Here is a 56790-nt window from a genome sequence, read left to right on the forward strand (position 1 = left end):
GGCGTGGCGGTGCTGCCGCTGGACGCGCCGGTCGAGGTGGAGATCCAGGTGGAGCTGGTTCAGGCGTAAGCCCTCTTCAGGACCGGTGACCGCTCGCTCCAGGAGAAGTGATCAACGCCTGCCGCGCCGGTGATCGCTCTCTTGCGGGCAAGTGATCGTCGCCTCTCGAACATCCGCTCACTACGGGATAGCCTCGCGCCCATGGCGAATGGGCAGTGGTACCCCGCGGACTGGCCGGACCTCATCCGGGCGCTCGCGGACGGCACGCTCACTCCGGTCACCCCGAAGCGAGCGGCCACCGTGATGCTCCTGAAGGACACCGACACCGGCCCGGCCGTCCACATGCTGCGCAGACGCGCCTCCATGGCCTTCGCCGGAGGCGCGTACGCCTATCCGGGCGGTGGCGTCGACCCCCGCGACGACGACCGCCACGTCCGCTGGGCGGGCCCCACGCGCGCGTGGTGGGCGAACCGGCTCGGCGTCGACGACACGGCGGCCCAGGCGATCGTCTGCGCGGCCGTACGGGAGACGTACGAGGAGGCCGGTGTCCTGCTCGCCGGGCCGACCCCGGACTCCGTCGTCGGCGACACCACGGGCGAGGACTGGGAGACCGACCGCGCGGCCCTCGTCGCGCGCGAGACGTCCTTCGCCGAGTTCCTCGACCGCCGCGGCCTGGTCCTGCGCTCCGACCTGCTGGGCGCTTGGACCCGCTGGATCACCCCGGAGTTCGAACCCCGCCGCTACGACACCTGGTTCTTCGTGGCCGCGCTCCCTGAGGGCCAGCGCACCCGCAACGCCTCCACGGAGGCGGACCGCACGGTGTGGATCCGGCCCGAGGACGCGGCCGCCGGGTACGACAAGGGCGAGCTGCTGATGATGCCGCCCACCATCGCCACGCTGCGCCGGCTGACCGCGTACGCCACGGCCGCCGACGCCCTGGCCGCCGCCCCCGGGTGCGACCTCACGCCCGTCCTGGCCGAGGCCCGCCTGGACGCCGGCGAGATCGTGCTCACCTGGCCCGGCCACGACGAGTTCACCAAGCACATCCCGACGGGTGGAGCCCCCGCATGACGGACGCAGCAGCCCTTCCCGGCCAGCCCCGCGGCGGCGTTCTCTCCGGCCCCGCCACCGCGCGGTCCTTCAACGTCCTCGCGCCCAACGCCTCCGCGATGACCCTGGACGGCACCAACACCTGGATCCTCTCCGAGCCCGACTCCGCGCTCGCGGTCGTCGTCGACCCGGGCCCGCTGGACGACGGACACCTCCGCACGGTCGTCGACACGGCCGAGAAGGCCGGCAAACGCGTCGCCCTGACCCTGCTGACCCACGGCCACCCCGACCACGCCGAGGGCGCCGCCCGCTTCGCCGAGCTGACCGGCACGAAGGTGCGGGCCCTGGACCCGGCGCTGCGGCTCGGCGACGAGGGCCTGGCGGCTGGGAACGTGATCACGGTGGACGGCCTGGAACTGAGGGTCGTACCGACGCCCGGCCACACCTCGGACTCCCTCTCCTTCCACCTCCCGGCCGACCAGGCGATCCTCACGGGCGACACGGTCCTCGGCCGCGGTACGACGGTCGTGGCGCACCCCGACGGCCGCCTGGGCGACTATCTGGACACCCTGCGGCGGCTCAGGTCCCTCACCGTCGACGACGGCGTGCACACGGTCCTCCCGGGCCACGGGCCCGTCCTGGAGGACGCCCAAGGCGTCGTGGAGTACTACCTCGCCCACCGCGCCCACCGCCTCGCCCAGGTCGAGACGGCCGTCGAGGACGGCTACCGCACCCCGTCCGAGGTCGTCGCCCACGTCTATGCCGACGTGGACCGCTCCCTGTGGCCGGCGGCGGAGCTGTCGGTACGGGCACAGATGGAATACCTCGAGGAGCACGGGCTCATCTAGCCAGTCGTCTGACCGGGCCGAGCGGCTTTCACGCCGTGCACGCGCGCGTACTCCTCCGCGAGCCACGGCCCGAGGTCGTCGACGTAGGACGTGAGGACGTCCGCGTCCCCGGTCGGCTCGTAGCCGCGCACCGCCGCCGTCCGCAGCTGCTCCGCCCGCGCGGGGTAGTACCCGGCGAAGGCCTCGGCCATCTCGTGGAGGTCGCTGGTCCAGCCGTTCCAGCGGGGCATGACGAGCGTGAACCCTGTGCGGACCAGACGCCGGGACATGAACCGTACGAGCGGCCTCCGGGCCTCCTCGCTGTCCTCGGCGGCGGCGATCCGCTCACGCCACCGCGGGAGGTGCAGCGCGAGGTCGCCGTTGGTCTCGCGGGCGAGCAGGGAGTCGGGCCGGTAGCGGGGCAGGGACGCGGCGAGATCCTCACCGAGCAGCGGGGTGCACAGGCAGGCGACGAACCACCCCAGGTCGTGCGTCTCCAGGTCGCTCAGCGCTTGCGCGCGGCTGACCAGCAGGGCTCCGCCACCGTCGACCTGCGGGAACTGCTCGTCGACGGCCTCTTCCAGGGCGCGGGCGCCGGCCCGGTCGGCGTCGGTCGGCTCCTCGTGCAGGGCGATCAGCAGGTCCAGGTCACTGCGTCCCACGCGCGCGGTGCCGCGCGGAATCGACCCGTAGAGGTACGCGCTGTGCATGCGCGTGCCGAACACGTCCGCCAGCCGGTCCCGCACGGCGGCGACGACGGGGCGGAAGGGGGCGGGGACGCGCGCGAGGGAGCCTTCGCGCGCGATGTACCCCTCCGAGTCCAGTCCGGGACGGCTCATTCCTGCGGAGCCCCCGGCTCCGGTCCCCGGATACGGGCGCCGTGTCAGCGCGACCGCTTCGCCAGGCGCTCCACGTCCAGCAGGATCACCGCACGGGCCTCCAGGCGGAGCCACCCGCGCCCGGCGAAGTCCGCCAGCGCCTTGTTGACCGTCTCGCGCGAGGCACCGACCAGCTGGGCCAGCTCCTCCTGCGTCAGGTCGTGCACGACGTGGATGCCCTCCTCGGACTGCACGCCGAAGCGGCGGGAGAGGTCCAGCAGGGCGCGGGCCACACGGCCGGGGACGTCCGAGAAGACGAGGTCGGACATCGCGTCGTTGGTCTTGCGCAGTCGGCGGGCCACGGCGCGCAGCAGCGCGGAGGCCACCTCGGGGCGGGCGTTCAGCCAGGGCTGGAGGTCGCCGTGGCCCAGACCGAGCAGCTTGACCTCGGTGAGCGCGGTCGCCGTCGCCGTACGCGGGCCCGGGTCGAAGAGCGACAGCTCGCCGATGAGCTCGCTGGGTCCGACCACCGCCAGCATGTTCTCCCGGCCGTCCGGGGATGTGCGGTGGAGCTTTACCTTGCCCTCGGTGACGACGTAGAGCCGGTCACCGGGGTCGCCTTCGTGGAACAGCGAGTCGCCGCGTGCGAGGGTCACCTCACTCATGGAGGCGCGAAGCTCCGCGGCCTGCTCGTCGTCGAGAGCCGCGAAGAGCGGGTTGCGCCGCAGAACGTCGTCCACGAGTTCTCTCCTTGTCGACCTGCTCAGGGGATCTTGCTTCCCCTTGGTACCAGGGGACCCTGGTGCCCATTTTGCCGGACGGTCCAAACAGTGTGATCTGTCACAAGGATGCCGTACACGTGTCCCGGGGTAAGCGGCAGGGGTCCAATTGGACGCCGATCTTCAGGGTCCGGGGCGGATGTCGGTGCCTGGCTTTAGGCTGGCCGGGTGTCCAAAACGCCGGTGAGAGCACAGGCCAAGGGGGCTGCGCGGGTGGTTGTACGTCGCGATTCCGCTGTGGGCGAACAAGCGTCCGGCGGCGACAGGAAAACGGCAAAGGCGGCAAAGGGAGTGGCGGCTGCGAAGAAAGCGGCAGCGGCCGCGAAGAAGAACACGGTCGCCCCTGCGAGAAAGCCTCCCAAGGAGGAGTCCCGCACGGCTCTCGTCCGCCGCGCCCGCCGTATCAACCGCGAGCTCGCCGAGGTCTACCCGTACGCGCACCCCGAGCTGGACTTCGAGAACTCCTTCCAGCTGCTTGTCGCCACCGTGCTCTCCGCGCAGACCACGGACCTCAGGGTCAACCAGACGACCCCCGCCCTCTTCGCCAAGTACCCCACCCCCGAGGACCTGGCCGCCGCCAACCCTGAGGAGGTCGAGGAGATCCTCCGCCCGTGCGGCTTCTTCCGGGCCAAGACCAAGTCGGTGATGGGCCTGTCGAAGGCCCTGGCCGAGGAGTTCGACGGTGAGGTGCCCGGCCGTCTGGAGGACCTCGTCAAGCTGCCCGGCGTCGGCCGCAAGACCGCCTTCGTGGTCCTCGGCAACGCGTTCGGCCGGCCCGGCATCACCGTGGACACGCACTTCCAGCGGCTGGTGCGGCGCTGGCAGTGGACCGAGGCGACCGACCCGGACAAGATCGAGGCGGCGATCGGCGCGCTCTTCCCCAAGAGTGAGTGGACGATGCTCTCGCACCACGTGATCTTCCACGGCCGCCGGATCTGCCACGCCCGCAAGCCGGCCTGCGGTGCCTGCCCCATCGCCCCGCTCTGCCCGGCGTTCGGTGAGGGCGAGACGGACCCCGAGAAGGCGAAGAAGCTGCTCAAGTACGAAAAGGGCGGCTTCCCCGGTCAGCGCCTGAAGCCCCCGCAGGCGTACCTGGACGCGGGCGGCAAACCGGCGCCGCCGCTGAGGGCCGGATGACGGGACGCGCGGGCCCGGCGGAACGATCTCGGGCAGGTCGGGCGTTGAGTACGGCAGAACGACGGGGGTGGCGATGACACGCGCGAGCAACACACAGGGCGGTCCGGTGACGCTCAGCAAGGACGGACTGCCCGCCTGGCTGGACCCGGTGGTGCACGCCGTCGAGACGGTCGAGCCGCTCCAGCTGAGCCGCTTCCTGCCCCCGGCGGACGGCGCCGGACGCCAGTCGGCCGTCCTCATCCTCTTCGGCGAGGGCGAGCGCGGCCCCGAGCTGCTGCTCATGGAGCGGGCCGGATCGCTGCGCTCCCACGCCGGCCAGCCCTCGTTCCCCGGCGGTGCCCTCGACCCGGAGGACGGGGACCCCAAGGGTGACGGCCCGCTGCGGGCCGCCCTGCGCGAGGCCGAGGAGGAGACCGGCCTCGACCCGGCCGGCGTCCAGCTCTTCGGTGTGCTGCCCAAGCTGTACATCCCGGTCAGCAGCTTCGTCGTCACCCCGGTGCTGGGCTGGTGGCACGAGCCCAGCCCCGTCGGAGTGGTCGACCCCAACGAGACCGCCCGTGTCTTCACCGTCCCCGTGGCGGATCTCACGGACCCCGCCAACCGCGCCACCACCGTCCACCCCAGCGGCCACCGAGGACCGGCATTTCTGGTCGAATCGGCCCTCGTGTGGGGTTTCACGGCAGGCGTGATCGACAGACTCCTGCACTACGCGGGCTGGGAACGCCCCTGGGACCGCGAGAAGCAGGTCCCGCTCGACTGGCGGTCATGACAGGGTGAACCCCGTGCTGTGTCTTCCTGGGGGCGTTGTGTCCGATTTGCCGCTTCGCGGCGGGCCGGACCCCCGGCCGACCTGGGTGACCGCGAACTGATGAGGCGAGGCTTGAAGCGGTGAACGTGCTGGACATCCTGTTGCTGGTCGCCGCCGTGTGGTTCGCGATCGTCGGTTACCGCCAGGGCTTCGTCGTCGGGATCCTGTCGGTGACCGGTTTCCTGGGCGGCGGCCTCGTCGCCGTCTACGTACTCCCCGTGATCTGGGACGCGCTGACCGAAAACGCCGAGGTGAGCACCACCGCCGCCGTCGTCGCGGTCGTCGTCGTGATCGTCTGCGCCTCGGTCGGCCAGGCCCTGACCACCCACCTCGGCAACAAGCTGCGCCGGTACATCACCTGGTCCCCGGCCCGCGCCCTGGACGCGACGGGCGGCGCCCTCGTCAACGTCGTGGCGATGCTGCTCGTCGCCTGGCTGATCGGTTCCGCCCTCGCCGGCACCACCCTGCCGACGCTGGGCAAGGAGGTCCGCAGCTCCAAGGTGCTGCTCGGCGTCTCCCGGGCACTGCCGAACCAGGCCGACACCTGGTTCGCGGACTTCTCCTCCGTCCTCGCTCAGAACGGCTTCCCGCAGGTCTTCAGCCCGTTTTCCAACGAGCCGATCAAGGACGTCGAGCCGCCCGACCCGGCCCTCGCGGGCAGCCCCGTGGCCAGCCGCGCCCAGCGTTCCATCGTCAAGGTCATGGGCACCGCCCAGAGCTGCGGCAAGGTCCTGGAGGGCACCGGCTTCGTCTTCGGCGAGCGCCGCGTCATGACCAACGCGCACGTCGTGGGTGGCGTCGACGAGCCCACCGTCCAGATAGGCGGTGAGGGCAGGAAGTACGACGCGACCGTCGTCCTCTACGACTGGAAGCGCGACATCGCGGTACTCGACGTACCGAACCTGAACGCGCCCACCCTGCAGTTCACGTCGAAGGACGCGGCGAGCGGCGACGGTGCCATCGTGGCCGGCTTCCCGGAGAACGGGTCGTACGACGTGCGCTCCGCGCGCGTGCGCGGGCGCATCACGGCCAACGGCCCGGACATCTACCACCGCGGCACCGTCCGCCGTGACGTCTACTCGCTGTACGCGATCGTCCGCCAGGGCAACTCCGGCGGCCCGCTGCTCACGCCCGACGGCAAGGTGTACGGAGTGGTCTTCGCGAAGTCCCTCGACGACGCCGACACCGGCTACGCGCTCACCGCGGACGAGATCCAGCAGGCCATCACCCAGGGACGCGCCGCGAACCAGCAGGTGGACAGCGACAGCTGTGCCCTCTGAACGCGTTGCCGTGCCCTCTGAAAACCTGTGACGGAGGGGCGTCAGCCTCGAGGGTGACGCAGTCGTACCGAGACCCAGCGGGCCCGGCGGCGCAGGATGCGCGGGATGCCCACCCTGAGGTCCGTGCCCTCTTGCGGGGCACCGCCCCGCTGGTGGGAGCTCAGGCCTGAGGCCGAGCGGCGATTGCGTGCTGCGTCACTGTAGTCGTGCGTCCAGCCCATACCCCGACGTCTGCCCCTGCCCCAAGGTCGATAACCGCCTGCGCGCCCCCCAATTGGCCTATGCGCCAGGCAATTGGCTGTTCGTCGGACAGGTGTTCAGGTGGTGGATACCGGCCGCAGCGATTCGGTCACCGATCGGGTTCGGGATCCTTCAGCCAATTGATCAGTTCGGTGGAGAAAGCGACCGGATCCTCCTCGTGCGGGAAGTGTCCGAGCCCGTCGAACAGCCGCCAGCGGTACGGCGCTTCGACGTACTCCCCGGAACCGGCCGCGCTGCGCGTGCGCATCACGGGGTCGAGCGAGCCGTGCAGATGCAGCGTCGGCACCCGCACCGGCCGCTTCATGCGCCGGTTGAACTGGATGCCGTCGGGCCTCGCGATCGAGCGGACCAGCCAGCGGTACGGCTCGACCGAGCAGTGCGCCGTGGAGGGAATGCAGATGGCCCGCTGGTACGTCTCCACCGCCTCGTCGTCCGGCAGGCGTGGCCCGGACCACTCCCGGATCAGCCGGCCCACCAGCGCGCCGTCGTCGGCGGTGAGCTGCCGCTCGGGGATCCAGGGCCGCTGGAATCCCCAGACATAGGAACCGGCGCGCGTCTGCTTGACGTCCGCGAGCATCGCCGAGCGCCAGCGCCGGGGGTGCGGCATCGAGGCGACCGCGAGCCGCCGTACGAGCTTGGGGCGCATCGCGGCCGCCGTCCACGCCAGGTAGCCGCCCAGGTCGTGGCCGACCAGCGCGGCGTCCGGCTCGCCGAGGGAGCGGATCACGCCGGTGACGTCGAGGGCGAGGTTGGCGGGATCGTAGCCGCGCGGGGTGCGGTCGCTGCCGCCGACGCCCCGCAGGTCCATGGCGACGGCGCGGAAGCCCGCGTCGGCGAGTGCCACGAGCTGGTGCCGCCAGGCCCACCAGAACTGCGGGAAGCCGTGCAGGAGCAGCACCAGCGGCCCGTCGCCCACCTCGGCGATGTGGAAGCGGGCGCCGTTCGCGGCGACCTCCCGGTGCGTCCAGGGCCCGTCCGGGCGTACGACCGAAGCGGGTTGCGCCCAAGGAGTGGCGGGGTCCGTCATGACGACGAGCGTGCCACAGCCTCGATGGCCTCCGGCACGCGGTCCTTCGGAAGCTCCGGGCGCGGGTGCGGCTTGGCGTTCTGCAGGACGCCCGCCGACTCCTTCATCGACGCGGCGACCTTCTGCGGGCCCTTGCTCTTCTTGGCCTTCTTCGCGAAGACCACGCCGATCAGCGCGAGCAGGCCCGCGAGGAGCACGTTGGCCGCGAAGGACAGCAGGAAGCAGACGCCGAGGTTCCAGTCGCTCCAGGTCCGGATGCCGTACGCCAGGGCGAAGTTCAGCATCGGCAGCGAGAACACCAGGACCGCGCCGGCCAGCGAGAAGGCGCCGCCGCTCGTCGCGCCGCGCTTGACGTCCTGCTTGAGCTGCGCCTTCGCCAGCGCGATCTCGTCGTGGACCAACGCCGACAATTCGGTCGTCGCCGACGCGAACAGCTGGCCGATGCTGCGTTCGGCGCCGACCGGGCTGCCGTCGGGTGCGCTCATCGCGGTCTCTCCCTTTTCTGTCTGACTTCTGCCTGTCTGACGTCGGCCTGCCTGGCTTCCCTCTGCCTGGCTTCTGCCCGACCGGCCCGTTTGAACGGTCCTGTCTTTTGTACCGTCCCGTCAGATCATGCCGGACCGTCGTTGTCCTCGCCTGCCCCGCCCGGTACTTCGGCAAGCCCGTGGCGTGTCGCGGCCTCCCGTTCGGCGGCCTCGGCGGCCTTCTGCTCGGCGATGCGGCGGTGTTCGGCGGCCTTGCGGTCGTGGATGTCGGCCATCCGCAGGTGGTACGCCGGGTCGTCCTGCTCGTAGATGTCCGGAATGCCGTCGAGGTCCTCGTCGCGTTCCTCGTCCTCGAACAGCGCGCGGTACCTGGCGTTGCGCAGCTTCAGCAGGACCGTCGCCACGGTCGCTGCGACGAGGGAGCCCACGAGCACGGACGCCTTCACCTCCTCGGTCAGCGCCGCGTCGCCCTCGAAGGCGAGTTCGCCGATGAGCAGCGAGACGGTGAAGCCGATGCCGGCCAGACAGGCCACGGCGAACACGTCGGCCCAGGCGAGGTCCTCGCTGAGCGACGCACTTGTGAAGCGGGCGGTCAGGAACGTCCCGCCGAAGATGCCGACCGTCTTGCCGACGACCAGCCCCAGCACGACCCCGAGGGTCTCCGGCTGGGTGAACACGTCGCCGAGCGTGCTGACGGAGACGGTGACACCGGCGCTGAACAGCGCGAACAGCGGCACGGCGAGGCCCGCCGAGAGGGGACGCACCAGGTGCTCGATGCGCCCGCCCAGGGAGTGTTCCTCGCCCTCGCGGGTCGTGCAACGCAGCATCAGGCCCATGGCGACGCCCGCGATGGTCGCGTGGATACCGCTGTTGTACATCAGCCCCCAGATGACCAGGGCGAGCGGGACGTACACGTACCAGCCGCGTACGCCCTTGCGCAGCAGCAGCCAGAAGACGGCGAGGCCGACGACCGCGCCGCCCAGCGCGGCGAAGTTCAGGTCGTCCGTGAAGAAGACCGCGATGATCAGGATCGCGAACAGGTCGTCGACGACGGCCAGCGTCAGCAGGAAGGCGCGCAGCGCGCTCGGCAGGGACGTCCCGATGACGGCGAGCACGGCGAGCGCGAAGGCGATGTCGGTGGCGGTGGGTACGGCCCAGCCGTCGGTCGAGCCGCCACCGGTGAGGTTGGTGAGGGTGTAGACGAGCGCCGGTACGGCCATGCCGCACAGGGCGGCCACCACCGGCAGCACGGCGGCCTTGGGGTCCCGGAGGTCACCGGCGACCAGTTCGCGCTTGAGCTCGATGCCGGCGACGAAGAAGAAGACGGCGAGGAGGCCGTCGGCGGCCCAGTGCTCGATCGACAGGTCCAGGCCCAGGGCCGCGGGGCCGAGGTGGTAGTGGCTGACGGTCTCGTAGCTGTCGTGCAGCGCCGGTACGTTCGCCCAGACCAGCGCGGCGATCGCGGCGACGAGCAGCAGCACGCCACCGACCGTCTCGGTGCGCAGCGCGTCCGCGACATAGGTCCGCTCCGGCAGGGACAGACGTCCGAGAACCTTGCGGGGAGCGGGGGTGCGGGGCGCGGCCACGGGGGAGACCTCCGGTCGGTGGGCAGGACGCTACACATGCCGACCAGACTTCCCGGCGCACCTGTTTTGTTCAGTCTATCCAACGTGCGTGGGGAGGAATCCGGCGATTCCTACGTTAGGTGCGAAAAGAGCACCCGGCGCACTGGTTGCCGGGTGCCCCTTCCGTCGTATCTCAGTCCTCGCTCGGCTGTCCTGGCTCGGCTAGTCCTCGCTGGGCGCTGCCGGCAGCTTCGCCTGGATGAGGTCCATGACCGTGGAGTCGGTCAGGGTGGTGACATCACCGAGCTGGCGGTTCTCGGCGACGTCCCGCAGCAGGCGCCGCATGATCTTGCCGGAGCGCGTCTTCGGCAGTTCGGCCACCGGCAGGATCCGCTTCGGCTTGGCGATCGGGCCGAGCGTGGCACCGACGTGGCCCCGCAGATTGGCGACGAGCTGCTCGTCCTCGGCGTTCGCCGTGCCGCGCAGGATCACGAAGGCGACGATCGCCTGCCCCGTCGTCTCGTCCACCGCGCCGACCACGGCCGCCTCGGCGACCGACGGGTGGGACACGAGGGCCGACTCGACCTCGGTGGTGGAGATGTTGTGGCCCGACACGAGCATCACGTCGTCGACGCGCCCGAGCAGCCAGATGTCCCCGTCGTCGTCCTTCTTCGCCCCGTCACCGGCGAAGTACTTGCCCTCGAACCGCGACCAGTAGGTGTCGAGGAAGCGCTGGTCGTCGCCCCAGATGGTGCGCAGCATCGACGGCCACGGCTCGGTCAGCACCAGGTAGCCACCGCCGCCGTTCGCAACCTCGTTCGCCTCGTCGTCCACGACGGTCGCGGAGATACCGGGCAGCGGCGTCTGGGCGGAACCGGGCTTGGTCGCGGTGACGCCCGGCAGCGGCGAGATCATCATCGCGCCGGTCTCGGTCTGCCACCACGTGTCGACGATCGGCGTCCTGTCCCCGCCGATGTTCTTGCGGTACCAGATCCACGCCTCGGGGTTGATCGGCTCGCCCACGGAGCCCAGCACGCGCAGGCTGCTGAGGTCGAACTTCGCGGGGATGTCGTCGCCCCACTTCATGAACGTACGGATGGCCGTGGGCGCCGTGTAGAGGATCGTCACCCCGTACTTCTGCACGATCTCCCAGAACCTGCCCTGGTGCGGGCTGTCCGGCGTGCCCTCGTACATGACCTGGGTCGCGCCGTTGGCCAGCGGCCCGTACACGATGTACGAGTGCCCGGTGACCCAGCCGACGTCGGCGGTGCACCAGTACACGTCCGACTCCGGCTTGAGGTCGAAGACGGCGTGGTGGGTGTACGCCGTCTGCGTGAGGTAGCCGCCGGAGGTGTGCAGGATGCCCTTCGGCTTACCCGTCGTACCGGACGTGTAGAGGATGAACAGCGGGTGCTCGGCCTCGAACGCCTCCGGGGTGTGCTCGGCGGACTGCCGCTCGACGATCTCGTGCCACCACACGTCCCGCTCGTCGTTCCAGGCGACCTCCTGGCCCGTACGACGGACCACGAGCACGTGCTCGACGTTGTCGACCTTGGTGATCGCCTCGTCGACGGCCGGCTTCAGCGCGCCCGGCTTGCCGCGCCGCCAGCCGCCGTCGGACGTGATGACGACCTTGGCGTCGGCGTCCTCGATGCGCTTCGCCAGCGCGTCCGCCGAGAAGCCGCCGAAGACGACCGAGTGCGCGGCGCCGATACGGGCGCAGGCCAGCATCGCGATCGCAGTCTCGGGGATCATCGGCATGTAGACGGCGACCCGGTCGCCCGCCTGAACTCCCAGCTCCAGCAGGGCGTTCGCGGCCTTGGAGACCTCGTCCTTGAGCTCGGCGTAGGTGATGGCGCGGCCGTCGCCGGGCTCGCCCTCGAAGTGGATGGCGACCCGGTCGCCGTTCCCGGCCTCGACATGCCGGTCGACGCAGTTGTACGCCACGTTCAGCGTGCCGTCCTTGAACCACTTGGCGAACGGCGGGTTCGACCAGTCCAGCGTCTCGGTCGGCTCCTTGGCCCAGGTCAGCCGCCGGGCCTGCTCGGCCCAGAAGCCGAGCCTGTCAGCCTTGGCCTGTTCATACGCCTCCGCCGTGACGTTGGCGTTCGCGGCCAGCTCGGCGGGTGGCGCGAACCTGCGCTCTTCCTTGAGCAGGTTGGCCAGGCTTTCGTTGCTCACGACATCTCCCTTTCGAAGGGTGTCCGTTGTGTCCCAGGCCACAGCTCATCAGACCCGGGGGCCCGGTGACAAGGGCCGATGGAAAATTGGTTTAGACCTGTGGGTGGGGTTGGCCGGTGTCCGTTCCCACGGCGTTTCCTGGTCGTCGGGGAACATTCGGGTCATCCCTTCCCACGGGTGGTGCCGCCCCACAGTTCATCGCTTGTAACGCCTCTCACATCCCGGCCCAAGTACAGGTGAAGCGCCACTCAAGCGACCGCCAAGGAGAGGGGACCAGGGAGTGCAACGGAGACGGGGCGGGCCGCCCGCGGCGGCACGCGGCCCCCAGCTCTTCGAAGAGTTCTACCGGCGCCATGTGGACGCGGTGACGTCCTTCGTGGCCCGGCGTGTCACCGACCCCCACACCGTGGCCGACCTGACCGCCGAGATCTTCCTCGCCGTCCTTGACTCGGCCCACACCTACCGCCCCGGCCGGGGCAGCGAGACGGCCTGGCTGTACGGCTTCGCGCGCAACGTCGTCTCCTCCGAGCGTCGTCGCGTGGCCCGTGAGACCCACCGCGATCTGCGTATCTCGGGACGGCGGTTGCTGGAGACTCGTCGGCCTACGCGGTCGACCGGCACTCCGACGGCAGCGTCACCCTCACCATCCGGGACCTGGACTTTACGGATGACGCCGAGCACGAACTCGCCGCCCGACTTCGGTCCGCCGGCATTGAGGTGGACATCCAGAACCACGATTTCGGCTACCAGTGCCGCCAGCCCCGGGGCGACCTCCTGAGTCGGTTCGACTTCCTCCGACTCGTCCCCGACAAGCCCTCCCCGACCTCACGGAGCTCACGGACCGAGCAGAGCAAGCCCCACCCGAGCCGCACTTCCCCCGCACCCTGGCAGATGACCCTCCGACCCGGTGACACGCCGGCCTTCGAGAACTGGGACTACGGCCCCACCAGGGGTACCGACGTCGGCCCCCAGGTCTTCAGCCTCTACGCGGTCAAGGGCGAACTGAAGCCCTGCGTAACGGAGAAGGCCCCCGGGCACGCCCCACCAGCCTCCCCGTCCTCCTGATTCTGGCCCGGTGACCGCGGCCCCTGGCCTGGGGCCGCGCCGCGCCGCGCGGGGCAGGCTCAGGCGGACAGGCCTGCCTCCGTCCCCCGCACGTGGTCGAACACCTCCTCTGCGTCCACCTCGCTGAGCAGGTAGGCCTGAGCCTCGCCCACGTGGAAGTACATCCCGTGCAGCTCCAGCACCCCCGCGCCCAGGGCGCGCGCCACCGACTCGTGTGCCCGCAGGTGCTCCAACTGCTGGACCACGTTGGTCAGGCACAGCTGCTCGACCGCGTCGGCGGCCGCCCGCCCGGCCAGGCGGGCCCACGTCCGGCTGTCGTCGGCCATGCGCTCCAGGCTGGGCAACCCGTGGCGCAGCCACCGCTTGAGCGGGGTCCGGGCACCGCCCGGCTCGGCGTTCAGCAGGGCCTGCATGGCTCCGCAGCCGGAGTGCCCGCACACCGTGATGGACCGCACGTGCAGCACGTCCACCGCGTACTCGATCGCGGCCGCCACCGAGTCGTCCCCGCTCTCCTCACCGGGCAGCGGCACGAGGTTGCCCACGTTGCGCACCACGAACAGGTCTCCGGGACCACTGGAGGTGATCATCGAGGTGACCAGGCGCGAGTCGGCGCAGGTGAGGAAGAGCTGGGCCGGCCGCTGCCCCTCCCGTGCCAGCCGGGCCAATTCGCCCCGCACGAGCGGTGCGGTGTTGCGCTGGAAGGCGCTGATGCCGCGGAGGAGTTGGTGGCTGCTGGTGCTGGTGCTGGTGCTGGTGCTGGTTCTGCCGTTGCTGGGGTTGGTGCCTGGGGTGGGGGCGCTGTCGGTGGTGGCGGTGGTGCCGGTGGTGGCGCCTGGACCTGTGTCGTTCGGCGCCGTGTCGGTCACGGCGGTCGGGTGGGTGTCGGGCGCCGGCGTCGGCAGCGGACGCTCGCACTGGTGGTTGCGCCAGGCTGTCCAGGGTCGGCAGCGGCACTCGGCGGAGGACGTCGGCCCGGTGGTCCCGTCCTCGGTGTCGAGGTCGGCGAGAACTCCCGGCTCGGCGATCCTGATCCCGGCGCGGCGACCGGTCAGCTCCACGGAGCCGCCCTGCGCGGTGTGCGTCTTCTGCCAGTCCTGCAGTGACTCGTACGCCGCGTGGTCCATGAACGATCCGTCCAACTCCACGACGGCGTCGGCGCCTTGGGGTACGAGATGCAGAGCCCGGCTGAGCCGGGGCACCGCGAGGAACGTCAGCTGTCCTCGTACGTGTACGTAATGGACTCCTTCCTTCTCGTCGTGCGTGATCCGGGTGCGGGTGAGGCGGTGCAGGGCGACGGCGACCGCGGCGGCGATCCCCAGCGCCACGCCCTCCAGGACGCCGAGGAGGACCACCCCCAGTGTGGTGACGGCGTACACCAGCACTTCGCGGTGGCGGGTCACCGTGCGGATGTGGTGCAAGGACACCATCTGGATGCCGACGGCCATCACCAGGGCGGCGAGCGAGGCGAGCGGGATGAACTCCAGGAGCGGGACCATCAGCAGCGCGGCGACTACTACGAGAACGCCGTGCAGCATCGTGGAGTTCCGGCTCACGGCACCGGCTTGCACATTCGCCGAACTGCGCACGGCCACACCGGCGACCGGCAGTCCGCCGAGCGCGCCGGAGACGACGTTGGCGGCGCCCTGACCAAGCAGTTCGCGGTTGAGGTCGGAGCGTCCGACGCGGGCCGACAGGCCGGGACGTCCGGCGACCATCTTGTCCACGGCGACCGCGCCGAGCAGCGACTGCACGCTGCACACCAGGGTGGTGGTGAGGACGGCGGCGACGAGGCCGGCGGTCGGTCCCTCGGGGAGTCCGGCCAGCGCATGGCTGCTCCACGACGGCAAATCGACCTTGGGCAGGGTCAGCCCGGCCAGCGCGGCGGTCGCGGTCGCGGCGGCCACGGCGACGAGCGGGGTCGGCACCGTGCGCAGGACGCGCCCGGCCCGTCCCGGAATCCGGGGCCAGAGCAGCAGCAGGGTCAGGGTGAGCGCGCTCGTGGTCACCGCCGCCGGCTGCAGGCCGGCCAACTGGGCGGGCAGCGCCCTGAGGTTGGCGAGGACCGAGCTCTGCGGATTGCCGCCGAGGACGATGTGCAGTTGCGCGACGGCGATGGTGATGCCGATGCCGGCGAGCATGCCGTGCACGATGGCGGGGCTGACGGCGAGCGCGGTACGGGCCACGCGCAGGCAGCCCAGGCCGAGTTGGGCGAGTCCGGCGAGGACGGTGATGGCGCAGGTCGTGCGCCATCCGTAGCGGTGGATGAGGTCGGCGGTGACCACCGTGAGTCCGGCGGCCGGACCGCTGACCTGGAGGGGGCAGCCACCGAGCCGTCCGGCGACGATTCCGCCGACGGCCGCGGCCACGAGGCCCGCCTGGAGGGGCGCGCCGGTGGCGAGGGCGATGCCCAGGGACAGGGGCAGTGCGATCAGGAAGACCGCGATGGACGCCGAGACGTCGGCGCCCGCGACGCGGAAACGGCGGCGCCGGGTCGGTGGGGGGCCGTGGGGCCGGCGGGCACGTCCGGTGCGAGTCGAGTCGGTCGGGCGGGTGGGGGCACAGGCTGACATGTTTCCCGTCTCCTCCGGGGCAGCGCGGTCGCGGAAGGGGTGGTCCCCGCTCGACGGCGGGGCGGGTCGCGGCCGTGGGTCACGGCGTGCAGTGGCGGGATGATTCAACTCTCGGTAAATGAATCGTAATGCAGAGTAAAGGCCAAGCATGAACTTTGCGGGCAAATGGGGCAAGTAATCACCCCGACGAGTGAACTGTGCATTTGATCGGCTTGTCGTACTAATTCCTTCTCGGGCCCGTGCGACCTTGGCGGCGCTGTCGGCTCATCCCGGCGCATCACCAGAAAACGCCCTCGTTGGCGTCTGCCTGAGAGAAGGAAGTAGGTGGGCGGAACATGGCCGCCAACCAGAGAATCGCCGCGGGTGCCGTGGTCGCGGCCGTGGCCGTGTCGCTCGCCGGTTGCGCGACGGGTGCCGGCGGTTCCCACGACGCCGAGGAGGGGGCGCTCGGCCCGGGAAAGGCGAAGCAGGCCCCGGCGCCCAAGAGCGCGGTCCGGCTCATCGGCGACGGCTCCACCGCGTACACCGGAACCCAGCCTCACCTGCCCAGACCGGAGCGTCTCAGGGCCGGCCAGAAGCCCCCGCAGTTCGTGGTGTTCTCCTGGGACGGCGCCGGCGAGGACAGCCAGAAGCTGTTCTCCCACTTCCGCAAGGTGGCCAGAGCCAACCACGCCGCCATGACCTACTTCCTCAGCGGCGTGTACATGCTGCCGGAGGAGAAGCGCGACCTGTACAGGCCGCCGCAGCACTCACCGGGCCGCTCAGACATCGGCTTCAACGACGAGCAGGGCATCGCCGACACCGTGAAGCAGCTGCGCCTGGCATGGCTGGAGGGCAACGAGATCGGCACCCACTTCAACGGCCACTTCTGTGGCAAGGGCGGTGGCGTCGGTGAGTGGTCCGTCGAGGAGTGGAAGGAGGAGATCGCTCAGGCGAAGCAGTTCGTGAAGTCCTGGAAGACCAACACCGGGATGAAGAAGGCGCCCCCGCTGCCCTTCGACTACGACAAGGAGCTCGTCGGCGCCCGCACACCGTGCCTGGAGGGCCAGAAGAACTTCATGAAGGCCGCCCGCGACCTGGGCTTCCGCTACGACACCAGCGGAGTCAACGACCAGGTCTGGCCGGAGAAGAAGGAGGGCCTGTGGGACCTGTCCATGCAGCTCGTGCCCTTCCCCGGTCACTCCTACGAGCAGCTCACCATGGACTACAACTTCATGATCAACCAGTCCGGCACCACGACTCAGGGCGACCCCGGCAAGCGCGAGTTGTGGGGCGACCAGATGCGTGACGGCCTGTTGCGGGGCTTCCGGCGGGCGTACGACGGAAACCGCGCGCCGCTGATCATCGGCAACCACTTCGAGTCCTGGAACGGCGGCACCTACATGCGCGCCGTCGAGGAGGTCGTCGAGGCCGTCTGCACCAAGCCCGAGGTGCGGTGTGTCTCCTTCCGGCAGCTCGCCGACTGGTTGGACGCCCAGGACCCGAGGACGCTGGCGAAGCTGCGCACGCTGGACGTCGGCGAGGCCCCGAAGCAGGACTGGGCAGCCTTCCTGTCGGGCCGCCCGGCCCCCGCCCCCAAAGGCGCGCCGGGGGCACCGGCGTTCGGGCAGTAGCCGTCAGACGGAGGCGGCGACGCTCTCGCCGAGCACGAACCCGGGGTCGACCTGCGCCGCCAGGTCGGCTCCGGTGCGCTCGTTGCCCCAGGACTGGGCGTTCTTCAGATGGAAGTGCACCATCTGGCGCGTGTAGCGCTCCCGGTCGCGCAGTTCGTACGTGGCGTCGACGGTCGTGTGCAGCAGGCTCAGGGCGCGGCGGTTGGCGTCCTCCAGGAGCTCGAACCGGGGCGGGCGGCCCTTCTCCATGGCGCGCACCCAGTTCGAGTGCCCGACCGTCACGAGCAGGTCGTCCCCGACTTCGGAGCGGAGGAAGTCGAGGTCGTCCTGGCCCTGCACCTTGTTGCCGACGACCTTCAGTACGACGCCGAAGTCTCGGGCGTACTCCTTGTACTGGCGATAGACCGAGACCCCCTTACGGGTCGGCTCGGCGACGAGGAACGTGATGTCGAAGCGGGTGAACATGCCGGAGGCGAAGCAATCCGAACCCGCCGTCATGTCGACCACGACGTACTCGTCGCGGCCGTCCACCAGGTGGTTCAGGCACAGCTCCACCGCTCCCGTCTTGGAGTGGTAGCAGGCCACCCCCAGATCGGCGTCCGTGAAGGGACCCGTGACCATCAAACGGACGGCGCCGCCGTCGAGTTCCACCGGCCGGGCGCAGGCGTCGTACACCGGGTTGTCCTCGCACACCCGCAGCAGTCGCGAACCTTCGCCGGGGGGCGTCGTCTTGATCATCGTCTCGGCGGAGGCGATACGGGGGTTGGAGCCGCGCAGGTAGTCCTTGATCAGTTGCAGCCGGCCGCCCATGGCCGGCAGGGCGGCGGTTTCGGCCTCGTCGAGGCCCAGCGCGGGCCCCAGGTGCTGGTTGATGTCGGCGTCGACGGCGACGACCGGCGCGCCCGAGGCGGCGAGGTGGCGGATGAACAGGGAGGACAGTGTGGTCTTGCCGCTGCCGCCCTTCCCGACGAAAGCAATTTTCATGTTCACCAAAGGTAGCCGAGTTATAGCTGTACGTGACAGTCGTGGTGAAGAAGACCACTCCATCGTGGGGTTCGGCGCCGGGGTGCGTAGTGTCGTACTCATGAGTACGACAGGCGCGACCGCCGATCCGCTCGAGGCCCTGGGCTCGCTGCCCGGCGTGGCTGAGTCCGTGGAGTCCATGCGCAAGGCCGTGGACCGGGTCTACGGGCACCGGATCATGCGGCGCCGCAGCACTGCGGTCACTTCCGAGGCGGCCCTGCGCGGCGCACGCGGCTCCGCGGCACTGTCCGGTGCGGACTGGGCTCTGGAAGAGGTGCGCCGACGCACCGACTTCGGTGCTGACGACGAGGCGCGCGCGGTGGGCGCCGCCCTGCGGCTGACCGCCGAGGCCGGCCAGCTGCTGTCGATCTGGCGCCAGTCGCCCCTTCGGGTCCTGGCCCGGCTGCATCTCGTGGCCGCCGCGACCGGGGGCGACGAAGTGGGGCGGCCGCGTCAGGCCGGCGAGAACGTCGACGAGCCGCTGATCGAGCTGCCGCTGCCGAGCGCCGCCGAGGTCTCCGGGCGCCTGGAGGGGCTGTCCGAGCTGATCATCGCGGGCAGTTCCGCGCCCGCCCTGGTGACGGCCGCCGTCGTTCACGGCGAACTCCTTGCGCTGCGCCCCTTCACCTCCCACAACGGGCTGGTCGCGCGTACCGCCGAGCGCATCGTGCTGATCGGCAGCGGCCTCGACCCGAAGTCCATCTGTCCGGCGGAGGTCGGTCACGCCGAGCTGGGCCGCGCGGCCTACCTGGCGGCTCTGGACGGTTATGTCTCCGGCACCCCGGAGGGAATGGCGGCCTGGATCACCCACTGTGGCAGGGCCGTCGAGCTGGGGGCGCGCGAGTCGACAGCGGTGTGCGAGGCGCTCCAGCGCGGAGCCGCGTAACGCGAAAAAGCCCCCGAAGGGGCTTCACAGGGTTGCGGCGGTACGAGTATTCGTACCGCCGCTGGCATGTTCACCTGGTTACCAAGCGTCCTCGATATATTGCCCATCAGGTCGGGAACTTTGCCCGTCACCTGGTGCGGCTGGCCCGTAATCGACGGGTCGACGTCGCGTGGGTGCCCGATGTTCATGCGCGGTCCGTGGGGCCAAATGCGTTATTGAAGGTGATCCTCGCGGATGTCCTTGGTCTCGCGGGCCGTTGAGTCCTTTGTACTCCAGGAATCGGGCAACCGGAAGCCCTCGCTGCACTTCTTTACTTTTACTCTCAAACAGGCGATAAACGGGCGTTAATGCGGTGGGTCGGTGAAAACGCAGGTCAGGCAACCGTCGCCCGGCGGCGGCTGGCGTACCAGACGAGGCCCGCGGTGGCGGCCGCGGCTCCTATGGCGGCGGCCGCGACGAGCGTGGGCCGGGGCGGTACGGAGAACGTGGGAATCCGCTTCTTGAGTCGCACCGGCCGGTGGAAGTCGAGGATCGGCCACCCGCGCGCGAGGGCCTCGCGCCGCAGCGTGCGGTCCGGATTGACCGCGTGCGGGTTCCCGACGGCCCGCAGCATCGGCAGGTCCGTCGCCGAGTCGCTGTAGGCGTAGCAACGAGTGAGGTCGTACCCCTCGGACGCGGCCAGTTCCTCTATCGCCTCGGCCTTCGTCGGGCCGTACGCGTAGTACTCCACCTCTCCGGTGAAGCAGCCGTCGTCGCCCACGACCATTCGGGTGGCCACCACGCGGTCCGCGCCGAGCAGTTCGCCGATCGGCTCCACCACCTCGGCGCCCGACGTGGACACGATCACGACGTCGTGACCGGCGGCGTGGTGCTCCTCGATCAGGGAGGCCGCCTCGTCGTAGATGATCGGGTCGATCAGGTCGTGAAGGGTCTCGGCGACGAGTTCCTTCACCTGCTGGACGTTCCACCCGCGGCACAGCGTGGACAGGTACTCGCGCATCCGCTCCATCTGGTCGTGGTCCAGGCCGCCCACGAGGAAGACGAACTGGGCGTACGCGGTGCGCAGGGCCGCCCTGCGGTTGATCAGGCCGCCTTGGTAGAAGGACTTACTGAAGGTGAGCGTGCTCGACTTCGCAATGACCGTCTTGTCCAGGTCAAAGAAGGCTGCTGTGCGGGGCAAGGAGTGGTTTTCCACGCCCTTGAGCATAGGTGCAGCCCATTCGGCGTAAGGTTGGCGCGTGGGTTTGCCTGAGAAGCCTCTCGGGTACACCATGGAAGTCACGGATCGTTCGCGACCGTGCTAACCCGGCCCGACTCCTCCCCCCCCGAGTCGGCCGTGGAGACGACCCCCGCTCTCCCCCCCGGCGGGGGTCGTCGCATGTCCGGGTGGGTTTTCTCCCTCTTCTCGCGGCCGCGGTGCCGTGTCGAGGCGGCTGCGGCCGCCTCTTTCACATGTTCACGACCTGTCACGGTGTGTAGCTGTTGGGCTGCTCTGTGGAAGTCGCACAGGAGATGGTGCAAGCGTCACCGGTTTGGGTGACGGCGATATTCACAGGCCCCGAGTTGTCCACAGTTATCGACCAAGATCCACACGATTTCCGGGATCCCTGCACCGTGATTCCAACGCGTCCCGCTCGCGGCGAGTTCATGGCCGGGTTCGGTTTGTCGGGCGCGTATGGCCGGATTCTGTCGGCCGTTCACAGGAGGCCCGTTGCCGGTTCTCCACAGGTTCGGGAATCGCGGGGCCACAGGGGCTGCGCGAGATGCAGCGAAGGGGGATGGAAACCGTGGCCGGAATCATCACACACGACCCGCCGCCCGCCACCGGAGGGCGGCAGGGCAGGCCGCTGATCGTCACGGAGGACGCCGATCTCCTCGACGATCTGCTGCGCCTGTGCGCCGCGGCCGGCGCCACACCAGAGGTGCACCACGGGGTGCCGGAGCGCCGGGGCAGCTGGGAGGCCGCGCCGCTCGTCCTGGTCGGCGACGATGCCGCGCCACGCGTGCGGGGAGCGGCGCGCCGACGCGGAGTGGTGCTGGTCGGGCGTGATCAGGACGACTCCGGGGTGTGGCGGCGGGCCGTCGAGATCGGCGCCGACCACGTCCTGATGCTCCCCGACGGGGAGCAGTGGCTGGTCGACCGGATCGCCGACGTCGCCGAGGGAGTCGGCCGGCCCGCGCTCACCGTCGGCGTCATCGGCGGGCGCGGCGGCTCGGGAGCGTCCACGCTCGCGTGCGCCCTCGCCGTCACCTCCGCGCGTGAGGGGCTGCGCACCCTGCTCGTGGACGCCGACCCGCTGGGCGGCGGACTCGACGTACTCCTCGGGGGCGAGACCGCCGAAGGCCTGCGCTGGCCGGCCTTCGCCGCCTCGCGCGGGCGGGTCGGCGGCGGTGCTCTGGAGGAGTCGCTGCCGAAGCTGCACGCGCTGCGGGTGCTCAGCTGGGACCGCGGCGACTGCGTCGCCATCCCGCCCCAGGCCGTACGCGCGGTGCTCGCCGCCGCCCGGCGCCGGGGCGGCACAGTCGTCGTCGACCTGCCCCGCCGCGTCGACGACGGAGTCGCCGAGGCACTCGCCCAGCTCGACCTCGGCGTCCTCGTCGTCCCGGCGGAGCTGCGCGCCGTCGCGGCGGCGAGCCGGGTGGCCTCCGCCGTCGGCATGGTGCTGCGCGACCTGCGGGTGGCGGTACGGGGGCCGTACGCGCCCGGCCTCGACGACCGCGAGGTGGCCCGACTGCTCGGACTGCCGCTGGCCGGCGAGGTGCCCGTCGAGTCGGGACTGCTGCGCCCGAACGAGGCCAAGTCACCACCGGGCGCGGCCGCGCGGGGGCCTCTGGCCCGCTTCTGCAAGGAGTTCTGGGAGCGGGCGCTCGTCGAGGCGGGTGGCGTATGAGCGCGTTTCCCCGCATGGCGGGTGGTCGTACGGGGGCGTTTGCCGGTGTGGAGGCGGGGCGTCGCAGGGAGGCGTTCGGCGGCATGGAGGCGGGTGGCCGTATGGATGCGCATCCCGGCATCGGGGTGGGTGGCCGGATGGAGTCCCGTCCCGGCATGGAAGCGGGTGGCCGGAGGGACTCCCGTCCCGGGCCTGAGACGGCGGGTGTCGGCGGGCTGCTCGACGGTGTACGGCAGTGGCTGGCCGAGAGCGGGGCCGAGCCTACGCCCGCGCGGGTGGCGCAGGCGTTGCGGGAACAGGGGCGCGTCCTCGGCGACGCGGAAGTCCTCGGCGCGGCCGAGCGGTTGCGCTCCGAACTGGTCGGCAGCGGTCCGCTGGAGCCGCTGCTCACCGATCCGTCGGTGACCGACGTGCTGGTGTCGGCCCCGGACCGGGTCTGGGTGGACCGGGGCGGCGGCCTGCAGCTGACCGAGGTTTCCTTCCCGGACGCGGCAGCCGTACGACGTCTCGCGCAGCGTCTGGCCGCGGTGGCCGGGCGGCGCCTGGACGACGCCAGGCCCTGGGTCGACGCCCGGCTGCCCGACGGAACCCGGCTGCACGCGGTGCTGCCCCCGGTCGCCGTCGGCTGCACCTGCCTCTCCCTGCGGGTCGTACGACCGCGCGCGTTCACGCTCGACGAACTGGTGGCGGCGGGCACGGTGCCGCCGGGCGGGGACCGTCTCCTGCGGGCGCTGGTGCGGGCGCGGTTGTCGTTCCTCGTGAGCGGTGGCACCGGGAGCGGCAAGACCACCCTGCTGAGCGCGTTGCTCGGGTCGGTCGGGCCGGGCGAGCGGATCGTGCTGGCGGAGGACTCGGCTGAGCTGCGGCCGGACCACCCGCACATCGTCCGGCTGGAGACCCGGCCCGCCAACCAGGAGGGCGCGGGCCTCGTCACGCTCGAGGACCTGGTGCGGCAGGCGCTGCGCATGCGGCCGGACCGGCTGGTCGTGGGCGAGGTCCGTGGGCCCGAAGTGGTCCATCTGCTGGCCGCGTTGAACACCGGTCACGAGGGTGGCTGCGGGACCGTCCACGCCAACGCGGCCGCGGACGTACCGGCCCGCCTGGAAGCGCTCGGTACGGCGGCAGGGCTCGACCGGGCCGCGCTGCACAGCCAGTTGGCGGCCGCGCTGTCGATCGTCCTCCACCTCGTGCGCGACCGGACCGGGCGGCGGCGGATCGCCGAGGTGCATGTGCTGGAGCGGGACCCGACGGGGCTGGTGCGGACGGTGCCGGCGCTGCGGTGGGGCGCGGAGGCGTTCGCTCGTGAGCGCGGGTGGGAGCGGCTGCGGGGGCTGCTCGGGGGAGAAGGGGGCGGCGTGGGTGGTGGGTGAGGCGAAGGGGGCGGCGTGGGTGGCGGGGACTGCTCGGGGGCGACGCGGGTGGTGGGTGAGGTGAAGGAGGCGACGCGGGTGGTGGGTGAGGTGAAGACATGCCGAGTGGTGGGCGTGACGGGGTGCCGGTGATGGGCGAAGTGGAGGAGGTGCTGAGCGATGAGTGAGATCGAGTTGGGGGCGGTCGCGGCGTGTGTCGGGGTGGCGGCCTGGCTGCTCGGCGGGTGGGACTCCGGCGCGCGGCGGGCGCAACTGCTGCTCGCGGGCGGCGGAGTGGTGGCCACCGGGCCGCCCTCCTGGCAGCGGCTGGCCCATGAACTGCGGCGGGTCAGGGGCCGGTGGCGGTTCGAGTGGTGGTCGTTGGCCGCCGGGCTGGCGCTGGCCGTGTTGGGCGCCTCGGTGCTGCCGGTCGTCGCGGGGGCGGCCGGAGTGCCACTGCTGCGACGGGTGCGGCTGGCGCGAGAGGCTCGGCATGCGCGGGAGCGCCGAGGGGACGCGGTGATCGCGCTGTGTGCGGCACTCGCCGGGGAGGTGCGCGCCGGACGGCAGCCCGGAGAGGCGCTGCTGCGGGCCGCGCGCGACTCCAGAGGGCTCGGTGACGCCCAGGCCGCGGTGCTGGCGGCGGCGCGGTTCGGCGGGGACGTACCCGGAGCGCTGACGTCCGCGGCGCGGCAGCCGGGGGCCGAGGGGCTACGGGGACTTGCCGCGTGCTGGCGGGTGGCCGTGGACCAGGGCGCGGGCCTTGCGGCCGGACTCGACCGGCTGGAAGGGGCACTGCGTACGGAACGCGACCAACGCGCCGACCTGCGAGCCCAGTTGGCGGGAGCCCGGTCCACGGCGGTGATGCTCGCGGGTCTGCCGGTGCTGGGCCTCCTGCTCGGCACGGCGATGGGTGCCGACCCGCTGCACGTCCTGCTGCACACCGGGGCGGGGCTCGGCTGCCTGCTCGTCGGCGGGCTGTTGGAGGGCGCGGGGCTGTGGTGGGCGCTGCGGATCGTGCGGGGAGTGGAGGTGGCGGTGTGAGTGGGGAAGTTGTCCACAGGCTGTGGGTAGTGGTGGGGGTTGCGCTCCTCCTCGCGTGGCTGACGCGTTGGTGGGCGACGGCCCGACGCGAGCGACGGGTACGGCACCGGTTGGCCACGCTGCTCGCCCTGGAGGCGGTGGCCGTCGGGCGCCGTTTCGAGGTGCGGGGCGCTGCCCGGCGGTGGTTGCCGCTGGCGGGGGTCGCGGCCACCGGGTGGGTCCTGGTCGGAGGCGTGGCGGGTGTCGTGGTGGGGGTGGCCGTCGCGGCGTGGCTGTGGCGGTGGCTGCTGAAACAGGCGACCGTCGGCCTCGCGAAGGAGGCCGAGGGCAGGGACGCGTCCCGCCAACTCCCGCTCGCCGCCGATCTCCTGGCCGCGTGCATCGCGGCGGGCGCCGGCCCGGTGATCGCCGCGCAGGCCGTCGGAGAGGCACTGGGCGGCCCCGTGGGCGAAGGGCTGGCACGCGGGGCGGCCGAGGTGCGGCTCGGCGGCGAACCCGGCGAGGCGTGGCGGCGGCTGGCCTCGATACCGGGCGCCGGGGCGTTGGCGCGGCTGCTGGAGCGGGCCGACGTGTCCGGGATCCCGGCGGCCGGACCGGTCGCCCGGCTCGCCGCGGACACCCGCGCCGACTGGGCGCGCACCGCGACGGAACGGGCACGCCGGGCGGCCGTCATGGTCACCGCGCCGGTCGGGCTGTGCTTCCTGCCCGCCTTCATCGCGGTCGGCGTCCTGCCCGTGGTGATCGGGCTCGCGGGCGAGGCGCTGGGAGGGGGTGGCCGATGACGGGGCGGTGCGCGTGACGACGTACGACGAACAGCAAGTGAGCAAGCAGTAGGACCGGAACCTTACGGGGGTTGAGATGTGCAAGGCGGTACGGGCGCGGCTGCGTGCCCTGGTGTGCAGGGCGCGGGCGGCGCGGAGGGACGCGGGGATGGTCACTTCCGAGTACGCGATGGGGATCGTCGCGGCGGTGGGGTTCGCGGTGCTCCTCCACAAGGTGGTGACCAGCGGGGAGGTCACCGCGCAGTTGCAGGCCATCGTGAAGAGGGCGCTCAGTGCGGGGATGTGAGCGACGGTCGGACAGCGGATTCGTGACGGCGGAGTCGGCCATGGTGCTGCCCGTGCTGGTGGCGTTCGCGATGGCTCTGGTGTGGGGGCTGCTCGTGGTGGCCGCCCAGATCCAGTGCGTGGACGCGGCCAGGACGGGCGCCCGCGCCGCCGCCCGCCAGGACCCGGCCGACGCGGTGGTCCGGGTGACCCGGGAGGCCGCCCCACGCGGGGCGAAGGTCACGGTCAGCCGGGAGCAGGACCAAGTCCGCGTGGTGGTGGTGGCGAGGCCGCCGGTGCTGCGCGGGCTGCCGTTCGAGGTACGGGAGGAGGCCGTGGCGTCGGCGGAGGAGATGGTGGGGGTGGGGTCGTGAGGGGGCGTCGGCCGGATCGCCGGGACGGGACGACGAGAGGGCGCGGGCCGGGCCGTGGTGGCGGGGTCATGCGGGGGCACCGGCCGGGCCGCGACGGCGGTGTCACGCGGGACCGTCGGCCCGAGCGTGACGGCGAAGGCTTGCGGGGCGGTCAGCCGGAACGTGACGGCGGAGGCTTGCGGAGTGGTCGGCCGGAACGTGACGACGAAGGCTTGCGGGACCGTCGGCCGGAACGTGACGCCGGAGGCATGCGGGGCGGTCGGCCGGATCGCGGGGACGGGGGTACGAGAGACCGCGGGCCGGAACGTGACGGTGGGGCCATGCGGGGCCGTCGGCCGGGCGGCCAGGGCGGGGTCACGCGAGGGCGTGGCTCGGATCGTGGGTCCGCCACCGTCTGGAGCGTCGGTGTGATCGCCGTGCTGTGTGTGGTGTTCGGCGGGGTGCTCGCCCTGGGGCAGGCCGTCGTGGCCCGGCATCGTGCGGCCGGTGGTGCGGATCTCGCGGCGCTCGCGGCGGCGGACCACTGGGCGGAGGGACCCGAGGCGGCCTGCGCCCTTGCGGGCCGGGTGGCGGGGGCCCAGGGCACGCGGCTGGTGCGGTGCGCGATCGTGGGCGAGATCTCCGACGTGACGGCGGCCTCCGGTGCGGGTCCGCTCGAGGCCCGGGTCAGGGCACGGGCGGGCCCTGCGGAGCCGGACCCGCAGGCTCCTCCGCCGCTGCCGGAGACGGGCCCGCAGGCTCCCCCTCCACGGCTGACGACGGCCCGCTGGCTCCCCCTCCACGGCTGACGACGGGCCCGCAGGCTCCCCGCCCCCCCACTCCTGACGACGGGCCCGCAGGCTCCCCGCCCGCCACCCCTGACGACGGGTCCGCAACCTACCCCTCCGCTGCCGGAGACGGTCCCGCAGGCCCTGCTGCCGCCGGCGACTCCTCCTCCGACTCCTCCTCCGCCCCCTCCCCGGGCTTCTCCCCAGCCGCTCCCTCCTGCAGCTCCGGTGCCCCCCGCAGCAGCACCGTGAGCAGGCGCACGGCGCCCCTCTTGTGCAGTGGGTCGTTGCCGTTGCCGCACTTGGGGGACTGGATGCAGGACGGGCAGCCGGCGTCGCACTCGCAGGAGGCGATGGCCTGTCGGGTGGCGGTGAGCCAGTCGCGGGCGGTGTGGAAGGCGCGCTCCGCGAAGCCCGCGCCGCCGGGGTGGCCGTCGTAGACGAAGACCGTCGGGAGGAGGGTGTCGGGGTGCAGCGGGATGGACACGCCGCCGATGTCCCAGCGGTCGCAGGTCGCGAACAGCGGCAGCATGCCGATGGAGGCGTGCTCGGCGGCGTGCAGGGCGCCGCCGAGGATCTCCGGGTTGATCCGGGCCTCGTCGAGCTGGTCCTCGGTGACCGTCCACCACACGGCGCGCGTGCGGAGCGTACGGGGAGGGAGGTCGAGCTTCGTCTCGCCGAGGACCTCACCGGTGATGACACGTCGGCGCAGGAAGGAGACCACTTGGTTGGTGACCTCGACGGAGCCGTAGCAGAGGCGGCCGTCGCCCCAGGGGATCTCGACGTCCGTCTCCAGGACGGAGATCGCCGTGGTGTCGCGGGCGACCGTCGCGTACGGCGGGTTGGCCTCCTCGACCAGGGCGACGGAGTCCTCCAGGTCGAGGGAGCGGACGAGGTAGGTGCGGCCCTGGTGGAGGTGGACGGCGCCCTCGTGCACGGTGGTGTGGGCGGCGCCCGCGTCGACCGTGCCGAGCAGCCGTCCCGTGCCCTCCTCGACGATCTGGACCGGCCGGCCGCCCTCACCGCGGATGTCGGTGAGATCGGCGGCCCGCTCCCGGCGCGTCCAGTGCCACGCCCGGGCGCGGCGGCGCAGCAGCTTCGCGGCCTCCAGTTGCGGCAGCAGGCCCTCGGTCCCGGGGCCGAACAGCGCCAGGTCCTCGTCTGTCAGGGGCAGCTCCGCGGCGGCGGCGCACAGGTGCGGGGCGAGGACGTAGGGGTTGTCGGGGTCGAGGACGGTGGACTCCACCGGCTGGTCGAACAGGGCCTCCGGGTGGTGGACGAGGAAGGTGTCCAGCGGGTCGTCGCGGGCGACCAGGACGGCCAGTGCTCCCTGCCCGGACCGTCCGGCCCGGCCCGCCTGCTGCCACAGCGAGGCGCGGGTGCCCGGATAGCCGGCGATCAGGACGGCGTCGAGGCCCGATACGTCGACGCCGAGTTCCAGCGCGGTCGTGGCGGCGAGGCCGAGGAGTTCGCCGGAGTGCAGGGCGCGTTCGAGGGCGCGGCGCTCCTCGGGGAGATAGCCGCCGCGGTACGCCGCGACCCGTCGGGTCAGTGAGCGGTCGATCTCGGCGAGGCGCTCCTGGGTGATCACGGAGATCAGCTCGGCGCCGCGCCGGGAGCGTACGAAGGCGACCGTACGCACGCCCTGGAGGGTGAGATCGGTCAGCAGGTCGGCGGTCTCGGCGGTGGCGGTGCGGCGGACGGGGGCGCCCTTCTCGCCCTGCATCTCCGTGAGCGGGGGCTCCCAGAGGGCGAACACCAGTTCCCCGCGTGGCGAGGCGTCGTCCGCGACCTCGACCACCGGGAGGCCGGTGAGGCGGCGGGCGGCCACCGCGGGCTCGGCGGCGGTCGCGGAGGCCAGCAGGAACACGGGCGAGGCGCCGTAGCGGGCACACAGACGGCGCAGGCGGCGCAGCACCTGGGCGACGTGCGAGCCGAAGACACCGCGATAGGTGTGGCACTCGTCGATGACGACGTACTTCAGCGCCTTCAGGAAGGAGGACCAGCGGGGGTGGGACGGGAGTATGCCCCGGTGGAGCATGTCGGGGTTGGTCAGGACGTAGTTGGCGTACTGGCGGATCCACTCGCGTTCCTCGAACGGGGTGTCGCCGTCGTACACCGCGGGGCGTACCGAATGGCCCAAGGGTTGTGAAAGTTCCTTCACAGACCGGCACTGGTCGGCCGCAAGGGCCTTCGTGGGGGCCAGGTAGAGGGCGGTGGCTCCGCGCCCGTTCGGGGCCTCGGAGCCGTCCAGGAGCGTCGACAGGACCGGGACGAGATAGGCCAGGGACTTGCCGGACGCGGTGCCCGTGGCGACGACCACCGATGCGCCGTCCAGGGCGTGCTCGGCCGCCTGGGCCTGGTGGGCCCACGGGCGCTCGATACCCGCGTTCCGGACCGCTGTGACGACCTCGGATCGGATCCGGTCCGGCCAGACTGCATGGCGGCCCTCACGTGGGGGCAAGTGCTCCGTATGAGTGATGCGCGATGCCCGGCTCGGCCCCGAGGCGAGCCGGTCCAGGACCGTGCCCGGCGAGGGGCTGGATGCGGTGTCCGTCGAGGGTCGATCGGATCGGTGATTCTTGGCCATCGGCACCGAGTGTGTCACTGGCGTGACGGACAATGGAGTCAAGGCGTCGTGCACGCCTGCCGGTAAGTGATTGAATGCCATCGCGGCTGGCGAACCGTCCCGGGGGCTCCAAGCCGAGGTATCCCCGAGGGGCGACCGCTCGATAGCAAGGTGCTGGAGGATCCGTGGACCTGTCCCTGTCGACCCGTACCGTCGGCGATCGTACGGTCGTCGAGGTCGGTGGCGAAATCGACGTATATACCGCGCCAAAGTTGCGCGAACAGCTGGTCGAGCTGGTGAACGACGGCAATTTCCACCTTGTCGTCGACATGGAGGGCGTGGACTTCCTCGACTCCACCGGTCTCGGCGTGCTGGTCGGCGGCCTGAAGCGCGTGCGTGCCCATGAGGGCTCGCTGCGCCTGGTCTGCAACCAGGAGCGCATTCTGAAGATCTTCCGCATCACCGGTCTGACCAAGGTGTTCCCGATCCACACCTCGGTCGACGAAGCGGTGGCGGCCACCGACTGACCACCGGCCCCGGGCCCTGCGCCCGGGCCGGCCGAAGTTCGGTGGCGGTGAAGGCAGAGCTTCGGCAGAAGTGAAGAAGTGCGGGGGTCCGGGCTTCGTCGGCCCGGCCCACCGACAGCACGCCCGTAGTTCCGAGGGGGATGCATGGCCATCGTTGAACTCCGTTTCAGCGCGCTGCCCGAGCACGTCAGGACCGCCCGACTGGTGGCGGCAGCGGTGGCGCGCAGGGCCGGAGTGGACGAGGCCGTCCTCGACGAGGTCAGGCTCGCCGTCGGCGAGGCCTGCTCCCGTGCCGTCGGACTGCACCGCAACAGCGGTGTCAGCGAGCCGGTGAAGGTGGTGCTGATCGAGGAGGAGAAACAGTTCTCCATCGAGGTCGGCGACGAAGCGCCGCATGCGGCCCCCGGCGACCGGTCCCCCGGCGACCCGGCCGACGACGTCGAGATCGAGGAGGACGACATGGGCCTCGCGGTCATCAGCGGCCTCGTCGACGACGTCGAGGTCAGCACCGGGGAACACGGCGGACAGATCCGCATGACCTGGCCGACCACGCCGTCGGCCCCCGTGCCGGCCTGACGCCACCCCCTCGTACCACCCGAAAGGCCCTGCTCAGCAGGGCCTTTTCGCTTTTATAAGATCTACGCTCAGAATTCGTGAAGAAATTCACGATCAATGCCCCGATAATTTGATCAAGCGCCCATGTGTGCGTCAACGCTTTTAAGGCGTTACCGCTTTCGGGTTCAGTGGTAGGTAAGGGAAGGCGAATTCCGTTTACCGCCACCTGTTTTGATCAGGTTCAGGTACCTACAATCCGTCCACATCTTGAGCTCAGCCCAAGCGTCAAGGAGGACGAATGGCGGGGCTTTCTACCCCTCATCAGTTGGATCACCCTACAACCCTCGCAGCAGCGGTGCTGACGGACGGCAATCGCGTCCTCGTGATGGTCATCGGGCTCGTCGCCCTGGCCGCACTGGTGGTCGCGGGCGTCCTGCTGCGCCAGGTGCTCGCGGCGGGCGAGGGCACCGACAGCATGAAGAAGATCGCATTGGCGGTGCAGGAAGGCGCGAACGCCTATCTGGCCCGGCAGTTGCGCACGCTCGGCGTATTCGCCGTCGTCGTGTTCTTCCTGCTCCTACTGCTGCCCGCGGACGACTGGAATCAGCGTGCCGGACGGTCGATCTTCTTCTTGATCGGCGCGGCGTTCTCGGCGGCCACCGGATATATCGGCATGTGGCTCGCCGTGCGCAGCAATGTGCGGGTCGCCGCGGCGGCCCGGGAAGCGACCCCGGCGGCCGGCGAGCCGGAAAAAGATCTCACCACCGTCTCGCACAAAGCGATGAAGATCGCTTTCCGTACGGGCGGCGTCGTCGGCATGTTCACGGTGGGGCTCGGTCTGCTCGGCGCCTCCTGTGTGGTGCTGGTGTACGCGGCCGACGCGCCGAAGGTGCTTGAGGGCTTCGGCCTCGGCGCCGCCCTGATCGCCATGTTCATGCGTGTCGGCGGCGGCATCTTCACCAAGGCCGCCGACGTCGGCGCCGACCTGGTCGGCAAGGTCGAAAAGGGCATTCCGGAGGACGATCCGCGCAATGCCGCGACCATCGCCGACAACGTGGGCGACAACGTCGGCGACTGCGCGGGCATGGCGGCCGACCTCTTCGAGTCGTACGCCGTGACCCTGGTGGCCGCGCTGATCCTCGGCAAGGCGGCCTTCGGCGATGCCGGACTCGCGTTCCCGCTGCTCGTGCCCGCGATCGGCGTGATCACCGCGATGATCGGCATCTTCGCCGTGGCGCCACGCCGGACGGACCGCAGCGGCATGAGCGCGATCAACCGGGGCTTCTTCATCTCCGCTGTGATCTCGCTCGCACTCGTCGCCCTGGCCGTCTTCGTCTACCTTCCCGGGAAGTACGCCGACCTCGACGGCGTCACCGACGCGGCGATCAGTGGCAAGAGCGGCGACCCGCGGATCCTCGCCCTGGTCGCGGTGGCGATCGGCATCCTGCTCGCGGCCGTCATCCAGCAGCTGACCGGCTACTTCACCGAAACCAACCGCCGCCCGGTCCGGGACATCGGCAAGTCCTCGCTGACCGGCCCGGCCACCGTAGTCCTCGCCGGCGTCTCCGTCGGGCTGGAGTCCGCCGTCTACACAGCCCTGCTGATCGGCCTCGGCGTGTACGGGGCGTTCCTGCTCGGCGGTACCTCGATCATGCTGGCCTTGTTCGCGGTCGCCCTTGCCGGCACCGGCCTGCTCACCACGGTCGGCGTGATCGTCGCCATGGACACCTTCGGGCCGGTCTCCGACAACGCGCAGGGCATCGCCGAGATGTCCGGCGACGTTCACGGAGCGGGCGCGCAGGTGCTCACCAACCTGGACGCCGTCGGCAACACCACCAAGGCCATCACCAAGGGCATCGCCATCGCCACCGCCGTCCTGGCGGCGTCGGCGCTCTTCGGGTCGTACCGCGACGCGATCACGACCGGCGCGCAGGACGTCGGCGAGAAGCTCTCCGGAGCGGGCGCGCCGATGAGCCTGATGATGGACATCTCGCAGCCCAACAACCTCGTCGGCCTCATCGCGGGCGCGGCGGTCGTCTTCCTGTTCTCGGGACTGGCGATCAACGCCGTGTCGCGGTCGGCGGGCGCCGTCGTGTTCGAGGTACGGCGGCAGTTCCGCGAGAAGCCCGGGATCATGGACTACAGCGAGACGCCGGAGTACGGCAAGGTCGTCGACATCTGTACCAAGGACGCCCTGCGCGAACTCGCCACGCCCGGTCTGCTGGCCGTCCTGGCGCCGATCTTCGTCGGCTTCACCCTCGGCGTCGGGGCGCTGGGCGCGTTCCTGGCGGGCGCGATCGGCACGGGCACGCTGATGGCGGTGTTCCTCGCCAACTCCGGTGGCGCGTGGGACAACGCCAAGAAGCTCGTGGAGGACGGTCACCACGGCGGCAAGGGCAGCGAGGCCCACGCCGCGACGGTGATCGGCGACACGGTCGGCGACCCCTTCAAGGACACCGCAGGACCCGCGATCAACCCGCTGCTGAAGGTCATGAACCTGGTGGCCCTGCTCATCGCGCCCGCGGTGATCAAGTTCAGCTACGGCGAGGACAAGAGCATCGGCGTACGGATCATGGTCGCGATCCTCTCGCTCGCCGTGATCGTCGGCGCGGTGTACGTCTCCAAGCGGCGCGGCATCGCCGTGGGTGACGAAGACAACGCCGAACGGGTGGCCAACTCGGCTGATGCGGCGGTGGTTTCGTAGATCGCCGTCACGAGGCCCAGCTCACAGGGCGGGCGGGAGGCGCGGATCGTCGCGTCGTCCGCCCGTCCTGTCCGCGTCCACACCACATCGTGAGCCTTCTCTCGCATGGTGCAAATAGCAGTAAGACCTGGCAAAGCGACCATCCGTCACAGAGCTGCCATCCCCATGCCGTGTATGTTTCCGGGCCGAGAGCCATGGAAGGGACCGATCCGGTGAACAAGAAGCTCACGGCCGCACTGTCCAGCGGTGCGGTACTGGTAGTGGCGCTGACGGGATGCACCAGCGGCGACGAGGGCAACGAGAAGCTCGACGCCTGGGCCAAGCAGATCTGCGACGCGCTGCCGGCGCAGGACACGAAGGTCGACGCGGCCAACGAGGCGATCAAGCAGGCCGCCACGGACAACCAGTCGCCCGAGACCGTCCAGAAGACCGACTCGCAGGCCTTCCAGGACATGTCCGACGCCTACAAGGCGCTCGGCACGGTCGTCCAGCAGGCCGGACCGCCCCCCGGCGTCGAGACCGGCGACAAGAAGCAGCAGGACGCCGTCAAGGCCCTCAACGCCCTGTCCACGTCGTACGCCGACCTGAAGAAGCAGGTGGACGGGCTCGACACGAAGGACCAGGGGAAGTTCGCGGACGGCCTCCAGGACGTCGCGACCGAGCTCGGGAAGCTCAGCAAGAGCAGCAACAGCGCGCTGAAGAACCTGGAGCAGGGCGACGTGAAGTCGGCGATGGCCGAGCAGGCCAGCTGCAAGAAGGTCGCCGCCACCGGTTCGGCCAAGGCGACCCAGGGCTGATTCCGCCCGCGCGGCCGGTCGGGGGACACAATGGGGGGCGTGAGTAACGCCGCCCAGTTCCCCCTGCCCTCCTCCGACCGTCCCGACGTCGCCGCGCGGCTGCGGGACGCCCTGCTCGGGGCCTCCTTCACCGCCGACGGCCTCCTCGAGCTGCTCGGCGCCCCCGCGTACGCGGCCCTCGCCCGCAGCGAGACCGTGCCCGCACTACGGGCGACCCGCGGGGATACGCCGCTGGAGGCCCTCGTACGGCTGTTCCTGCTCCAGCAGCCCGTGCCGCACGCGCGCGTGGAGGGCGTTCTGCCCGTCGACGTGTGCGTGGAGAGCGGGTGGCTGGTGCGCGTCGGCGGCGACGAGGTCGCCGCGGCCGTGGACGTACGGCCGTACGGCGGGCCCGGCGGCGAGGACTGGTTCATCGTGTCCGACCTGGGCTGCGCCGTCGGTGGCGCCGGCGGCATCGGCAGCCGGGGCCGTCAGGCGGATACAGCCGTCGTCCTGGGTGTGGGCGGTGCCTCCACGACCCTCGCCGGCATCACCGTCCGTACGCCCGCCTCCTCCGCCCTGGACCTCGGCACCGGCTCCGGGATCCAGGCACTGCACGCCGCGCAGCACGCCACGCGCGTGACGGCGACCGACCTCAACCCGCGCGCGCTGCACATCACAGCTCTGACACTGGCCCTGTCCGGCGCCCCGGACGCGGACCTGCGCGAGGGCTCCCTCTTCGAGCCGGTCCGCGACGACGAGACGTTCGACCTGATCGTGTCGAACCCGCCCTTCGTGATCTCTCCGGGTGCGCGGCTCACCTACCGCGACGGCGGGATGGGCGGGGACGATCTGTGCCGCACGCTCGTTCAGCAGTCGGGGGAACGGCTCAACGAGGGCGGGTTCGCGCAGTTCCTCGCCAACTGGCAGCACGTGGAAGGGGAGGACTGGCAGGACAGGCTCAGGGCGTGGGTGCCACGCGGGTGCGACGCGTGGATCGTGCAGCGCGAGGTGCAGGACGTCGCGCAGTATGCCGAGCTGTGGCTCAGGGACGCCGGCGACCACCGCGGTGGCCAGGCCGACTACCAGGCGCGGTACGACGCGTGGCTGGACGAGTTCGAGGCGCGCAAGGTGAAGGCCGTCGGCTTCGGCTGGATCACCCTGCGGAAGACGGCTGCCGCCGAGCCCGTCATCACGGTGGAGGAGTGGCCGCACTCGGTCGAACAGCCGCTCGGTGACGCCGTTCGGACGCACTTCGACCGCCTCGACTACCTGCGCGCGCACGACGACGCGGCCCTGCTCGAGGGGTACTTCAGGCTCGCCGCCGAGGTCGTGCAGGAGCAGGTCGGCCTGCCCGGAGCCGAGGACCCGGAGCACGTCGTGCTGCGCCAGCACCGCGGTATGCGCCGGGCGACCAAGGTGGACACGGTCGGCGCCGGGTTCGCCGGTGTCTGCGACGGCTCGCTCAGCGCGGGCCGCATCCTGGACGCGATCGCCCAACTGGTCGGCGAGGACCCGGTGATGCTGCGCGACCGCACGCCGGCGCAGATCCGGCTGCTCGTGGAGCAGGGCTTCCTGGACCCGGCCTGAGCCGGGCCGGCCTCACGCCTGAGTCCGGGCGCGTCGGCAGCCCGCGCCTGCGCGTCGGCATCCCGCCCGGGCTCGGTCGGCGTCACGCCTGGGCCGCGTCCGTACTCCCGTGAGCCAAGTGCCCGATCTGATGGGATTGACCCGGAAAAGGGCTCCTGTCAGTGGTGGGTGCGAAGCTACCTTCGAGGGACAAACCTCGCGCGTTCTCGGGGAGGCGCGCTGTCTCGGGGGAGGCGCGATGGCGGGGGAGACGCCGGATCAGGGTGAGGGCCGGATCATCAAGGGGCGGTACCGGCTGCTCAGGATGCTCGGCGCGGGCGGCATGGGCCGCGTCTGGCTCGCGTACGACCAGGAGTTGGCCTGCCAGGTCGCGGTGAAGGAGATCGCGCTCGCGGACGTGCCGACGGACGCGGGCGAGCCGGCCCCGGGGGTCCCCCCGCTCGAGCGAAGCCGAGAGCGGGGGAGTATCGCGCGGGCCCGCAGCGAGGCGCGGCACGCGGCACGACTGCGCGGCCACCCGCACGTGGTGACGGTCCACGACGTGGTGGTGCACGAGGGGCTGCCCTGGATCGTCATGGAGTACGTGCCGGACGCGGTCGATCTCCAGGCGGTCGTACGGCGGTCGGGGCCGCTGCCGCCCGCCCAGGTGGCCCGCGTCGGGCTCGCCGTTCTCGACGCGCTCACCGCCGGCCACCGCATCGGCATCCTGCACCGGGACGTGAAGCCGGCCAACATCCTGCTCGCGCCGGACGCTTCGGGCGACACCTACGCGCGCGTGCTGCTCACCGACTACGGCATCGCGCTCCAGCCCGAGTCCCGCGAGCCCCGGCTCACGGCCACCGCCGGCATCCTCGGCACGCCCGGCTACCTCGCCCCGGAGCGGGCCCGCGGTGAGCCGCCCACCCCGGCCGCCGACCTGTTCTCCCTGGGCGCCACGCTCTACTCCGCCGTCGAGGGACGCGGCCCCTTCGATCGCCACGGCGACTACGCGACCCTGATGGCTCTGCTCGGCGAGGACCCGACGCCACCGACCCGCGCGGGTGAACTGACTCCGGTGCTGCTGGGGTTGCTCGTGAAGGACCCCGTGCGCAGGTTCTCACCGGAGGCGGTGGCCAGGGGACTGGAGCGGGTGCTGAGGGGTGCCGGGGCCACGGGGGCACCGGCGGGCGGCTTCGGACCGCCGCCCGAGGGGTTCGGCACGCTGGCGGTGGGGGTGGCCGGGGTGCCGCCGGGAAGCCCCGTGGCGGACGGGCTGCCGCCGGCATTCGTAGCCGGTACACCGCCGGGTCCGCCGCCCGGCTGGAGCGGCGCGCGTACGCCGGGCACGCCGCCCACGCCGGGACATGGCTCCCCGCAGACGCAACCTCCCTTCAGTCAGGGCAACCCCTACGCGCAGACGGTCGGGCCCTTCGAGGCCCCCGGCAGCCAGTCACCCCATGCGGGGAGCCCGCCCCCGCCCTCGCCGCCGTACACGGAAGGCCACCCCGGCAGGAAGAGGCGGCTCGCTCTCGTGGCTCTCGTCGTGGGGGTCGTGCTCGTGGTCGCGGGTGGTACGTGGGCGGCGGTGTCGCTGACCGGGGGCGACGACGGTGACGCCGGGAGCGCCGCGACGAAGAAGTCGTCCTCGCCGAGTGCCTCGCAGTCGCCGACCGGGCCCGTGTACCCGTACGGCGACGTGGTCGGGCTCACCGAGCCGCTGGAGACCGGGGACTGTGTGAAGGCGGTCTGGTCGGGGACGCCGTTCAGGTCGTCGCCGAACCTGGGCGTGGTGGACTGCGTCGACGACTGGCCGGACGGGCAGGTGGTGGCGGTCGACTCGGCCACCGACCAGGCAGACGCCCGCTCCCAGGGCGCCGAGCGGTGCGAGAGCCAGAGCAGGGCGGTCGTGGACGCGTTGCCCGACGCGGGTGGCTACGCCGTCGTGCCGACGAAGGAGGGCTTCACCGCGGCCAACAGCGGCACGGCCTGTCTCGTCCTCGGACGCCATGCCGCGATAGGCGGCGAGGTGGGCCGCTTCCGTGACGCGGGCACGAGCCTGTGGGTGGGGCAGATGAGCGTGGGCGACTGCTGGGTCTACGAGGAACTGGATGACGGCTACAAGGCACCGCTGACGGACTGCGCCGAACCGCACACGGATCAAGTGATCGGAACCGTTCAGGCCCCCGACAAAATGAGCTACGAGAAGGGCGCCGCCAATGCGACGAAGTTGTGCGGCAACAAGTTCGAGTCGACCTGGGCGCCCGGTTCGGAGCGCCTCGTGATCGGTTGGGTGACCGACGAGGACGACTGGAAGGCGGGTTTCACGAAGATCGTGTGCACGGTCAGTCAGGTCGACAACAAGAAGACGACCGGAAAAATACCCGGGCCCGGCTCGGTCTGAGACGGACCGGGACGTGGACGGGGTGAGTCCGTGGCGCCGTCAGCCCTGCGTTCACCTCTGGTTCGCCTGGGCGCCGCCCGCGCGTGTCAGCCTCCCGGGGCGGGCGCGTGTGGGGCGGATGCAAAGGGGACGCGGACGAACATGGAGAGCGGATCGGCGATCTTCGCGGGAGTGGTGTTCGCCCTGTTCGGAGGCGGGCTCCTGGTGTGGACCGCGACCCGCCTGCGGCACCGCGAGCCCGTCGCCCTCGGTGTGAACCCCGTCGCATCGGCGACCCTCGCCACGCTGGCCTCGGTGGCTTCGCTGGCTCTCGGCGCGTGGTGCTTCACCCGCCTTTGAGGAACCGGCCGATGACCCCGGGAGGCCATTCTCAAACCGGGAACCGGCGAGCACGTCCGTAATTGAGAGGTCACGCTCCGGATGGGCCGGAAAAGACCTGGTGGGCACTCCGGGCGGCAGGAATGGCGGTAGTCGGGTTACCGTTCGAGTGGCCGTTGTGGGCTTTTCCCGTTTGACACGGGGGCGGGATGTACCGTCACACTCCGCAGCGTCACCACGACCCAGCCCCGGGACGAAGCCTGGGGAGCCCCAGCGTCGACCGGAGAGAAGAGCGAAGTTGTCCCCCACCAGCGAGACCGCGAAGGGCGGCCGCCGACTCGTGATCGTCGAGTCGCCTGCCAAGGCGAAGACGATCAAGGGCTACCTCGGCCCCGGCTACATCGTCGAGGCGAGTGTGGGGCACATCCGCGACCTTCCCAACGGCGCCGCGGAGGTGCCCGAGAAGTACACCGGCGAGGTCCGCCGCCTCGGCGTGGACGTCGAACACGACTTCGAGCCCATCTATGTCGTCAACGCCGACAAGAAGGCCCAGGTCAAGAAGCTCAAGGACCTGCTGAAGGACTCCGACGAGCTCTTCCTCGCCACCGATGAGGACCGCGAGGGCGAGGCCATCGCGTGGCACCTCCTGGAGGTCCTGAAGCCCAAGGTGCCGGTCAAGCGGATGGTCTTCCACGAGATCACCAAGGACGCGATCCGCGAGGCCGTCGCCAACCCGCGCGACCTCAACCAGCGCATGGTCGACGCCCAGGAGACCCGCCGCATCCTCGACCGCCTCTACGGCTACGAGGTGTCGCCGGTCCTGTGGAAGAAGGTCATGCCGCGGCTGTCCGCCGGTCGCGTCCAGTCCGTGGCCACCCGACTCGTCGTCGAGCGGGAACGCGAGCGCATCGCGTTTCGTTCCGCTGAGTACTGGGACCTGACGGGCACCTTCGCGACCGGCCGCGCGGGGGATTCGTCGGACCCGTCGTCGCTGGTCGCCCGCCTCCAGACCGTCGACGGCAGGCGGGTCGCGCAGGGCCGCGACTTCGACTCCCTGGGACAGATCAAGAGCGCGAACACCCTCCACCTCGACGAGGCGAACGCCCGCGCCCTCGCCGCCGCCCTGGAGAACACCCGCTTCTCCGTCCGGTCCGTCGAGTCGAAGCCGTACCGCCGCTCGCCGTACGCCCCGTTCCGTACGACGACGCTGCAGCAGGAGGCCAGCCGCAAGCTCGGCTTCGGCGCGAAGGCCACCATGCAGGTCGCGCAGAAGCTGTACGAGAACGGCTACATCACGTACATGCGTACGGACTCCACGACGCTGAGCGAAACCGCCGTGACGGCCGCCCGCGCCCAGGTCACGCAGCTGTACGGTGCCGACTACCTGCCGGCCCAGCCGCGCACGTACGCCGGAAAGGTCAAGAACGCGCAGGAGGCCCACGAGGCGATCCGCCCCTCGGGTGATCGTTTCCGCACTCCCGCCGAGACGGGTCTGACCGGCGACCAGTTCAAGCTCTACGAGCTGATCTGGAAGCGGACCGTCGCCTCCCAGATGAAGGACGCGACCGGCAACAGCGTCACGGTGAAGATCGGTGGTGCCGCCGCCGACGGGCGTGACGTCGAGTTCAGCGCCTCCGGCAAGACGATCACCTTCCACGGCTTCCTCAAGGCGTACGTCGAGGGCGCCGACGACCCGAACGCCGAGCTGGACGACCGCGAGCGCCGCCTGCCCCAGGTCGCCGAGGGCGACGCGCTCGGCGCCGAGGAGATCACGGTCGACGGGCACGCCACCAAGCCCCCGGCCCGCTACACCGAGGCCAGCCTGGTCAAGGAGCTGGAAGAGCGCGAGATCGGCCGCCCGTCGACGTACGCGTCGATCATCGGCACGATCCTGGACCGCGGGTACGTCTTCAAGAAGGGCACGGCCCTCGTGCCGTCCTTCCTGAGCTTCGCCGTGGTCAACCTCCTGGAGAAGCACTTCGGGCGGCTCGTCGACTACGACTTCACCGCCAGGATGGAGGACGACCTCGACCGCATCGCGCGCGGCGAGGCGCGGGCCGTGCCGTGGCTGAAGCGGTTCTACTTCGGCGAGACAGTGCCTGACAGCGGCTTCGCCGCGAGTGGTGAGGGCGGCGCCGCCGACGCCGGCAACGGCGACGGGGACCACCTCGGCGGCCTCAAGGAGCTGGTGACCGACCTGGGCGCGATCGACGCGCGCGAGGTGTCGTCGTTCCCGGTGGGCAGCGGCATCGTGCTGCGGGTCGGGCGCTACGGCCCGTACATCGAGCGCGGCGAGAAGGACTCCGAGAACCACCAGCGCGCGGACATCCCGGAGGACCTGGCGCCCGACGAGCTGAGCGTCGAGCTCGCGGAGGAGCTGCTCGCCAAGCCGAGCGGCGACTTCGAGCTGGGCGCCGACCCGGAGAGCGGCCACCAGATCATCGCCAGGGACGGCAGGTACGGCCCGTACGTCACCGAGGTGCTCCCCGAGGGCACCCCGAAGACGGGCAAGAACGCCGTCAAGCCGCGCACGGCCTCGCTGTTCAAGTCGATGTCCCTGGACACGGTGACGCTGGCGGACGCGCTCAAGCTGATGTCGCTCCCGCGCGTCGTCGGCACGGATGCGGACGGCGTGGAGATCACCGCGCAGAACGGCCGCTACGGCCCGTACCTGAAGAAGGGCACGGACTCGCGGTCCCTGCAGTCCGAGGACCAGCTCTTCACGATCACGCTGGAGGAGTCGCAGGCGATCTACGCCCAGCCCAAGCAGCGTGGCCGCGCCGCCGCCAAGCCGCCGCTGAAGGAGCTGGGCGCGGACCCGGTCAGCGGTAAGCCGGTCGTCGTCAAGGACGGTCGCTTCGGGCCGTACGTCACCGACGGGGAGACCAACGCGACGCTGCGCTCCGGCGACAGCGTCGAGGAGATCACCCCGGAGCGCGGCTTCGAGCTGCTCGCCGAGAAGCGGGCCAAGGGCCCCGCGAAGAAGACGGCGAAGAAGGCGCCCGCGAAGAAGGCCCCGGCCAAGAAGGCGACGGCCGCGAAGAAGACGGCGGCGAAGAAGACCACGGCCGCGAAGACCACAGCGGCGAAGACCGCAGCGGCGAAGAAGACGACCGCCAAGAAGGCGACGGCTTCGCAGGCGGCCGCGGAGGACTGAGCGGCGGTTGAGGGGCGCCGCTCTTAGGCGTCGTCCCTCGGCGCCGCATTTTCTCCACCGCGGCTTCGCAAAAAGAACGCCCCGGCATCACTTTGGTGTCGGGGCGTGCGCACGTCAGGACGGGCTCACCGCGCTGTCGGTGCTGCCCGATAGGCTGAAAGCATGACGCGAGCCGAGCAGCCTACGGCCCACAACCCGGCCCCAGACGACGCCCTGGTAGCGGACTCCCGCGAGCGCGCCGTTCGCGCCCTGCTGCGCCAACCTCAGCTCAAGCGGCTGTGGAGCGCGCAACTAGTGGGCGGTATCGGTGACGCCCTCGCGTTGCTGGTGCTGGTCCTCCTCGCCCTCCAGGCGGCCATCGCCGAGGGCTCGTTCGGGGGCGGCTATCGGGGCGTGGCGTTCGCAGTGGCGACCGTCTTCGGGGTGCGTGTCCTTGCCACGCTGCTCTTCGGAGCCGTGCTCCTCGGACCGCTCACCTCCCTCACCTCCCAGGACGGCCCGCTCGACCGCCGCTGGACCATGGTCGGCGCGGACGGCGTGCGCGCCGTGCTGCTGATCATCGCGCCGCTGTGGATCGACTGGACCCCGGACGACGCGCTGGCCTTCCTCCTCGTCACCGCCTTCGTGGCAGGTGTCGCCGAACGTTTCGGGACGGTCGCCCGCGAGAGCGCCGCCCCCGCGCTGCTGCCCGCCCCGCCCCTGGAGGGCGCGACGGTACGGCCGCTTCCGGACCACATGGACGCGCTGCGCCGCCTGTCGCTGCGTACGAGCTTCGTAACGATCCCCCTCGCGGCCGCCGCGCTCGTCGTAGCGGCGCTGATCAACAATCTGCTCGGTGCGGGAATCGACTGGTTCGACCAGCACCAGGCCGCCCTCGGCTCGTACGTGGCGGCGGGTCTGTTCGCCGCATCCGTGTCCGTGCTGACCTTCCTGGAGCTGCCCGGCACGCGCACCCCGCGCGCGCGGTCGCCGCTGGAGGGGCTGCGCCGCCCCAAGACGGGCTCGGGTGTCGACAAGGGCCGCACGGGCGCGATCCCGCTGCTGGTGCTCGCCTGCGCGGCCGTCGCCGGGTCGGTCGCCGCCGCCGTCGCCGTGTCGGTGCTGCACGCCAAGGACCTGGGCGGCGGCCCGGTGCTGTACGGGCTGCTGGTGCTCGCGCTGACCGGCGGCGTCGTGGTCGGCATCCGTACGGCGCCTGCCGTGCTGCCCGCCCTGTCCCGCCGTCGGCTGCTGGCACTGGTGATCGCCTTCACCGGCGTCGCGCTGCTGGCCGCCGGGCTGGTCCCGGACGTCACCACGGTGCTGCTCATCGACGCGCTGGCCGGAGTCGGCGCGGGCATGGCCGCCAACATCGGACACACACTGCTCGACCAGGAGGCCGAGGACTTCCGCCGGCCGCGCACGACCGAGCACCTGCACGCGGTCGTACGGGTCTCCGTGGCCCTCGGCGCGCTCCTGGCACCCGTGGTGGCGGCTGGGATCGGTCCGCACCGCCTGGAGAACGGCAAGTTCGTCTTCGCGCACGGCGGGGCCGCGTTCACGCTGATGCTGGTCGGCGCGCTGCTGCTGCCCATGGCCGCGCTGGTGCTGGCCAAGGTCGACGACCGCTCCGGCGTGCCGCTGCGGCACGACCTGCGGGACGCGCTGCTGCACGGCGACGACCCGGCGCAGGCCCCCGCGGCCTCCGGCTTCTTCATCGCTCTGGAGGGCGGCGACGGCGCCGGGAAGTCCACGCAGGCCGAGGCGCTCGCCGAGTGGGTCAGGGCCAAGGGCCACGAGGTCGTGCTCACGCGCGAGCCGGGGGCCACGCCCGTGGGCAAGCGGCTGCGGTCGATCCTGCTGGACGTGTCGAGCGCGGGCCTCTCGCACCGCGCGGAGGCGCTGCTGTACGCGGCGGACCGCGCGGAGCACGTCGACACGGTGGTGCGGCCCGCGCTCGAGCGCGGCGCGGTCGTGATCTCCGACCGGTACATCGACTCGTCCGTGGCCTATCAGGGGGCGGGCCGTGACCTGTCCCCGACCGAGATCGCCCGGATCTCGCGCTGGGCGACCGACGGGCTCGTGCCCCACCTGACCGTGCTGCTGGACGTCTCCCCGGAGGCGGCCCGCGAGCGGTTCACCGAGGCGCCCGACCGGCTCGAGTCCGAGCCGGCCGAGTTCCACGCGCGCGTACGGTCCGGTTTCCTGACGCTGGCCGCCTCCGACGCCGGCCGCTACCTGGTCGTCGACGCCGGGCAGGAGCCGGAGGCCGTGACGGCGGTGGTCCGCCACCGGCTCGACCAGATGCTGCCGCTGTCCGAGGCCGAGGTGAAGGCCCAGGAGGAGGCCCGCCGCAAGGCCGAGGAGGAAGCACGCCGGAAGGCCGAGGAGGAGGCCGCCCGCAAGGCCGAGGAGGAGCGCCTGGAGCGCGAGCGCCAGGAGCAGCTTGCGCGGCTGCGTGCCGAGGAGGAGGAGCGTAAGCGGCGCGAGCTGGAGGAGGCGCAGCGGCGCGAGGCCGAACGGCAGGCGGAGGAGGCCCGGCAGCGGGCCGAGGAAGCGCGCAGGCGGGCCGAGGAGGAGCGGGCCCGGCTCCTCGCCGAGGAGAAGGTCCGCGCCGAGGAGGCGGCCCGCCGCAAGGCCGAGGAGGAGCGGCGCCGCAAGCAGGCCGAGGAGGAGGCCCGGCTGCGTGCCGAGGCCGAGGCGTTGCGCCTGGAGAAGCAGCGGAAGGCCGAGGAGGCGCTGCTGCGGGCCGAGGAGGCACGCCGGGCGGCCGAGCAGGCCTCGGCCGCCGCGCAGGCGGGCCCGCGGCCGACGACGCCCGCCGCATCGTCCGCACCTGCCGTCCCGTCGGACGCGGTCACCGTGCCGACGCCGGTCGTGACCCCGACGAACGCGTCGGGCGGGCCGGTGGAGGAGACGGCGGTGCTACGGCCGGTCCGGGACGGGAAGGGGGCGCGGGGGCGGTCTGCCGACGAGCGGTCCTCCGGCGACCCGTCTGCCGACGGCCGGTCTGCCGATGCTGCCGATACGCGGTCCTCGCGTGAGGAGTCCTCCGGCGGGCCCGACTCCGAGGTGACGGCAGAGCTGCCGCAGCCGCCGGTGCCGGGTGCGGCGGACGAGACGGCGGTGCTGCCGCCGGTGCCGCCGGGTGCGGCCGATGAGACGGCGGTGCTGCCGCCCGTACCGCCGGGTGCGGCCGATGAGACGGCGGTGCTGCCGCCCGTACGCGGCGAGGATCCCGCTGACCGGGTGCCGCCGGGGTTCTTCCGCGACGAGCGGGCCGGGGCGGGGCCGGACGGTTCCGACGACCGTACGCGGGAGCTGCCGCAGGTCGACGAGGACGGCACGCCCAGGCGCCGCTCTCGGCCCGACTGGGCGGAGGAGACGCCGTTGGACGATCTGCCGACGTTGGCGGACGAGCTGCTCGGCCCCCATGGGGACGAGGAAGGGTTCGGCGACGACCGGGGCGGACGGGGCCGGGGGCGGGGCCGGCGGGGCTGAGCCCGCAGCCGCGGCAGGTGGAGCGGCCCGCGGCTGTGCGGGTCGGTCCGCGGCCCGAGCCCGCTGCAGGCGGTGGCTCCCCTGGATGGTGGCCCTGGTTGTCAGTGGCGCCCCGCACAATGGATCCCGCAGCGCGAAGTGTGACGAAAGGGCGGGGTGAGGCGGGATGACCGTCTGGGACGACCTGGTGGGGCAGGAGAAGGTGAGCGATCAGCTCGATGCCGCCGCTCGGGATGCCGATGCCTTCGTCACCGCGGCCGGCACGGGCACCCCGCCGCCCGAGGCGTCGAAGATGACGCACGCCTGGCTGTTCACGGGGCCGCCCGGCGCGGGGCGGAACCAGACGGCGCGGGCGTTCGCGGCCGCGCTGCAGTGCGTGAGCCCCGACCGCGCGCTCGGCGGCTCCCCGGGCTGCGGCTTCTGCGACGGCTGCCACACGGCCCTCGTGGGCACCCATGCCGATGTCACCACGGTCGCCGCGGTCGGCACGCAGATCCTCGCCGAGGACATGCGGGACACGGTTCGCAAGTCGTTCACCTCGCCGGCCAACGGCCGCTGGCAGGTCATCCTCGTCGAGGACGCCGAGCGGCTGAATGAGAAGTCCGCCAACGCCGTTCTCAAGGCCGTCGAGGAGCCCGCCCCCCGCACCGTGTGGCTGCTGTGCGCCCCTTCCGTCGAGGACGTCCTGCCGACCATCCGCTCCCGCTGCCGCCACCTCAACCTGCGCACCCCCTCGGTCGACGCCGTCGCAGACATGCTCGTCCGGCGCGAGGGCATCGAGCCCGACGTCGCCGCCGCCGCGGCCCGCGCCACGCAGGGCCACGTCGACCGCGCCCGCCGCCTCGCCACCGATCCGGCCGCCCGCGAGCGCCGTGCCGCCGTGCTGAAGCTGCCGCTGCGCGTCGAGGACGTCGGCGGCTGCCTCAAGGCCGCCCAAGAGCTCGTGGACGCGGCCTCGGAGGACGCCAAGGTTCTCGCCGAGGAGATGGACGCCAAGGAGACCGAGGAGCTCAAGGCGGCGTTGGGCGCTGTTCAGGGCGGCCGGCTGCCGCGCGGTACGGCGGGGGTGATGAAGGACCTGGAGGACAAGCAGAAGCGCCGCCGGACGCGCACCCAGCGCGACAGCCTCGATCTCGCCCTCACCGACCTGACCGCCTTCTACCGCGACGTCCTCGCCCTCCAGCTCGGCTCACGCGTCGCGATCGCCAACGGCGACGCCGAGGACGCCCTGGAGCGGCTCGCCCGCGGCAGCACCCCCGAGTCCACCCTGCGTCGCATCGAGGCGATCGCCGCCTGCCGCGACACCCTCGACCGCAACGTGGCCCCGCTGCTCGCGGTGGAAGCGATGACGATGGCGCTGAGAGCGGGCTGAGAGCGGGCTGAGGAGCCCGCCCCGGCGGGCTTGAGCCAGGGGTCGGGCCGCACGCGCCCGAAGCCGACGGGACACGCCACGTTGACGGCGTAACTCATCCGTGGCACGTTGCACACGCAGAGCATTCAACCCGTCGCGCAGAGTTACGCTCGACCGATGTACCTCAGGCGCTCTCCCCGCAGGTTCCGTCCCGGTGTCGCACTTCTCGGCGCCGCCGCGCTGCTCGTCTCCGCCTGCTCCGCCTCCGGGGGGCCGACGGGCTCCGCCGGTGCGGCCGAGGCGGCGCTGGCCGCGCTGCCGCGTGCCACGCCGTCCGCGCTCTCGCCGTACTACGGGCAGCGGCTGACCTGGCGTGACTGCGGACCCGGCTTCGAGTGCACCACCATGAAGGCGCCGCTCGACTACGCCAAACCCGACGCGGGGGACGTACGGCTCGCCGTCGCCCGCAAGAAGGCCACAGGGCCGGGTGAGCGGCTGGGCTCGTTGCTGGTGAACCCGGGCGGGCCGGGCGGCTCGGCGGTCGGCTACGTCCAGCAGTACGCCGGCATCGGCTACCCGGCCGAGGTCCGCGCCCGCTACGACATGGTCGCGGTCGATCCACGGGGCGTGGCCCGCAGCGAGCCCGTGGAGTGTCTCGACGGGCGGGAGATGGACACGTACACACAGACGGACGTGACGCCCGACGACCGGCGGGAGACCGACCAGCTGGTCGCGTCCTACGAGAAGTTCGCGGAGGGGTGCGCGGCGGACGAGCCCCGTCTCCTGCGCCATGTCTCGACCGTCGAGGCGGCGCGGGACATGGACATCCTGCGGGCGGCGCTGGGGGACCGGAAACTGACGTACGTGGGGGCGTCGTACGGGACGTTCCTCGGGGCGACGTACGCGGGGCTCTTCCCGGACCGGGTGGGACGGCTCGTCCTGGACGGCGCGATGGACCCGTCGCTGCCCGCGCGCCGGCTGAACCTCGACCAGACGACGGGGTTCGAGACGGCGTTCCAGTCGTTCGCGAAGGACTGTGTGCGACAGACCGACTGCCCGCTCGGCGCATCGGGCGCGACACCCGACCGGGTCGGCAGGAACCTCAAGGCCTTCTTCGAAAAGCTCGACGCGCACCCCCTGCCCACCGGGGACCCGGACGGCCGCAAGCTGGGCGAGGCCCTGGCCACCACGGGCGTGATCGCGGCGATGTACGACGAGGGTGCCTGGGAGCAGCTGCGCGAGGCGCTGGCCTCGGCGATGAAGCAGAACGACGGCGCGGGCCTGCTCGCCCTCGCCGACAGCTACTACGAGCGGGACCTCGACGGCCGCTACGCCAACCTGATGTTCGCCAACGCGGCGGTGAACTGCCTGGATCTGCCCGCCGCGTTCTCCTCACCCGAGCAGGTACGGGACTCCCTCCCGACCTTCGAGAAGGCCTCCCCGGTCTTCGGCGAGAGCCTCGCCTGGGCCACCCTGAACTGCGCGTACTGGCCGGTGCGGCCGACGGGCGAGCCTCACCGCATCGAGGCGAAGGGCGCCGACCCGATCGTCGTCGTCGGCACCACCCGCGACCCGGCGACCCCGTACCGCTGGGCCCGGTCCCTCGCCGACCAGCTCTCCTCCGGCCGCCTCCTCACCTACGAGGGCGACGGCCACACCGCCTACGGCCGCGGCAGCGACTGCATCGACTCCGCCATCAACACGTACCTCCTGCGCGGCACCCCGCCCCCGGCCAACGGAAAGCGCTGCTCATAACCACTCCCACCGCCCCCGCAGCGTCGCTCCGGGGGCGTGGACAGAGCACCCCCGGAAACTGTGTAGACTTACCGACGTTGCTGATCGCACCATAGTGCTGACAGCGCGCCGCCTTAGCTCAGATGGCCAGAGCAACGCACTCGTAATGCGTAGGTCTCGGGTTCGAATCCCGAAGGCGGCTCTATCCAAACCCCAGGTCAGGCATCTGACCTGGGGTTTTATTCTGTTCGTGCTGTCTGGTCCGGGCGAGGGTACGGCTGCTGACCTGCGCAGACGGAATGCGTAGGCCTGGGGAGCGCCGGTGAAGGCGGTTCACGGGAATGGGCGTGTGGACATGCTCTGGAGTGCTGTTTTCACGAACGGTTGAAGCCTGGTCAGTCCCGGTTGCCGATCAGGGTGCACAAGGGGAGCGCATCGGTGCGCTGGTGGTGTGGCAGGCGGTGTCTATGGCGGTTGAGCCGGTGGCCGTCGCTGAGTGTGCTGAGATTGTCGATGTCGGAGACCGACGGACAGCCGACCCCAGGGTCACCTTCCACCTGGGCCTCGCCAACTCCGGCAAGACACATTGACGCCATCGCCCTGCTGGCCGCCTGCGCTGAGGCCGGGCGGACCGGCTCTACGCTGCGCATGCTCGCCTTTGAGGTCTACGAACGGCCGCGTACCCTGCTCGGTGCGGAGCGGGTCGGTCTGCTCACGGGTGAGGAACGCCTCAACCCCGGATGCGCCGGTGCTGTGCTGCACGGCCGAGGCGGCGCCCGCCGTCGCCGATCTCCTGGTTTGTCGACGAAGCGCACTGGCTGGCCGACGAAGACCGTGGCCGCGCCTGGACTCGCCTGTTCCTGAGCGGTACTCACATCGACGTGCACGTTTGTGCCGCACCGGAGGCCGAAGATCTGTTGCGCAAGCAAGCGCGGCCGGTATCCGTGCACGCAAGGCCTACCGGGTCGTCACCGCCGACTTGCTCAAGCTGCTCCGCGTTGACGTGCCGGAGCGCACTAGCCAGCACGTTGAAACAAAGAGGCTGGTGATGGGAGGGCGCCGAGCAGCCCTGGTGGGCCCGCTGCGAGATCAAAAAATTTAACACTAACATTTCTCACGTGATTGGGTGACCAGGTTCGGGAAGGTTCGCTGAATTCTTTTTGGCCCGTCATACTCGGTCATGAATGGTTGCGAAGAATGGGGTGTGAATCATGCCGAATGTCTTCGACTAAATCGAATGGAAGGCTCGGAAGGTTTTTGGGAAAGAGCCGGTTTGTGTGCATGTGGGAAATGTCAAGGAGTGTGAGATCAAGCGGCATCCCACTTATCCGAAGTTCCGCGCCGACGCGATCCGGGCGGGAGTCCAGTCAGCCCCGAGTTCCCGTCTTTGGGAGTCCATTATTGCCATGGGGAGGCTGTGTGACCTGGATGGCGACGATACGTGGCGGCTGGTCATCCTGGACTGCATAGTTCCCTGTTTCCGTTCGCTGTCCACGAAAATCTCTCGTGATTTCCAAGTTGAGCGCGAAGAAATCCGATCGGCCATGGTCGCAACCGCATTGGAGATATGGGTAGAAACTGCTATGGGCGTTCCGCCGCGCCACGTCAGGGATCGAATGATGAAGGCAGCCTTCGAGGTTGCCTTCCGGCATGGGAGGGCCCTCTCGTCGGAGTACTCGATGGATGACGTCGAAATATTTTTCCGGCCGGAAATGCCTGTATGTCTCAGACCTCTACCCCTCGTTCACCGGACTCCGAGAAGCTGCAGGCGTGATGGGGGCCGTCGAATCTGCCGCACACCGACTCATCAGGGCAGGAGAGTTCCCTTTCCCTGTGGCGAGGGCGGGACGGAGCTACAAGGTCTCTGTTAGGGCTCTCATGCACTTCATGGATATTCCGGACGCCATCGTCCATGTGGACGACGTTGAGAACGGCGCCCTCCATGCGAGCGGCGGCGTACTCTGAGCCATGGTGCCGTCAGCCGAACACTTTGCCCTTCCTGAGCTGCGGAGATCCTGGAGATCCAAGCCTCTGGCGTCGGTCGCGGGGCGCGAAGTCATTGGTGCTCAAGGTCACGAGGGAAAGCGCCTGGCGAGCGCACCGACGACACCCTCACCGTCGTCCGCGGCGACTCCGGGCGGCTCACCGGCCTGGTTCCCCCGGACGACTTGTCGGCAGCCTCCCTGCTCGGGGCAGATCTCTTGGGTACGGAGGTGTGGTGCCGTTCAGATTTTGATCACGCGGATGCCGGGGCCGCACAGCATGAGGAGGTCCTCGGGGTCTGACGTCAGCACGGTCACCGGCGCGGGCGAGGCCAGCGCGGTGGCGGCGACGATGGCGTCGAGGGCGTATTTGTGGCCGTGCAGGCCGGCTGCGGCGAGCAGCTTGCTCGCGTGGCGGGCGATGGCTTCGGTGGGCGGGACGATGTTGACGCGGGAGACGGCGTAGTCGAAGCGGGCCTGGTTGGTCTTGGGGTCGCGGGCTTCGACGAGGGTAACGGAGCTGATGACGACGCGGATGTCCTCGGCCTCGGCGGCGGCGAGCCATTCGGTGAGTTCGGGGGTGCGGCATACGAGTTTGGGCAGGCCTTCGCAGTCCAGGACGAGGGTGCCGCTCATGCGGCGTCTGCCGAGCCGGCTGCGTTGCCGCGCAGGAGCGCTCGCTTGGCCTCGACAGCTGCCTGATCCACCGGCCCGTGTTCGGTCTCCGCGTCTGCAATGAGTTCGCGCAGTCGGTCCCGTTCCAGTTGGCGCTGGATGAGGGTTTCGACGTAGGCGGACATGCCTCGCTTGCCGGTGCGTGCTTTGAGGGCCGCGATGGTGCCTTCGTGGAGGGAGACGGAGACCGGGCGGACAGGGCCTTCGCCGGGAGCGGGGTCAGGGGTGGTGGCCATGGAGCCATATTAACAATACTCTTGTTATTGGGTAGAAGAGTCTTCTGCGGCACCCGCGGACACGGCTGGGCCGCTGCGGTGGCTGCTGGAGCAGATCGGTGACGGCGTCACCCTGACCCAGGCCGGCTACCTGCCGCGGGAACTGGTGGCAGCCGCGTTCGCCCGCTACCCGCACTGGTACCCGATCGGCAAGGGGCCGCGCTCCGAGGTGGACCTGTTCCAGTGGCCGACCTGCACGAACTCGCCCGCATCCACCGGCTGGTGACCAAGCGCCTTCGTACGCTCAAGCTCTCGGCTGCCGGCCGCGCTCAGCTGACTGACCATCAGCTGCGCCAGCACACGGCTGCGCTGGCCTGGCTCGGCACCACCGCAGCGGATCGGCAGGTGGCCGAGTGCGCCCTGGGCGCGCTGTGGGCGGAGCCCCGGCTCCGCGAGGACCTGCGCGATGCCATCCATCCGGTGCTTGCTGCGGGCTTCACCCACGGCGACGGCACCGCGATGGAGGTGAAGGACACCGAGCGGCTGCTGTGGAGGTTCTGGCACACCGGTCGCAAACTCGGCTACCTCGAACCGGAACGGTCCATCGACGCCCTGATCTCCCTGTCCACGACTGGCCGCTCGGCCGCCCTCGCCGCGCTCCGCCTCCTGGCCGAGGGGCCGCGCGACCACATCTGAGCGTGCCTCAGCGGGTTGTCAGGCCGGCGTTGGTGAGGCGTCGCATCAGCGAGGGCTTGCCGCGGTACTGCTCGCGCAGGTCGTGGAGGCGCCGGGTGAACTCCTCGGGAGTGCCCGCCCGGTCGTGGACGTCGCGGAGATCCTTCAGGAGGGTGACAGCGGTGTCGTAGGGGCCGGGCTGCTTCCTCCCGATCAGGTTGGCGACGTCCTCCCAGGCTTGCTCGGCGTTCTCCGCCAGGTGGTCCAGGTGGTCCAGGTGGTCCAGGTGGTCCAGGTGGCTCTCGCGGGCCAGCTCTTTGGCCTGGCGGGCCCAGGCGCGGGCCTGCTCTTGCTGCCGGGTGTGCTCGCTGCGCACCTCATGGGCGGCGTCGAGGAGCTCTGCGGCTGAGCGGCGCCGGGCAGCGGTGGACTGTCCGGCCGTACCACGGGACGCGGCGCGGTGGCGGGCCAGCAGAGTGGGGCCCGGTTGCGGGGCGGTGCCCAGGGCGGCGTCCAGCAGCAGGGTGTCCTTCTCGCGTGGTGGCAGGGCGCGGATCCAGGCGGCGAGCGCGTCCTTGTCGATCGCCTGGGAAGGAGCGGCACCGCCGGCGCGGGCGGCCGCGGTGAGCAGATGCGGGTCGACGTGAAGGAAGTCGGCCAAGGCCTGCTGCGGGCCGGTGAGTTGGGCAAGGCCGGCGGGTACAGGCGGCTCGACGGTGGAGGTGTACTCGTCCTCGTCGACGTCCTCCTGCAGCTCCCAGCGGGTGAGCGCGGAGAGCCAGACCAGATAGAGGGGGCGCAGGTCGCCTGCGGCCAGTTCGGTACGCAGGGGGGTGAAGGAGGCGAGGGTGAAGGAGGTCTCGAAGTCCCACTCGCCGCCGTCCTCGGCCTCGTAGGAGAAGTCGAGCAGCACATGCCCATTCCTGGTCCGGCAGGTCAAGGCGTCTTCCGCGCAGTACGGTTCGGCGCTGCGGGCGGGCAGCAGTGTGGTGGGCAGGCGCAGCAGCAGACGCCGCGAGCCCCAGTTGGCGAAGTACAGATGGGCGTCGTACACCTGCTCCATCAGTTTGCGCTCATCGCCGCGGAAGTTGCCGTAGTGATACTCGTTGACGAAGTGCGTCGCACTGATCCGGGCCCGGCTCGACAGCGCTCGCACCCCTTCGAGCTCGTCCTTCGTCAACGGTCGGTCGATGGCCTGGAACTCGTAGTACTGGTACTCGCTCACGTCCGTGCAGACTACCGACAGGTGCGGCTCATCTCACGGGACCTGGACGTGATCCCTCGTTCGGGGCCCATCCACGGTTACGGTCCCGGCGGTGTCGTCGGGTTCGTAGGTCGGAGAAGGACGACGCCATGGTGGGCACGCTGGTGCTCTCCCTGCCTTCGGCGCACACGGGGGGAGAGCTGGTCGTCGAGCACGCCGGGCGGGAATGCGCCTACCGCGGCTCGAAGACGGATCCCTCGTCGCCTTCTATGCCGACTGCCGGCACCAGGTCACTCCGGTCCGAACCGGGTACCGGGTGACGCTCACCTTCAACCTGCTCGCCGAGCCGGGGACTTCGGCGGAGGTGTCCGGACCGCTGGCGGAGCTGGCACACAGTCTGGGCCGACACTTCGGCTCGCCCGCCAAACCGCGCTACGGCACCCGCGAGTTGGATCCGCCGACCCGGCTTGTGTACCTGCTCGATCACGAGTACACCCAGCGGGGCCTGAGCTGGGAGCGGCTCAAGGGCGCCGACGCGGGGCGTGCCGCTCTGCTGCGCGCCGCTGCCGCGCAGGCCGGGTGCGAGTCGGTGCTCGCCCTCGCCGAGTGAAGGAGACCTGGGATGCGTATCCCGAGGGGGACGACCCCTGGGGCGATCACGGGTATGACGAGGACGAGGACGGCGATGCGGGCGAGGACGGGGATTACGTCCTCCAGGAGCTGATCGACGACGAGATCACCCTGGGCTGGTGGACCGGTCCGGACGGCACCGGTGGCGAAGAGATCTCGTTGCGGGTTCAGGACTACGAGGTGTGCGCGAGCACTGCGAGCACGGACCTGACGCCCTACGACTCCCAGTACGAGGGCTACATGGGCAACTACGGCAACACGCTGGACCGGTGGTACCGGCGGGCCGCGGTGGTCGTGTGGCCGCGTGAGCGGGCCTTCGCGGCACGCGGCGAGGGCGGATCGCGGTGGGCCCTGGAGGAACTGCGCGTCGGCATCGCGCGGGGCGACCTGGACAGACCGGGCGCGCGAGCATGCGCTGTCCCTCGCACCGTTCTGGAAGAGCACCCGTCCGCAACCCGGGTTGCTGGACTGCGCGTTGCGGGTGGCCGCGGGCCTGGATGCGGCCGAGACCGCGGCGATGCTGCTGGAGCCGTTCCAGGTGGGTGCGCTCGGCCCGGAGCACGCGGACGGACTGGCCGCGGCAGCCGAGCGGTACGGGACCGGGTGGATACGCCGGGTCGTCGATGCCTGGTTCGCGTCGGAGCACCGCCTCCCGTCGCAGCAGTACGAGTGGACCGAGCGGTTGCCGGAGCTGTGTGCGGCGCTGTGTGCCCAGCGGGCGTCGGCGGTGGCGCGGCTGCTGTCCGCCGGCGTCTGGGCCGCGGTGGACAGCGGTCTGCGGCTGTGGATCACGGCCGGGCCGGCCGTGATCCGCCGTGCGCAGCTGCAGCAGCCGGCCCTGCCGCTGCGATACGTCCTGGCAGCGGCCGACGAAGAACTGCGGGACGGGATCCTGGCAGCGCTGCGCGAACGCGGGGACACGGTACTCGAGTGCCTGATGGCGCTGCTGCGCAGCGCCGCGGAGGTGAGCACGTCGGCCGAGTGGGGCGCGGCGGGGCTCGACGTCATCGCGCGGGACTGTGCGGACCGGCTGCGCGCGGTGGCCGAGCGGCCGCCGCGCGTTGCTGACGACTGGTCAGTGGCCTGGGACGCGTGCGGCTGCGAGCTGTGCGGTGTTCTCGGCGCCTTCCTCGGGTCCCGGTCGCGGCGGGTCCTCGAATGGCCGCTGGCGAAGGAGGGGCGGCGGCATGTGCACACCAGGATCGACTCGGCCGAGCTGCCGGTGCGCCACCAGACCAGGCGGCAGGGGCGCCCGTACACGCTGGTGCTGACGAAGACCCAGGAGCTGTTCACCCGTGAACAGGCGGTCCGCAGTCAGGCCGCGGCGGACCTGGCATGGCTGATGTCGCTACGGACGCGTGACTGAGGCTTCCGGCCGCCGACCGCGCCCGGCAGATGGGCGGCCTGCTCAACGGTCGGCGCTGCCGGGCGGTACGACCCATTCGGCGGGTTGTCCCGTCAGGGAGGCGATCATGTCGAAGTCGCCGTCGTAGTGGAGGACCGTTCGCCGGTGCAGTTCCGCTGTGGCCGCGATCAGCAGGTCGGGGAGGGACAGGGCGCGGTGGAAGCCTGCGTTGCGAGCACGGCGCTGGATCTCGAGAGCGCGGGTGAAGACGTCGTCGTCGGTGCGGAGGTAGTCGAAGGCGTGGAGCCACGTGCTGATCCGCGTTGCTTCTGAGCTGTCCCGGGCAGAGTGGATCATCTGGTACTCGGTGGGCTGGCACACCGCGAGGAGGAAACGCTCGTGCAGGGGCTTGAGTACCTCCTTGACGCTCGGCTTCGTCCAGCGAGCGAGGGCGGACTTGTCGATCAGGTAAAGGTCCTGCATCTGCTGCGCATGCTCTCATCAGGCAAAACATCACTACGCAGTACGACAGGGCACCACGCGACACGATCGCTCATGGTCTCGTAATGCGTAGGTCTCGGGTTCGAATCCCGAAGGCGGCTCCGAGGGAAACCGCAGGTCAGGTATCTGGCCTGCGGCTTCTTCGGTTTTATTGTTGTTGCTCTACAACACCTTCTGAACGTGGCGTCACGCCCGCCGCCCGTCTCTCCGAGATGACGATCAGGAGCGCGGGCTTGTTGAGTGATCACGCTTCAGGAGAGACTTCTACAGAACTGTAGATCGCGATGCGCTGACGGTACCCCGTATCGGCCGTCGACCGTCCCGGGAAGAGAGAGCGGACCTGATGTTCGGCCTGAGTGAACTGGCCCTGATCCTCCTCGTCGTCGTGGTGGTCCTCGGGGTGAAAAAGCTGCCGGAGCTGACGCGTTCGGCGGGCAAGGCGGCCCGGATCTTCAAGAGCGAGGCCAAGGCGCTGAAGGGCGAGGGCGGTGCGGAGGGCAGTCCGCGCACCGTGCCCGGGAGCGTTGTCGGGCGGCAGGACGACGACCCCGTGCCCCCACGCCCGTGAACTCGTCGCCCGTGAACCCGTCGGGGGCGGGCGCCGGTCGTGCCCCCACGCCCCCGACGGCAGGCGTCAGTACGCCTGCGGCAGGTAGCGGGCCAGCAGGTCGTCCAGGCTGACCATGCCGGTCAGACGCCCGGTGTCGTCGCGGACGACCGCGAGTGAGGCCCGCCGCCTGCGCAGCAGGTCGATCGCTTCGGCGACGGTCGCGTCCGCGGTCAGCTCCGGTACGGGGCGGGCCAGCGCGCGGGCGTTCATGGCGCGGCCCTGGGCGCGGGCGACCATGGCGTCGCGGGCGTGGACGGAGCCGAGGACCGTGCCGCTCTCGCGCACCAGCAGCCGGGTGCGGTCGTGGTCCGTGGCGATGCGCAGAATCTCGTCGACGCCCGCCGTGCCGTCGACCGAGGTGATCTCGGCGGCGGGGACCTGGAGGTCGGCCACCGGGGTCTGCGGCTCGGTCAGCGAGCGGGTGATCAGCTCGGAGTCGTCCTTGCTGATCAGGCCGAGCCGCTCCGACTCCTCGACGAGGTGGGTGAGTTGCTCGCGGTTGTGGACCGAGGCCAGCTCGTCGCGCGGGGTGACCCGGCACAGCCGTACAAGTGCGTTGCTCACCTTGTTCAACAGCTGGATCAGCGGCCGTACGACCTTCACGACGCCCCGGAACGGAGGCGAGAGCAGCATCGCCGAACGCTCGGGGTGGGCGATGGCCCACGACTTGGGGGCCATCTCGCCGGCCACCATGTGCAGAAACACCACGACGATCATTGCCACGGCGAACGCGATCGCGTAGCTGAGGGAGCTGGGCAGGCCCAGCTTGTGCAGCAGCGGGTCGAGTTCGTGCGAGATCGCGGGCTTGGAGAGCGAACCCAGCCCCAGGGTGCAGATGGTGATGCCCAACTGGGCGCCGGCCAGCATCAGCGACAGCTCGCGCATCCCGGCCAGGGCGGCCTTGGCGCCCCGCTGCCCCTCGGCCACGGCCTTCTCCATGCGGTGCCGCTTGGCGGCGACCAGCGC

The 56790-nt window shown here is 71.0% G+C and carries 49 protein-coding genes, 1 tRNA gene and 1 pseudogene (2 of these 51 cut by a window edge); 35 read left to right on the forward strand and 16 right to left on the reverse strand.

The genetic code is table 11. From position 1 onward, the window contains the following. The 3 genes from ACFYWX_RS04980 to ACFYWX_RS04990 form a co-directional block, all read left to right on the forward strand. Positions 1 to 69: the 3' end of a RidA family protein gene (locus tag ACFYWX_RS04980; RefSeq protein ID WP_389422537.1), read on the forward strand. Its footprint begins 399 nt before the window's first position; 69 of the gene's 468 nt are visible here — the last part of the coding sequence; its start codon lies off the left edge, out of view; it ends in the stop codon at positions 67 to 69. A gap of 132 nt (positions 70 to 201) precedes the next feature. After that, positions 202 to 1071 (forward strand): NUDIX hydrolase, encoded by an 870-nt coding sequence (locus ACFYWX_RS04985; protein ID WP_389422538.1) that lies wholly within the window; start codon positions 202 to 204, stop codon positions 1069 to 1071. Continuing rightward, the gene (locus tag ACFYWX_RS04990) at positions 1068 to 1898 is read left to right on the forward strand and encodes an MBL fold metallo-hydrolase (protein WP_389422539.1); all 831 of its coding nucleotides are present in this window, start codon (positions 1068 to 1070) and stop codon (positions 1896 to 1898) included. The genes ACFYWX_RS04985 and ACFYWX_RS04990 overlap by 4 nt, the downstream gene beginning before the upstream one ends. On the opposite strand, the gene ACFYWX_RS04995 is transcribed toward ACFYWX_RS04990, so the two are convergent. Both ACFYWX_RS04995 and ACFYWX_RS05000 read right to left on the reverse strand, forming a co-directional pair. Next, complete coding sequence (locus ACFYWX_RS04995; protein ID WP_389422540.1) at positions 1895 to 2716, reverse strand: nucleotidyltransferase domain-containing protein; 822 nt, start codon at positions 2714 to 2716, stop codon at positions 1895 to 1897. The two genes, ACFYWX_RS04990 and ACFYWX_RS04995, sit on opposite strands and share 4 nt — an antisense overlap. Before the next feature lie 44 nt (positions 2717 to 2760). Continuing rightward, the gene (locus ACFYWX_RS05000) at positions 2761 to 3435 is read right to left on the reverse strand and encodes a Crp/Fnr family transcriptional regulator (protein WP_389422541.1); all 675 of its coding nucleotides are present in this window, start codon (positions 3433 to 3435) and stop codon (positions 2761 to 2763) included. Positions 3436 to 3711: 276 nt separating this feature from the next. Here ACFYWX_RS05000 and nth point away from each other — a divergent pair, with 276 nt between their 5' ends. The 3 genes from nth (at position 3712) to ACFYWX_RS05015 (ending at position 6699) form a co-directional block, all read left to right on the forward strand. After that, entirely contained in the window at positions 3712 to 4611 is a 900-nt protein-coding gene (nth, locus tag ACFYWX_RS05005; RefSeq protein ID WP_389422542.1) for an endonuclease III, read from the forward strand. Between the two features lie 73 nt (positions 4612 to 4684). Next, a complete protein-coding gene (locus tag ACFYWX_RS05010; RefSeq protein WP_389422543.1) occupies positions 4685 to 5380 on the forward strand; it encodes an NUDIX hydrolase in 696 nt (231 codons plus the stop codon). Positions 5381 to 5499: 119 nt separating this feature from the next. Beyond that, positions 5500 to 6699 (forward strand): MarP family serine protease, encoded by a 1200-nt coding sequence (locus ACFYWX_RS05015; protein WP_389422544.1) that lies wholly within the window; start codon positions 5500 to 5502, stop codon positions 6697 to 6699. 41 nt (positions 6700 to 6740) lie between these two features. Here ACFYWX_RS05015 and ACFYWX_RS05020 read toward each other — a convergent pair whose 3' ends face one another. The 5 genes from ACFYWX_RS05020 to acs form a co-directional block, all read right to left on the reverse strand. Next, positions 6741 to 6920, reverse strand: a complete 180-nt coding sequence (locus tag ACFYWX_RS05020) for a hypothetical protein (protein ID WP_133928446.1) — start codon at positions 6918 to 6920, stop codon at positions 6741 to 6743. A 128-nt stretch (positions 6921 to 7048) separates the two neighbouring features. After that, entirely contained in the window at positions 7049 to 7987 is a 939-nt protein-coding gene (locus tag ACFYWX_RS05025; RefSeq protein WP_389422545.1) for an alpha/beta fold hydrolase, read from the reverse strand. Beyond that, complete coding sequence (locus ACFYWX_RS05030; protein WP_389422546.1) at positions 7984 to 8472, reverse strand: phage holin family protein; 489 nt, start codon at positions 8470 to 8472, stop codon at positions 7984 to 7986. Before ACFYWX_RS05030 ends, ACFYWX_RS05025 begins: the two co-directional genes overlap by 4 nt. A gap of 125 nt (positions 8473 to 8597) precedes the next feature. Further along, positions 8598 to 10058: a Na+/H+ antiporter NhaA gene (gene nhaA / locus ACFYWX_RS05035; protein WP_389422547.1), complete on the reverse strand. Its 1461-nt coding sequence runs from the start codon at positions 10056 to 10058 to the stop codon at positions 8598 to 8600. 201 nt (positions 10059 to 10259) lie between these two features. Continuing rightward, complete coding sequence (gene acs, locus ACFYWX_RS05040) at positions 10260 to 12218, reverse strand: acetate--CoA ligase (RefSeq protein ID WP_389422548.1); 1959 nt, start codon at positions 12216 to 12218, stop codon at positions 10260 to 10262. Positions 12219 to 12498: 280 nt separating this feature from the next. Here acs and ACFYWX_RS05045 point away from each other — a divergent pair. Then, a pseudogene (locus ACFYWX_RS05045) lies at positions 12499 to 12814 on the forward strand (RNA polymerase sigma factor); the annotation flags it as partial. Between the two features lie 295 nt (positions 12815 to 13109). Beyond that, positions 13110 to 13283 (forward strand): hypothetical protein, encoded by a 174-nt coding sequence (locus tag ACFYWX_RS05050; RefSeq protein WP_389422549.1) that lies wholly within the window; start codon positions 13110 to 13112, stop codon positions 13281 to 13283. A gap of 59 nt (positions 13284 to 13342) precedes the next feature. Here ACFYWX_RS05050 and ACFYWX_RS05055 read toward each other — a convergent pair whose 3' ends face one another. Further along, the gene (locus ACFYWX_RS05055) at positions 13343 to 15853 is read right to left on the reverse strand and encodes a bifunctional SulP family inorganic anion transporter/carbonic anhydrase (protein ID WP_389422550.1); all 2511 of its coding nucleotides are present in this window, start codon (positions 15851 to 15853) and stop codon (positions 13343 to 13345) included. A gap of 335 nt (positions 15854 to 16188) precedes the next feature. Between ACFYWX_RS05055 and ACFYWX_RS05060 the strand changes: the two genes are divergently transcribed. Beyond that, the gene (locus tag ACFYWX_RS05060) at positions 16189 to 17466 is read left to right on the forward strand and encodes a hypothetical protein (RefSeq protein WP_389422551.1); all 1278 of its coding nucleotides are present in this window, start codon (positions 16189 to 16191) and stop codon (positions 17464 to 17466) included. 3 nt (positions 17467 to 17469) lie between these two features. Here the strand turns inward: ACFYWX_RS05060 and ACFYWX_RS05065 are convergent, their stop codons facing one another. Beyond that, the gene (locus ACFYWX_RS05065) at positions 17470 to 18450 is read right to left on the reverse strand and encodes an ATP-binding protein (RefSeq protein ID WP_389422552.1); all 981 of its coding nucleotides are present in this window, start codon (positions 18448 to 18450) and stop codon (positions 17470 to 17472) included. A 100-nt stretch (positions 18451 to 18550) separates the two neighbouring features. Between ACFYWX_RS05065 and ACFYWX_RS05070 the strand changes: the two genes are divergently transcribed. Next, positions 18551 to 19375, forward strand: coding sequence for an oxidoreductase (locus ACFYWX_RS05070; protein ID WP_389422553.1), 825 nt, complete (start codon positions 18551 to 18553; stop codon positions 19373 to 19375). Positions 19376 to 19748: 373 nt separating this feature from the next. Here ACFYWX_RS05070 and ACFYWX_RS05075 read toward each other — a convergent pair whose 3' ends face one another. Then, on the reverse strand, positions 19749 to 20582 hold the full coding sequence (locus ACFYWX_RS05075) for an HAD family hydrolase (RefSeq protein WP_389422554.1): 834 nt from the start codon (positions 20580 to 20582) through the stop codon (positions 19749 to 19751). A gap of 571 nt (positions 20583 to 21153) precedes the next feature. On the opposite strand from ACFYWX_RS05075, the gene ssd reads away from it, so the two are divergent. The 7 genes from ssd (at position 21154) to ACFYWX_RS05110 (ending at position 26867) form a co-directional block, all read left to right on the forward strand. Beyond that, complete coding sequence (gene ssd / locus ACFYWX_RS05080; protein WP_389422555.1) at positions 21154 to 22266, forward strand: septum site-determining protein Ssd; 1113 nt, start codon at positions 21154 to 21156, stop codon at positions 22264 to 22266. Positions 22267 to 22421: 155 nt separating this feature from the next. Further along, positions 22422 to 23636, forward strand: a complete 1215-nt coding sequence (locus tag ACFYWX_RS05085) for a TadA family conjugal transfer-associated ATPase (protein ID WP_389422653.1) — start codon at positions 22422 to 22424, stop codon at positions 23634 to 23636. A gap of 159 nt (positions 23637 to 23795) precedes the next feature. After that, positions 23796 to 24659, forward strand: coding sequence for a type II secretion system F family protein (locus ACFYWX_RS05090; RefSeq protein WP_389422556.1), 864 nt, complete (start codon positions 23796 to 23798; stop codon positions 24657 to 24659). After that, a complete protein-coding gene (locus tag ACFYWX_RS05095; RefSeq protein ID WP_389422557.1) occupies positions 24656 to 25441 on the forward strand; it encodes a type II secretion system F family protein in 786 nt (261 codons plus the stop codon). Before ACFYWX_RS05090 ends, ACFYWX_RS05095 begins: the two co-directional genes overlap by 4 nt. A gap of 76 nt (positions 25442 to 25517) precedes the next feature. Further along, the gene (locus ACFYWX_RS05100; protein WP_389422558.1) at positions 25518 to 25727 is read left to right on the forward strand and encodes a DUF4244 domain-containing protein; all 210 of its coding nucleotides are present in this window, start codon (positions 25518 to 25520) and stop codon (positions 25725 to 25727) included. After that, on the forward strand, positions 25714 to 26079 hold the full coding sequence (locus ACFYWX_RS05105; protein ID WP_389422559.1) for a TadE family type IV pilus minor pilin: 366 nt from the start codon (positions 25714 to 25716) through the stop codon (positions 26077 to 26079). Before ACFYWX_RS05100 ends, ACFYWX_RS05105 begins: the two co-directional genes overlap by 14 nt. 320 nt (positions 26080 to 26399) lie before the next feature. Next, positions 26400 to 26867 carry an Rv3654c family TadE-like protein gene (locus ACFYWX_RS05110; protein WP_389422560.1) on the forward strand — a complete coding sequence of 156 codons (468 nt, stop codon included), beginning with the start codon at positions 26400 to 26402 and terminating at the stop codon, positions 26865 to 26867. 88 nt (positions 26868 to 26955) lie between these two features. Here ACFYWX_RS05110 and ACFYWX_RS05115 read toward each other — a convergent pair whose 3' ends face one another. Further along, positions 26956 to 29517 (reverse strand): DEAD/DEAH box helicase, encoded by a 2562-nt coding sequence (locus ACFYWX_RS05115; protein WP_389422561.1) that lies wholly within the window; start codon positions 29515 to 29517, stop codon positions 26956 to 26958. A gap of 83 nt (positions 29518 to 29600) precedes the next feature. Between ACFYWX_RS05115 and bldG the strand changes: the two genes are divergently transcribed. From bldG to ACFYWX_RS05185, 14 genes are all read left to right on the forward strand, one after another. Next, a complete protein-coding gene (bldG, locus tag ACFYWX_RS05120) occupies positions 29601 to 29942 on the forward strand; it encodes an anti-sigma factor antagonist BldG (RefSeq protein ID WP_009189842.1) in 342 nt (113 codons plus the stop codon). Positions 29943 to 30086: 144 nt separating this feature from the next. Beyond that, the gene (locus ACFYWX_RS05125) at positions 30087 to 30518 is read left to right on the forward strand and encodes an ATP-binding protein (RefSeq protein WP_389422562.1); all 432 of its coding nucleotides are present in this window, start codon (positions 30087 to 30089) and stop codon (positions 30516 to 30518) included. A gap of 277 nt (positions 30519 to 30795) precedes the next feature. Then, a complete protein-coding gene (locus tag ACFYWX_RS05130; RefSeq protein WP_389422563.1) occupies positions 30796 to 33201 on the forward strand; it encodes a sodium-translocating pyrophosphatase in 2406 nt (801 codons plus the stop codon). A gap of 194 nt (positions 33202 to 33395) precedes the next feature. Then, positions 33396 to 33998, forward strand: a complete 603-nt coding sequence (locus ACFYWX_RS05135; protein ID WP_389422564.1) for a small secreted protein — start codon at positions 33396 to 33398, stop codon at positions 33996 to 33998. Positions 33999 to 34028: 30 nt separating this feature from the next. Continuing rightward, a complete protein-coding gene (locus ACFYWX_RS05140) occupies positions 34029 to 35567 on the forward strand; it encodes a methyltransferase (protein WP_389422565.1) in 1539 nt (512 codons plus the stop codon). A gap of 238 nt (positions 35568 to 35805) precedes the next feature. Then, entirely contained in the window at positions 35806 to 37947 is a 2142-nt protein-coding gene (locus ACFYWX_RS05145) for a protein kinase (RefSeq protein WP_389422566.1), read from the forward strand. Between the two features lie 141 nt (positions 37948 to 38088). Then, positions 38089 to 38286, forward strand: coding sequence for a hypothetical protein (locus ACFYWX_RS05150; protein ID WP_389422567.1), 198 nt, complete (start codon positions 38089 to 38091; stop codon positions 38284 to 38286). A gap of 277 nt (positions 38287 to 38563) precedes the next feature. Beyond that, the gene (topA, locus tag ACFYWX_RS05155; protein ID WP_389422568.1) at positions 38564 to 41422 is read left to right on the forward strand and encodes a type I DNA topoisomerase; all 2859 of its coding nucleotides are present in this window, start codon (positions 38564 to 38566) and stop codon (positions 41420 to 41422) included. A gap of 162 nt (positions 41423 to 41584) precedes the next feature. Continuing rightward, a complete protein-coding gene (tmk, locus tag ACFYWX_RS05160; protein WP_389422569.1) occupies positions 41585 to 44902 on the forward strand; it encodes a dTMP kinase in 3318 nt (1105 codons plus the stop codon). A 166-nt stretch (positions 44903 to 45068) separates the two neighbouring features. After that, positions 45069 to 46274 (forward strand): DNA polymerase III subunit delta', encoded by a 1206-nt coding sequence (locus ACFYWX_RS05165; protein WP_389422570.1) that lies wholly within the window; start codon positions 45069 to 45071, stop codon positions 46272 to 46274. Between the two features lie 156 nt (positions 46275 to 46430). Further along, on the forward strand, positions 46431 to 48008 hold the full coding sequence (locus tag ACFYWX_RS05170; RefSeq protein ID WP_389422571.1) for an alpha/beta hydrolase: 1578 nt from the start codon (positions 46431 to 46433) through the stop codon (positions 48006 to 48008). Between the two features lie 107 nt (positions 48009 to 48115). Then, positions 48116 to 48189, forward strand: a tRNA-Thr gene (locus ACFYWX_RS05175). A 538-nt stretch (positions 48190 to 48727) separates the two neighbouring features. Next, positions 48728 to 49036: a hypothetical protein gene (locus ACFYWX_RS05180; protein ID WP_389422572.1), complete on the forward strand. Its 309-nt coding sequence runs from the start codon at positions 48728 to 48730 to the stop codon at positions 49034 to 49036. A gap of 634 nt (positions 49037 to 49670) precedes the next feature. Next, the gene (locus tag ACFYWX_RS05185; protein WP_389422573.1) at positions 49671 to 49952 is read left to right on the forward strand and encodes a hypothetical protein; all 282 of its coding nucleotides are present in this window, start codon (positions 49671 to 49673) and stop codon (positions 49950 to 49952) included. 260 nt (positions 49953 to 50212) lie between these two features. On the opposite strand, the gene ACFYWX_RS05190 is transcribed toward ACFYWX_RS05185, so the two are convergent. Together ACFYWX_RS05190 and ACFYWX_RS05195 are read right to left on the reverse strand one after the other, a co-directional pair. After that, entirely contained in the window at positions 50213 to 50605 is a 393-nt protein-coding gene (locus ACFYWX_RS05190; RefSeq protein WP_389422574.1) for a type II toxin-antitoxin system VapC family toxin, read from the reverse strand. Beyond that, entirely contained in the window at positions 50602 to 50880 is a 279-nt protein-coding gene (locus tag ACFYWX_RS05195) for a hypothetical protein (protein WP_389422575.1), read from the reverse strand. The genes ACFYWX_RS05190 and ACFYWX_RS05195 overlap by 4 nt, the downstream gene beginning before the upstream one ends. 222 nt (positions 50881 to 51102) lie before the next feature. On the opposite strand from ACFYWX_RS05195, the gene ACFYWX_RS05200 reads away from it, so the two are divergent. Next, entirely contained in the window at positions 51103 to 51555 is a 453-nt protein-coding gene (locus ACFYWX_RS05200; protein WP_389422576.1) for a hypothetical protein, read from the forward strand. Between the two features lie 7 nt (positions 51556 to 51562). Here the strand turns inward: ACFYWX_RS05200 and ACFYWX_RS05205 are convergent, their stop codons facing one another. After that, positions 51563 to 52759: a hypothetical protein gene (locus tag ACFYWX_RS05205; RefSeq protein WP_389422577.1), complete on the reverse strand. Its 1197-nt coding sequence runs from the start codon at positions 52757 to 52759 to the stop codon at positions 51563 to 51565. Between the two features lie 205 nt (positions 52760 to 52964). Here ACFYWX_RS05205 and ACFYWX_RS05210 point away from each other — a divergent pair, with 205 nt between their 5' ends. Together ACFYWX_RS05210 and ACFYWX_RS05215 are read left to right on the forward strand one after the other, a co-directional pair. Next, positions 52965 to 53348, forward strand: a complete 384-nt coding sequence (locus ACFYWX_RS05210) for a hypothetical protein (protein ID WP_389422578.1) — start codon at positions 52965 to 52967, stop codon at positions 53346 to 53348. Positions 53349 to 53843: 495 nt separating this feature from the next. Then, complete coding sequence (locus ACFYWX_RS05215; protein WP_389422579.1) at positions 53844 to 54734, forward strand: hypothetical protein; 891 nt, start codon at positions 53844 to 53846, stop codon at positions 54732 to 54734. A 42-nt stretch (positions 54735 to 54776) separates the two neighbouring features. Here ACFYWX_RS05215 and ACFYWX_RS05220 read toward each other — a convergent pair whose 3' ends face one another. Next, complete coding sequence (locus ACFYWX_RS05220) at positions 54777 to 55196, reverse strand: PIN domain nuclease (RefSeq protein ID WP_389422580.1); 420 nt, start codon at positions 55194 to 55196, stop codon at positions 54777 to 54779. Positions 55197 to 55557: 361 nt separating this feature from the next. Here ACFYWX_RS05220 and ACFYWX_RS05225 point away from each other — a divergent pair, with 361 nt between their 5' ends. Beyond that, positions 55558 to 55782, forward strand: coding sequence for a twin-arginine translocase TatA/TatE family subunit (locus ACFYWX_RS05225; RefSeq protein WP_389422581.1), 225 nt, complete (start codon positions 55558 to 55560; stop codon positions 55780 to 55782). A 66-nt stretch (positions 55783 to 55848) separates the two neighbouring features. Here the strand turns inward: ACFYWX_RS05225 and ACFYWX_RS05230 are convergent, their stop codons facing one another. Continuing rightward, positions 55849 to 56790, reverse strand: partial view of a hemolysin family protein gene (locus ACFYWX_RS05230; protein WP_389422582.1) — the 3' portion only. It continues 75 nt past the right edge of the window; 942 of the gene's 1017 nt are visible here — the last part of the coding sequence; its start codon lies off the right edge, out of view; the stop codon is at positions 55849 to 55851.

Origin of the sequence: Streptomyces sp. NPDC002888, from assembly GCF_042888465.1 — a bacterium.
Lineage (GTDB): Bacteria > Actinomycetota > Actinomycetes > Streptomycetales > Streptomycetaceae > Streptomyces.

Coding starts and splice junctions, on each gene's coding strand:
- ACFYWX_RS04985 (WP_389422538.1), top strand. CDS start 202: ATGGCGAATGGGCAGTGGTACCCCGCGGACTGGCCGGACCTCATCCGG.
- ACFYWX_RS04990 (WP_389422539.1), top strand. CDS start 1,068: ATGACGGACGCAGCAGCCCTTCCCGGCCAGCCCCGCGGCGGCGTTCTC.
- ACFYWX_RS04995 (WP_389422540.1), bottom strand. CDS start 2,716: ATGAGCCGTCCCGGACTGGACTCGGAGGGGTACATCGCGCGCGAAGGC.
- ACFYWX_RS05010 (WP_389422543.1), top strand. CDS start 4,685: ATGACACGCGCGAGCAACACACAGGGCGGTCCGGTGACGCTCAGCAAG.
- ACFYWX_RS05020 (WP_133928446.1), bottom strand. CDS start 6,920: ATGGGCTGGACGCACGACTACAGTGACGCAGCACGCAATCGCCGCTCG.
- ACFYWX_RS05025 (WP_389422545.1), bottom strand. CDS start 7,987: ATGACGGACCCCGCCACTCCTTGGGCGCAACCCGCTTCGGTCGTACGC.
- ACFYWX_RS05030 (WP_389422546.1), bottom strand. CDS start 8,472: ATGAGCGCACCCGACGGCAGCCCGGTCGGCGCCGAACGCAGCATCGGC.
- ACFYWX_RS05050 (WP_389422549.1), top strand. CDS start 13,110: ATGACCCTCCGACCCGGTGACACGCCGGCCTTCGAGAACTGGGACTAC.
- ACFYWX_RS05055 (WP_389422550.1), bottom strand. CDS start 15,853: ATGTCAGCCTGTGCCCCCACCCGCCCGACCGACTCGACTCGCACCGGA.
- ACFYWX_RS05060 (WP_389422551.1), top strand. CDS start 16,189: ATGGCCGCCAACCAGAGAATCGCCGCGGGTGCCGTGGTCGCGGCCGTG.
- ACFYWX_RS05065 (WP_389422552.1), bottom strand. CDS start 18,450: ATGAAAATTGCTTTCGTCGGGAAGGGCGGCAGCGGCAAGACCACACTG.
- ACFYWX_RS05070 (WP_389422553.1), top strand. CDS start 18,551: ATGAGTACGACAGGCGCGACCGCCGATCCGCTCGAGGCCCTGGGCTCG.
- ACFYWX_RS05075 (WP_389422554.1), bottom strand. CDS start 20,582: ATGCTCAAGGGCGTGGAAAACCACTCCTTGCCCCGCACAGCAGCCTTC.
- ssd (WP_389422555.1), top strand. CDS start 21,154: ATGGAAACCGTGGCCGGAATCATCACACACGACCCGCCGCCCGCCACC.
- ACFYWX_RS05085 (WP_389422653.1), top strand. CDS start 22,422: ATGGAAGCGGGTGGCCGGAGGGACTCCCGTCCCGGGCCTGAGACGGCG.
- ACFYWX_RS05090 (WP_389422556.1), top strand. CDS start 23,796: ATGAGTGAGATCGAGTTGGGGGCGGTCGCGGCGTGTGTCGGGGTGGCG.
- ACFYWX_RS05100 (WP_389422558.1), top strand. CDS start 25,518: ATGTGCAAGGCGGTACGGGCGCGGCTGCGTGCCCTGGTGTGCAGGGCG.
- ACFYWX_RS05110 (WP_389422560.1), top strand. CDS start 26,400: ATGCGGGGCCGTCGGCCGGGCGGCCAGGGCGGGGTCACGCGAGGGCGT.
- ACFYWX_RS05115 (WP_389422561.1), bottom strand. CDS start 29,517: ATGGCATTCAATCACTTACCGGCAGGCGTGCACGACGCCTTGACTCCA.
- ACFYWX_RS05125 (WP_389422562.1), top strand. CDS start 30,087: ATGGCCATCGTTGAACTCCGTTTCAGCGCGCTGCCCGAGCACGTCAGG.
- ACFYWX_RS05130 (WP_389422563.1), top strand. CDS start 30,796: ATGGCGGGGCTTTCTACCCCTCATCAGTTGGATCACCCTACAACCCTC.
- ACFYWX_RS05135 (WP_389422564.1), top strand. CDS start 33,396: ATGGAAGGGACCGATCCGGTGAACAAGAAGCTCACGGCCGCACTGTCC.
- ACFYWX_RS05140 (WP_389422565.1), top strand. CDS start 34,029: ATGGGGGGCGTGAGTAACGCCGCCCAGTTCCCCCTGCCCTCCTCCGAC.
- ACFYWX_RS05145 (WP_389422566.1), top strand. CDS start 35,806: ATGGCGGGGGAGACGCCGGATCAGGGTGAGGGCCGGATCATCAAGGGG.
- ACFYWX_RS05150 (WP_389422567.1), top strand. CDS start 38,089: ATGGAGAGCGGATCGGCGATCTTCGCGGGAGTGGTGTTCGCCCTGTTC.
- tmk (WP_389422569.1), top strand. CDS start 41,585: ATGACGCGAGCCGAGCAGCCTACGGCCCACAACCCGGCCCCAGACGAC.
- ACFYWX_RS05165 (WP_389422570.1), top strand. CDS start 45,069: ATGACCGTCTGGGACGACCTGGTGGGGCAGGAGAAGGTGAGCGATCAG.
- ACFYWX_RS05170 (WP_389422571.1), top strand. CDS start 46,431: ATGTACCTCAGGCGCTCTCCCCGCAGGTTCCGTCCCGGTGTCGCACTT.
- ACFYWX_RS05180 (WP_389422572.1), top strand. CDS start 48,728: ATGCGCCGGTGCTGTGCTGCACGGCCGAGGCGGCGCCCGCCGTCGCCG.
- ACFYWX_RS05185 (WP_389422573.1), top strand. CDS start 49,671: ATGACGTCGAAATATTTTTCCGGCCGGAAATGCCTGTATGTCTCAGAC.
- ACFYWX_RS05190 (WP_389422574.1), bottom strand. CDS start 50,605: ATGAGCGGCACCCTCGTCCTGGACTGCGAAGGCCTGCCCAAACTCGTA.
- ACFYWX_RS05195 (WP_389422575.1), bottom strand. CDS start 50,880: ATGGCCACCACCCCTGACCCCGCTCCCGGCGAAGGCCCTGTCCGCCCG.
- ACFYWX_RS05210 (WP_389422578.1), top strand. CDS start 52,965: ATGCGCCTACCGCGGCTCGAAGACGGATCCCTCGTCGCCTTCTATGCC.
- ACFYWX_RS05220 (WP_389422580.1), bottom strand. CDS start 55,196: ATGCAGGACCTTTACCTGATCGACAAGTCCGCCCTCGCTCGCTGGACG.
- ACFYWX_RS05225 (WP_389422581.1), top strand. CDS start 55,558: ATGTTCGGCCTGAGTGAACTGGCCCTGATCCTCCTCGTCGTCGTGGTG.